General features: G+C 38.2%; 42 protein-coding genes, 1 tRNA gene and 1 rRNA gene (1 of these 44 running past the window's edge). 24 read left to right on the top strand and 20 right to left on the bottom strand.

Annotation, left to right across the window (positions count from 1 at the left end; genetic code table 11):
- Nucleotides 1-8: 8 nt before the first annotated feature.
- The 3 genes from rrf to H4J50_RS04880 all read left to right on the top strand — a co-directional run bounded on the left by rrf (nt 9) and on the right by H4J50_RS04880 (nt 1,791).
- Nucleotides 9-123 (top strand): 5S ribosomal RNA (gene rrf, locus H4J50_RS04870).
- A 43-nt stretch (nt 124-166) separates the two neighbouring features.
- Nucleotides 167-251, top strand: a tRNA-Tyr gene (locus H4J50_RS04875).
- A 178-nt stretch (nt 252-429) separates the two neighbouring features.
- Entirely contained in the window at nt 430-1,791 is a 1,362-nt protein-coding gene (locus H4J50_RS04880; protein WP_108454526.1) for a DEAD/DEAH box helicase, read from the top strand.
- A 50-nt stretch (nt 1,792-1,841) separates the two neighbouring features.
- Here H4J50_RS04880 and H4J50_RS04885 read toward each other — a convergent pair whose 3' ends face one another.
- Complete coding sequence (locus H4J50_RS04885) at nt 1,842-2,285, bottom strand: YaiI/YqxD family protein (RefSeq protein WP_108454527.1); 444 nt, start codon at nt 2,283-2,285, stop codon at nt 1,842-1,844.
- A 118-nt stretch (nt 2,286-2,403) separates the two neighbouring features.
- On the opposite strand from H4J50_RS04885, the gene H4J50_RS04890 reads away from it, so the two are divergent.
- The 3 genes from H4J50_RS04890 to H4J50_RS04900 all read left to right on the top strand — a co-directional run bounded on the left by H4J50_RS04890 (nt 2,404) and on the right by H4J50_RS04900 (nt 4,561).
- Nucleotides 2,404-2,880, top strand: a complete 477-nt coding sequence (locus H4J50_RS04890; protein WP_081150576.1) for an acyl-CoA thioesterase — start codon at nt 2,404-2,406, stop codon at nt 2,878-2,880.
- Between the two features lie 67 nt (nt 2,881-2,947).
- A complete protein-coding gene (locus H4J50_RS04895; RefSeq protein WP_108457683.1) occupies nt 2,948-3,301 on the top strand; it encodes a DUF2750 domain-containing protein in 354 nt (117 codons plus the stop codon).
- Nucleotides 3,302-3,307: 6 nt separating this feature from the next.
- Nucleotides 3,308-4,561, top strand: coding sequence for a DEAD/DEAH box helicase (locus H4J50_RS04900; protein WP_182254794.1), 1,254 nt, complete (start codon nt 3,308-3,310; stop codon nt 4,559-4,561).
- 63 nt (nt 4,562-4,624) lie between these two features.
- Here the strand turns inward: H4J50_RS04900 and H4J50_RS04905 are convergent, their stop codons facing one another.
- The 4 genes from H4J50_RS04905 to H4J50_RS04920 all read right to left on the bottom strand — a co-directional run bounded on the left by H4J50_RS04905 (nt 4,625) and on the right by H4J50_RS04920 (nt 7,510).
- Nucleotides 4,625-5,272, bottom strand: coding sequence for a thiol:disulfide interchange protein DsbA/DsbL (locus H4J50_RS04905; RefSeq protein WP_182254796.1), 648 nt, complete (start codon nt 5,270-5,272; stop codon nt 4,625-4,627).
- Nucleotides 5,273-5,589: 317 nt separating this feature from the next.
- A complete protein-coding gene (locus tag H4J50_RS04910) occupies nt 5,590-6,717 on the bottom strand; it encodes an alpha/beta hydrolase (protein ID WP_108454530.1) in 1,128 nt (375 codons plus the stop codon).
- A gap of 76 nt (nt 6,718-6,793) precedes the next feature.
- A complete protein-coding gene (locus H4J50_RS04915; protein WP_182254798.1) occupies nt 6,794-7,231 on the bottom strand; it encodes a hypothetical protein in 438 nt (145 codons plus the stop codon).
- 72 nt (nt 7,232-7,303) lie between these two features.
- On the bottom strand, nt 7,304-7,510 hold the full coding sequence (locus H4J50_RS04920; protein WP_182254800.1) for a cysteine-rich CWC family protein: 207 nt from the start codon (nt 7,508-7,510) through the stop codon (nt 7,304-7,306).
- A 174-nt stretch (nt 7,511-7,684) separates the two neighbouring features.
- On the opposite strand from H4J50_RS04920, the gene H4J50_RS04925 reads away from it, so the two are divergent.
- Nucleotides 7,685-9,640, top strand: a complete 1,956-nt coding sequence (locus H4J50_RS04925; protein ID WP_182254802.1) for a DNA topoisomerase III — start codon at nt 7,685-7,687, stop codon at nt 9,638-9,640.
- A 28-nt stretch (nt 9,641-9,668) separates the two neighbouring features.
- Here H4J50_RS04925 and H4J50_RS04930 read toward each other — a convergent pair whose 3' ends face one another.
- On the bottom strand, nt 9,669-10,553 hold the full coding sequence (locus H4J50_RS04930) for a LysR family transcriptional regulator (protein WP_182254804.1): 885 nt from the start codon (nt 10,551-10,553) through the stop codon (nt 9,669-9,671).
- Between the two features lie 122 nt (nt 10,554-10,675).
- Between H4J50_RS04930 and H4J50_RS04935 the strand changes: the two genes are divergently transcribed.
- From H4J50_RS04935 to H4J50_RS04960, 6 genes are all read left to right on the top strand, one after another.
- Nucleotides 10,676-11,326, top strand: coding sequence for a peroxiredoxin-like family protein (locus tag H4J50_RS04935; protein ID WP_182254806.1), 651 nt, complete (start codon nt 10,676-10,678; stop codon nt 11,324-11,326).
- A complete protein-coding gene (locus tag H4J50_RS04940; RefSeq protein ID WP_182254808.1) occupies nt 11,326-12,087 on the top strand; it encodes a haloacid dehalogenase type II in 762 nt (253 codons plus the stop codon). The genes H4J50_RS04935 and H4J50_RS04940 overlap by 1 nt, the downstream gene beginning before the upstream one ends.
- Nucleotides 12,088-12,505: 418 nt before the next feature.
- Nucleotides 12,506-16,525: an ExeM/NucH family extracellular endonuclease gene (locus H4J50_RS04945; protein ID WP_182254810.1), complete on the top strand. Its 4,020-nt coding sequence runs from the start codon at nt 12,506-12,508 to the stop codon at nt 16,523-16,525.
- Between the two features lie 43 nt (nt 16,526-16,568).
- On the top strand, nt 16,569-17,147 hold the full coding sequence (locus H4J50_RS04950; RefSeq protein WP_182254812.1) for a PEP-CTERM sorting domain-containing protein: 579 nt from the start codon (nt 16,569-16,571) through the stop codon (nt 17,145-17,147).
- Nucleotides 17,148-17,320: 173 nt separating this feature from the next.
- Nucleotides 17,321-19,534: a DUF3857 and transglutaminase domain-containing protein gene (locus H4J50_RS04955; protein WP_182254814.1), complete on the top strand. Its 2,214-nt coding sequence runs from the start codon at nt 17,321-17,323 to the stop codon at nt 19,532-19,534.
- Nucleotides 19,535-19,544: 10 nt separating this feature from the next.
- A complete protein-coding gene (locus H4J50_RS04960; protein ID WP_182254816.1) occupies nt 19,545-20,921 on the top strand; it encodes a hypothetical protein in 1,377 nt (458 codons plus the stop codon).
- Nucleotides 20,922-21,031: 110 nt separating this feature from the next.
- On the opposite strand, the gene H4J50_RS04965 is transcribed toward H4J50_RS04960, so the two are convergent.
- The gene (locus H4J50_RS04965; protein WP_182254818.1) at nt 21,032-21,658 is read right to left on the bottom strand and encodes a GNAT family N-acetyltransferase; all 627 of its coding nucleotides are present in this window, start codon (nt 21,656-21,658) and stop codon (nt 21,032-21,034) included.
- Between the two features lie 413 nt (nt 21,659-22,071).
- On the opposite strand from H4J50_RS04965, the gene H4J50_RS04970 reads away from it, so the two are divergent.
- The 4 genes from H4J50_RS04970 to H4J50_RS04985 all read left to right on the top strand — a co-directional run bounded on the left by H4J50_RS04970 (nt 22,072) and on the right by H4J50_RS04985 (nt 31,571).
- Nucleotides 22,072-22,830 (top strand): ABC transporter substrate-binding protein, encoded by a 759-nt coding sequence (locus H4J50_RS04970; RefSeq protein WP_108454543.1) that lies wholly within the window; start codon nt 22,072-22,074, stop codon nt 22,828-22,830.
- Between the two features lie 246 nt (nt 22,831-23,076).
- On the top strand, nt 23,077-24,528 hold the full coding sequence (locus H4J50_RS04975) for a sensor domain-containing diguanylate cyclase (protein ID WP_182254820.1): 1,452 nt from the start codon (nt 23,077-23,079) through the stop codon (nt 24,526-24,528).
- Between the two features lie 286 nt (nt 24,529-24,814).
- Nucleotides 24,815-28,276 (top strand): mechanosensitive ion channel domain-containing protein, encoded by a 3,462-nt coding sequence (locus H4J50_RS04980; protein WP_182254822.1) that lies wholly within the window; start codon nt 24,815-24,817, stop codon nt 28,274-28,276.
- 769 nt (nt 28,277-29,045) lie between these two features.
- Nucleotides 29,046-31,571, top strand: a complete 2,526-nt coding sequence (locus tag H4J50_RS04985; protein ID WP_182254824.1) for a TonB-dependent siderophore receptor — start codon at nt 29,046-29,048, stop codon at nt 31,569-31,571.
- Nucleotides 31,572-31,814: 243 nt separating this feature from the next.
- Here the strand turns inward: H4J50_RS04985 and H4J50_RS04990 are convergent, their stop codons facing one another.
- Complete coding sequence (locus tag H4J50_RS04990; protein ID WP_182254826.1) at nt 31,815-32,999, bottom strand: NAD(P)/FAD-dependent oxidoreductase; 1,185 nt, start codon at nt 32,997-32,999, stop codon at nt 31,815-31,817.
- A 289-nt stretch (nt 33,000-33,288) separates the two neighbouring features.
- Between H4J50_RS04990 and H4J50_RS04995 the strand changes: the two genes are divergently transcribed.
- Nucleotides 33,289-34,809 (top strand): DUF4397 domain-containing protein, encoded by a 1,521-nt coding sequence (locus tag H4J50_RS04995; RefSeq protein WP_182254828.1) that lies wholly within the window; start codon nt 33,289-33,291, stop codon nt 34,807-34,809.
- A 116-nt stretch (nt 34,810-34,925) separates the two neighbouring features.
- On the opposite strand, the gene H4J50_RS05000 is transcribed toward H4J50_RS04995, so the two are convergent.
- The 4 genes from H4J50_RS05000 to prlC all read right to left on the bottom strand — a co-directional run bounded on the left by H4J50_RS05000 (nt 34,926) and on the right by prlC (nt 39,125).
- Nucleotides 34,926-35,399: a peroxiredoxin gene (locus H4J50_RS05000; protein WP_108454549.1), complete on the bottom strand. Its 474-nt coding sequence runs from the start codon at nt 35,397-35,399 to the stop codon at nt 34,926-34,928.
- A 183-nt stretch (nt 35,400-35,582) separates the two neighbouring features.
- Nucleotides 35,583-36,374, bottom strand: coding sequence for a class I SAM-dependent methyltransferase (locus H4J50_RS05005; protein ID WP_108454550.1), 792 nt, complete (start codon nt 36,372-36,374; stop codon nt 35,583-35,585).
- Nucleotides 36,367-37,077, bottom strand: a complete 711-nt coding sequence (locus tag H4J50_RS05010; protein ID WP_108454551.1) for a DNA-3-methyladenine glycosylase I — start codon at nt 37,075-37,077, stop codon at nt 36,367-36,369. The genes H4J50_RS05005 and H4J50_RS05010 overlap by 8 nt, the downstream gene beginning before the upstream one ends.
- A gap of 5 nt (nt 37,078-37,082) precedes the next feature.
- Nucleotides 37,083-39,125, bottom strand: coding sequence for an oligopeptidase A (prlC, locus tag H4J50_RS05015; RefSeq protein WP_182254830.1), 2,043 nt, complete (start codon nt 39,123-39,125; stop codon nt 37,083-37,085).
- A 219-nt stretch (nt 39,126-39,344) separates the two neighbouring features.
- Between prlC and gorA the strand changes: the two genes are divergently transcribed.
- Together gorA and polA are read left to right on the top strand one after the other, a co-directional pair.
- Entirely contained in the window at nt 39,345-40,697 is a 1,353-nt protein-coding gene (gene gorA, locus H4J50_RS05020) for a glutathione-disulfide reductase (RefSeq protein ID WP_182254832.1), read from the top strand.
- Between the two features lie 710 nt (nt 40,698-41,407).
- Nucleotides 41,408-44,152 (top strand): DNA polymerase I, encoded by a 2,745-nt coding sequence (gene polA / locus H4J50_RS05025; RefSeq protein ID WP_182254834.1) that lies wholly within the window; start codon nt 41,408-41,410, stop codon nt 44,150-44,152.
- Nucleotides 44,153-44,692: 540 nt separating this feature from the next.
- On the opposite strand, the gene H4J50_RS05030 is transcribed toward polA, so the two are convergent.
- Nucleotides 44,693-46,153, bottom strand: a complete 1,461-nt coding sequence (locus tag H4J50_RS05030; protein WP_182254836.1) for an HDOD domain-containing protein — start codon at nt 46,151-46,153, stop codon at nt 44,693-44,695.
- 302 nt (nt 46,154-46,455) lie between these two features.
- Between H4J50_RS05030 and H4J50_RS05035 the strand changes: the two genes are divergently transcribed.
- Together H4J50_RS05035 and H4J50_RS05040 are read left to right on the top strand one after the other, a co-directional pair.
- Nucleotides 46,456-49,326 (top strand): pitrilysin family protein, encoded by a 2,871-nt coding sequence (locus H4J50_RS05035; protein WP_182254854.1) that lies wholly within the window; start codon nt 46,456-46,458, stop codon nt 49,324-49,326.
- 323 nt (nt 49,327-49,649) lie between these two features.
- Entirely contained in the window at nt 49,650-49,820 is a 171-nt protein-coding gene (locus H4J50_RS05040; RefSeq protein ID WP_182254838.1) for an NF038104 family lipoprotein, read from the top strand.
- 451 nt (nt 49,821-50,271) lie between these two features.
- On the opposite strand, the gene H4J50_RS05045 is transcribed toward H4J50_RS05040, so the two are convergent.
- Complete coding sequence (locus tag H4J50_RS05045; protein ID WP_108454556.1) at nt 50,272-51,795, bottom strand: S10 family peptidase; 1,524 nt, start codon at nt 51,793-51,795, stop codon at nt 50,272-50,274.
- 163 nt (nt 51,796-51,958) lie between these two features.
- Complete coding sequence (locus H4J50_RS05050) at nt 51,959-52,540, bottom strand: HutD family protein (protein WP_182254840.1); 582 nt, start codon at nt 52,538-52,540, stop codon at nt 51,959-51,961.
- Nucleotides 52,541-52,775: 235 nt separating this feature from the next.
- Here H4J50_RS05050 and H4J50_RS05055 point away from each other — a divergent pair, with 235 nt between their 5' ends.
- Nucleotides 52,776-53,270, top strand: coding sequence for an outer membrane beta-barrel protein (locus H4J50_RS05055; protein WP_182254842.1), 495 nt, complete (start codon nt 52,776-52,778; stop codon nt 53,268-53,270).
- A 287-nt stretch (nt 53,271-53,557) separates the two neighbouring features.
- Here H4J50_RS05055 and H4J50_RS05060 read toward each other — a convergent pair whose 3' ends face one another.
- Nucleotides 53,558-54,178: a cytochrome c gene (locus H4J50_RS05060; RefSeq protein WP_182254844.1), complete on the bottom strand. Its 621-nt coding sequence runs from the start codon at nt 54,176-54,178 to the stop codon at nt 53,558-53,560.
- Nucleotides 54,179-54,376: 198 nt separating this feature from the next.
- Nucleotides 54,377-55,603: a cytochrome c gene (locus tag H4J50_RS19430; RefSeq protein WP_220466101.1), complete on the bottom strand. Its 1,227-nt coding sequence runs from the start codon at nt 55,601-55,603 to the stop codon at nt 54,377-54,379.
- Nucleotides 55,604-55,798: 195 nt separating this feature from the next.
- On the opposite strand from H4J50_RS19430, the gene yihA reads away from it, so the two are divergent.
- On the top strand, nt 55,799-56,455 hold the full coding sequence (yihA, locus tag H4J50_RS05075; protein WP_404842742.1) for a ribosome biogenesis GTP-binding protein YihA/YsxC: 657 nt from the start codon (nt 55,799-55,801) through the stop codon (nt 56,453-56,455).
- A 114-nt stretch (nt 56,456-56,569) separates the two neighbouring features.
- Here the strand turns inward: yihA and H4J50_RS05080 are convergent, their stop codons facing one another.
- The 3 genes in view from H4J50_RS05080 to msrB are tightly spaced (at most 7 nt apart) and all read right to left on the bottom strand, a layout consistent with a single transcriptional unit that may run on beyond the window.
- A complete protein-coding gene (locus H4J50_RS05080; protein ID WP_310733253.1) occupies nt 56,570-57,097 on the bottom strand; it encodes a peptide-methionine (S)-S-oxide reductase in 528 nt (175 codons plus the stop codon).
- 7 nt (nt 57,098-57,104) lie between these two features.
- On the bottom strand, nt 57,105-57,602 hold the full coding sequence (gene msrA / locus H4J50_RS05085) for a peptide-methionine (S)-S-oxide reductase MsrA (protein ID WP_182254848.1): 498 nt from the start codon (nt 57,600-57,602) through the stop codon (nt 57,105-57,107).
- A 3-nt stretch (nt 57,603-57,605) separates the two neighbouring features.
- A protein-coding gene (gene msrB, locus H4J50_RS05090) for a peptide-methionine (R)-S-oxide reductase MsrB (RefSeq protein ID WP_108454563.1) crosses the window boundary here: on the bottom strand, nt 57,606-57,671 show its end. It continues 378 nt past the right edge of the window; the window shows 66 of its 444 coding nt (coding positions 379-444); the start codon falls outside the window, past its right edge; the stop codon is at nt 57,606-57,608.

Consider the following 57,671-nt stretch of genomic DNA (forward strand, 5'->3'; position numbering starts at 1 on the left):
CCTTTTTGTCTAGCGACAATAGCGACATGGCCCCACCTGATCCCATTCCGAACTCAGAAGTGAAACGTGTTAGCGCCGATGGTAGTGTGGGAGTTCCCATGTGAGAGTAGGACATTGCTAGGCTTCTTTTCAGAATACCCAGCTTATGCTGGGTTTTCGACCCTGTGGAGGGGTTCCCGAGTGGCCAAAGGGATCAGACTGTAAATCTGACGGCTCAGCCTTCGGTGGTTCGAATCCACCTCCCTCCACCATCATTCTATAAACCCGTAACGAAAGTTACGGGTTTTTTTTGTTTATACCTAGAAATAAAATGTAGCTGTTAATTAATCTACTCGGCATAAGCTCTATCATTGCACTAAAGCCGTCTATAATGTATTCTCCACCGCTGTTTGACATTGGCTCAAACCATTAGTGAGAAGAGTATATTCTATGAGTTTTACCGAGTTAGGTTTATCTGCCCCAATACAAAAAGCTATTGCTGAGAAAGGTTATGATACACCATCACCTATACAAGCTCAGGCAATACCTGCTGTGCTTGCTGGCAAAGATGTTATGGCTGCAGCACAAACTGGCACAGGTAAAACAGCAGGCTTCACATTACCTATTCTTGAATTACTATCTCGTGGTGATAAAGCCCGTGCTAACCAAGCCCGAACTCTTATTATTACCCCTACTCGTGAGCTAGCTGCACAAATAGCTGAAAATGTAGAAATGTACGGTAAGCATTTGCCATTGAAATCTGCGGTAGTGTTTGGTGGTGTTAAAATTAATCCTCAAATGCAGCGTTTACGTGAAGGCGTTGATATTTTAGTTGCTACTCCGGGCCGACTATTAGATCTATATAATCAAAATGCTGTTCGCTTTAATCAATTAGAAATTTTAGTACTTGATGAAGCTGACAGAATGTTAGATATGGGTTTTCTTCGTGATATTAAGAAAATTTTATCATTGCTACCAAAAACGCGCCAAACGCTACTTTTCTCAGCAACGTTTTCTCCTGATATCCGTGAACTTGCAAAACGCATGGTTAATGACCCTGTAGAAATTTCAATTAGCCCAAAAAATACTACGGCTGAAAGAGTTGAGCAATTGATCTACTCAGTTGATAAAAATAGAAAATCAGCCTTGCTCACACATTTAATTTTAGAAAATGACTGGCAACAAGTTATCGTGTTTATGAAAACTAAACATGGTGCAAATAAATTAACTAAACAGCTAGATGCTGCAGGTATTCAAGCCGCCGCTATTCATGGTAATAAAAGCCAAGGCGCAAGAACTAAAGCGTTAGCACAATTTAAAGAAGGCAAAATTAGTGTGCTAGTGGCAACTGATATTGCTGCTCGCGGTATCGATATTGACCAATTACCACAAGTTGTAAATTTTGAGTTGCCTAATGTGCCTGAAGATTACGTTCACCGAATTGGTCGTACTGGTCGAGCAGGTTCTAGTGGTCATGCCGTATCATTAGTCTGTGCTGATGAAATAGATTTACTGAATGACGTTGAACACGTCATTCAAACACATATCCCAAGAGAAATTGTACCAGGCTTTGAGCCAGTACATGCTTTGCCTGAATCTCGTAATTTACGCGCTTTAAAACCTAAAAAGCCAAGAAAGTTTAAATCTGAAGGTTCGGAACATAAAGATGGTCAACGTTCTGGTGATAATGCACGTGGTAATAAACCTACGGGTAAAAACCGACGTCATATTGGCAATAGCTCAGCAAGTAACCCTTATGGCAATAGCGAAAGTAAAAGTGGCAGTCGTCGTAGAATAAACCCGAGTAAGTAAAGTGAATACAACAGTTAGTTAATATTTAACTGTTGTAGATTGCGAATAAATTATTGTTGAGCTAACAACTTATCCAAGTTGTTAGCAAATGCTTGTCGATCACTTTGGCTGATCGGCGGCGCACCACCTGTATCAATACCACTTGAACGTAATGTGTCCATAAAATCGCGCATATTTAGGCGTTGTCTAATATTGCTTTCAGTGTAGAGCTCGCCTCTAGGATTTAAGGCTAAACAACCTTTCTCAACAACTTCGGCAGCTAAGGGAATATCCGCGGTTATCACTAAATCATTTGGCGCGGCACGTTTAACAATTTCATCGTCAGCGACATCAAAGCCAGCTGTAACTTGAACAAAGCTAATGACCTTAGATGGCGGCACTTTTAAATAGTGATTTGCTAATAAAGTTGTGGTTGTTTGTGTACGTTCTGCGGCCCTGAATAATATCTCTTTAATCACAACGGGACAGGCATCTGCATCAACCCATATTTTCATGGTTTACCTATAAATTATAAATGATTTAACTAGTGGTAATGTAACGCTAAATGTCGTGTAATGTAAGTACTGCTAGCGTTAATCAACCATAATCAATTTACTATAACTAGGAAAAACCATGAATCAACCACAACGCGATATTACCTTAAGATTTTTAGCTGAACCACAAGATGTTAACTTTGGTGGTAAAGTTCACGGTGGTGCGGTAATGAAATGGATAGATTTAGCAGCGTATGCATGTGCAGCAGGTTGGAGCGGTCGTTATTGTGTTACGGCTTATGCTGGTGGTATTCGGTTCATAGCCCCAATTCATGTTGGTAGTTTAGTCGAAGTAGAAGCTAAGGTAATTTATACCGGTAACTCTTCAATGCATATAGCGCTAGAAGTTAATGCCTGTGATCCTAAGTCACTAAATCGTCGTTTAACAACCCATTGTATTGTGATCATGGTTGCCGTAGATCAAAACGGGCAGTCTGAACGTATTCCTGAGTGGATACCAAAAACTGATGCAGATATAAAGCAACATGAAAGTGCAAAAAAATTAATGGAAATGCGCAAACAAATCGGCGAAGAGATGCAAATTTTTGTAGAATAGCGCCAATAAATAAAGTTGATCAGGATTACATGTGTTAGAGCCAGAAAAAATTAAACAAATATTGCAAATGGATGATGCACAACGTGCTGCTTACTTCATTAATGAAGCGGTTAGTCAAAATTCCTTGTGGATATTAACTGATGAGCATGGCTGTGTAATGCTAAACACTGAAGATGAAGATTGTGTTCCGGTTTGGCCTAATGAAGAGTTTGCCAAAGCTTGGGCAACTGATGAATGGCAAGCTTGTCAACCAGAAGCTATTTCTTTAAATAAATGGTTTAGTCGTTGGAGTACCGGATTAGCTGAGGATGAACTCGCTATTGTGGTATTTCCAAGTCAAGACGAGCAAGGTTTAGTTTTTTATCCTGATGAACTAGAGCATGAACTTAAACAAAAGCAACAATCGATTAAGAAGCGATAAATAGCCATGAGTTTTACGTCCCTAGCATTAGATAAATCACTTACTGACGCTGTAAAAGCTTTAGGCTATGACCAACCAACCCCTATCCAGCAGCAAGCCATACCCGCTATTTTAGCGAATAAAGATATTATGGCTGGAGCACAAACTGGCACAGGAAAAACAGCGGCTTTTGCACTCCCTATTCTTCAGCGTTTGAGTGCAAATATACCTGCCCAAAGACCGATAAGAGCACTGGTATTAACCCCTACCCGTGAATTAGCACAACAAGTGTATAAAAGCTTTGTAAGCTATGCTGAAAATACTGAGCTTAATATTGCGGTTGCTTATGGTGGCGTAAGTATTAAGCCACAAATTGAAGCGATAGAAAAAGGCGCAGATGTTTTAATTGCTACGCCAGGTCGATTGTTAGACCATATAATTAATGGCAGTGTGTTATTAATTCATCTTGAAACTATTGTCTTTGATGAAGCTGATCGTATGTTAGATATGGGCTTTAAAGATGAAATAGACCGTATTCTAAATCGTTTACCGCCAAAGCGTCAGACATTACTGTTCTCGGCCACTTTCGATGATGCCATTTTTAAATTGAGTAAAACTTTACTTAATGATCCTGAGCTTATTGAAGTCAGTGAACGTAATACGGCAGCTTCACAAGTAGAACAAATTGTTTATACCGTTGATAGTGATCGTAAACGTGAGTTAACCTCATTTTTAATTGGTTCTAAAAATTGGCAACAAGTCCTTATTTTTACGCGTACGAAACAAGGCGCTGATGATCTAGCAAAAGAAATGTCTAAGGATGGTATTAAAACCCAATCCATTCATGGTGATAAATCTCAAGGCGCTCGTGATAAAGCATTAGCAGATTTTAAAGCCGGTAAAACTCGTGCTCTAATTGCTACTGATGTTGCAGCAAGAGGAATAGACATTAATGATTTACGTTACGTCATTAACTATGAGCTACCTTATATTGCTGAAGACTATATTCACCGTATTGGTCGTACAGGCCGTGCAGGTAATGACGGTTTAGCCATTTCGTTAATGAGCCCGTCAGAAGCTTGGTTGTTAGAAGCCGTTGAAAAGGTATTAGACACACGCCTCATGCAACAGTGGCTGCCCGGTTATGAACCAGACCTAACCAAAAAAGACTTACCAGCACACAAAAATACGCTGGGTCAGCAAAAAAAACACGGTAGGCAAAAAGCTTTTGGCGATAAAAATAAAGCAAAGACTAATGCTAGTAAGTCGCGCCGTCGCTGATAAGTTAGACAATATTTAGACGTTAAGCCGAATTAAAGCATTCGGCTTTTTTATGCCTGAAATTTAAAGGGTAAATAAATAGGCGATTAATGCATTATATTCAGCGAAGAAGTTATTGCGATCTAACGACTTACTATCAATCATATATTTACCGTTTACCACCATGGTTGGCACACTGGTAAGTTGACTGTTTTTCGAGAGGTTGTCTTGTATTTTCTTCTCTTTATTTGCTTGACCGATCACCGAAAAGTTCTTCATACCTTGATCGAATTTCTTACCATTACCGCCAATTGAAACAAAAATATCATGTATATCTTTTTGATTTGAAATAATTTCTCTATCGGTTTGTAAGTACTTAAAAACAGCTGCAGTAAACTCATTATTTATATTCAATTTTTCAGCAACGATAAGCGCTTTACCCAGCATAAATTGTATTTCTGGGGATGTGTGACCCATAAAATCTACATGTACTTTATTAAACTTAGCCTGTTCAGGTATCACTTTTTTAAAACCCTCAAGGTAAGGTTCATAAGTACGACATGATGGACAGTAATAGGAAAAATATTCAGTTAACTCAGGTGTCGGGGTTTTCTTTTCGGCGACTACAGTATAATGTTTACCTGCTTCAAATTTTGCTGAAAAGCTAGGGTAGCTTGCTATAAGTAGAAGGGTTGTTGCCAATGTACTGATGATTTTTAATACTCTAGTCATATTTATCCTTAACAATTATATTGAGCAAATGCGGTGGCGGTTATTTGTTAATGCCATTATTCGTTAACGCGTTATTCAGCCAGCCAAGCCAGCCCAAAGTTTATATACTAGTGTGTAGACAAAGCCTATAAGGTAATGTTCATTAGAAAATGTAAAAAGGAGTATCAAAAGTAAGCAAGTATAGGTTTTCAAGAGAAAAGTGTTGAGCAGTTAAAATCAGTTTATTGGTAATGTATTAAGATAAACTAAGCAGTACTCATAAACCCGCTTAGTTTTTAAAACTTACATATTAGCTTTAACCATTAAAGTAGTACTATTTAGGTTAATCGCCATACTTGTGCCGATTTACACTGTCTATTTCGGGTACTATCTTCGTAAGGAATGCCGTCAATACTCTGCCTAATATCTTCGTTAACCGTGGCCCATAAATAATAGCTATGCTCAGTTATACCGCCAACAATTTTAGAACAGTTTACTTGGCTGACTTTGTTGTGTAACTGCATAGGTCTAGCCGTACCGTTATGTCCTAGTCTATCTGTATTACCTTTGGTGTAATCAGAAATATACATCGCTAAATCACCATTGTTGTAATAAACCGTGACTTGCTTTGCTAGCCTATGCAAATTAACCATCGGGCGATCTTCTTCGAAAATATTATCGTCAACATCAGGTGCACACATAAATATATGCTGAAACAATTGCGGAAAGTGTTTGTGGTTGTTGAGTTTATCTAATGAAACTAAAGCATGCTGTAAAACATAATTACCCATTGAGTGGCAAAGTAAATGCAATTGTTGACCACATTCTTCAATCAAAGGGTCTTTATGAGTGGGTCTGAGAGTCATCAGGAAATCGCGTAATTTAAGAAAACCACGTGCTACTGCGATACTTGAGTCTCTTGCATCGTTACGATCAGATAAGTAAGCTTTATTTTTCATCATTGCGCCATTTGAAGGCCAAGAAAACAAAAACACACTGGTATCTTTTTGCTCGTCGTCATCATGAGAATGGCGGTTTAGCATCAACTCTAGGGCTAAAGCTGAAGAGACCGCTTCAAACCAATCTACATTAAAGCCATGGATAAAAACGACGAGATCTTTTTTCGATTCCATTTGTTTTTTGAGTGCTTGAAAAGCTTTGATAGAGGGTAGTGGTGAATTTTTTGTCCCCTTAAGATCTTCAGGTTCTTCAAATGCAGATATAAGGTGTTTCTTACGCAGTTTTTTCTCAATATAACCCGCTAAGCTTTCCCCATCCCCGGTGCGATTATCAACACTATCATTCAGGTGTTCTTTTACTTTATTAGCACTAACATCAACACTAACGTGCCCAAAGCGTAAATTGTTAGCCCGATCAGCACTAAAGTCTTGTCCGTAACTATCAGGAGACCAGCGATCACCAAGGTGGTTTCTGTTTGTAGCATAATATAATGTTAATGTGAGCATACTATCATCCAGCAACAATAAATTTAATTACAATAATTGTAGCTAAAATATTGCCGCTAACAAGTGAACTAATGGGTTATCTTAATTTTATGCGCTGAACAATTTTCTGCAATAAGTTGGCTTGGCCTAACTTGAGCGCCGCGTCATCATAATTACTGTTGAGTATTTTTATACGCATAGAATAAGTTGCTCCATGCCCCCAGGGCCACCAGATAACTGCCAACGCAGGAAACTCTTCAGTAGCAGGCTTGGTAAAAATTATCTGTTCCTTATTTAGGTTAGCTAATTCACCCAGTTCATATTTAAGTGATTTTGGCGCTTTTTTAATATTTTTTTTATGCCATTCATCATTAAATATACGACGTAAAATAGTTAAAATTCGCTCTTTCTTTTCCCATGAAAACTCGGTCAGTAATACTGACTGCTGCTCTTCCAAGCGCCAAGTAAGTTCATCGCCTAATGGTGTAGTAATAGAGCTAAATATAGTGTCTTGTTTTTTATTGTTATATGACACAAAATCCCCCTTGTTATTGATTAAATTAAATAATTTTTTATAAAAAAGATACTAACACGTTATTGTAACTGGTTAAGACTTATCGACAATGTTGTCGAAGTTAAACTTATCAATACACTTTTTACAAATGCACGACTTACCCAATAATGTTTGTGGTACTTCACTCAGTAATTCGGGTTTAACTTCACTTTTTGTGCACCAACACGGAGTATCCGCATTTACAGCACAAAAATTACTTTGTTGGCATAAAGGGCATCGATTTGTCTCAAGGCTTGGCATTATGGGCTCTTTTGATGTTGTTTTTATAAATAAGGAAAGTAGCATAACTTAACTAACAGGAGAATATTTAGCTATAATATCTGAGTTACTTTAATTTACTGTATAAATAAACAGTTTAAGGTGCTAGGCTAATAAAAGGTTTATCCGTTACAACTCTTTAAACAAGTATACACTTTGAAACTATATATCGCTGAAAAGCCAAGTTTAGGTCGAGCTATAGCTGCCGCTCTCCCTAAACCTCAAAAAAATCATCAAGGCTATATCGCGCTTGCTAATGGCGATGTAGTGAGTTGGTGTATTGGCCATATTCTTGAACAAGCAAATCCTGAAAACTACGATCCAGCGTTTAAAAAATGGCAAATGGCGCACTTGCCTATAGTGCCTGAGCAATGGCAACTTAAGCCAAAAACACAAACCCGTGCACAGCTCACGGTTTTAAGAAAACTCGTTAAACAGGCTGACGAAATAATACATGCTGGTGACCCTGACCGAGAAGGCCAGCTATTGGTTGATGAAGTCATCGATTTTCTAAAAGTACCGGCACAGAAAAAGCAGAATATTCAACGGTTATTGATCAGTGATTTAAACTTACCTGCCGTAAAAAGATCGCTCGCTAACTTACAAAGCAATCAACTTTATATGCCATTATCTATTTCTGCCCTGGCACGTTCTCGGGCTGATTGGCTGTATGGCATAAACTTAACTCGGGCTTATACCTTACAAGGGCAAAAAGCTGGCTTTAATAGCGTATTATCTGTGGGCAGGGTGCAAACGCCGCTGCTAGGTTTAGTGGTTAGACGCCAACAAGAAATAGACAACTTTATTGCGAAAAACTTTTATGATGTACACGCACACTTACAAACTGATAGTCAGGCAAAGTTTATTGCAAAGTGGCAACCCAGTGACGCTTGTCAGCCTTATATGGATGAAGAAGGGCGCGTACTCAATAAAGCTTTAGCGGAAAACGTGGTCAGCCGCATTAATAATCAAACTGCGGTAGTGAGTGAGGTTGACGAACAACAGAAAAAACAGGCTGCGCCGTTGCCTTATAATTTATCGTCTTTACAGATTGATGCAGCCAAAATATATTCATTAAACGCGAAACTGGTACTCGATGTTTGTCAGGCCTTGTATGAAAAGCACAAGTTGATCACATACCCTCGCTCAGATTGTCGCTATTTACCGAAAGAACATCATGCTCAAGCTAAAGGCATTATAGCCATGTTAGCTAACGCCGATGAAACCTATGCCAAGTTTGCACAAGATGCTGATAGTTCGTTAAAAAGTAAAGCATGGAATAACGCCAAAGTTACAGCGCATCATGCCATTATACCAACTGAAAAATCTGCCAATAAATTAACCTTGAACCCGTTTGAAAAGAAAATTTATTTTCTTATTGTAAGGCAATATTTGGCACAGTTTTATCCTGTCTATCAATATAACCAGTCTCGAATTAGCGTGTTAATTGCCGGGGGTACATTCAGTGCTAATGCTAAAACGCCTATAGCTCAAGGCTGGAAAGTGTTATTTCAGCGCACGAAAAGTAAATCTAATAAAGTCGATCAAAGTGATGAAAATACTGAATGCCAGCTAACACATCAATCATTGCCTAAGCTGGTAAAGGGCGAGCAACTACAATGTCTTCATGGTGAATTAATCAGTCGAATGACACAAGCACCTAAACAATTTACTGATGCTAGCCTATTAAGTGCCATGACAGGTATCGCTCGTTATGTCAGCGACAATACAATCAAAAAAATGTTACGTGAAACCGATGGTTTAGGTACTGAAGCAACCCGTGCAGGCATTATTGATTTGTTATTTAAACGTGGATATTTAGAGCGTAAAGGCAAGAATATTCATGCAACGGCTATTGGAGCATCCTTAATTAATGCACTGCCTATGGCTGCAACATTACCCGATATGACCGCACATTGGGAGGCAACACTCACCAACATCAGTGAGAAAAAAAGTCGCTATGAAGATTTAATCAGCCCGTTAACGTTAACGATAGCCGAGATGATTAAGCAGTCGGAACAGCAATCTTTTGCACAGTTGCCCAAAGTGGCTTTTAAGCGAAAATCAAAAGCTAAAAAGTCTAGTACTTGGAAAAAAAAGCCGATTAATTAATATTACAGAAATAGCTAACATTTGTTGATTAGCAATCAATAAATAGCGACTTCATAAAATCGTAAAATACGTCAGTTTTTCGGGTTGTTAAACTGTTTTGTGGTCGTAGAAACCAAACTGGCGCATCACTTTTCGCCATTACTTCAGGCATAACCTCAACTAAAGCGCCGTTATTTAACTCATCTTTAATCGCAATTTTTGATTTTATCGTAATACCGTGTCCTGCAATGGCTGCTTGGGTCATATTGTCAGAGTTTGAAATAGTAAAACGTGTTGGCGCATTAAAACTTTGTATTTTACCTTGCTCATCAAATAATTTTAATTGCCTTTGCCACGGTAAGCATACCCAATTATGCTGACTTAATTGCGTTAAATTATTTGGCATACCGTATTTTTCTATATAGCTTGGCGCTGCACACAGTATCCGAGTGTTATTAACTAACTTGCGCGAGAGCAAGCCTGAATCATTTAATTGTCCAACTCTTATCGCCACGTCTTGAGCGTCATCAACAACATTTACAAAGTGATCTGTGATTAAAAAATCAAGTTTAAGCTCAGGATAAGTATCTTCAAACTGGGTCAGTGTTGGCATAACGTATTTGGAAAACACCCAAGGTGGCATCGTGACCCTCAATAAGCCACTAACACTTGAGCTTCGCGCGCCAATACTATGCTCAGCATCACGTAAGGCCTCAATAATAGCACCAACACGTTTGTAAAAAACTTCACCCGCTGGCGACAAGCGTACTCTGCGACTATCTCTAAAGACTAAAACGGTTGATAGCTCGCGTTCTAATTTACTTAATCTATGACTAACTGTCGCTGGCGATAAACGCTGTTCTCGTGCAGCTGCTAAAACACCTTTATTTTCTACTACAGCAATAAAGGTTTCTAAATCGCTTATGTTGTACATATTAACGCCATGATGTGCTTTTAATGTTTAATATTTTCGAATGAAGCTTTCAGTTTTGCAATGTTTATTTAAATAACTAAAACACTATAATAGTGAAAAAAGTTATATCACACAGGTTTATCATGAATTTAAAAGCACAAATCGACGCCTATAACGTGCAAAAAGAGGCTGACTTACCTACTGAAGTTTTAGCGTTAATGAATACCACCAACGAAGAACTTATCGCGCAACATATTAGAGATAATGCTTTGCAGGTTGGTCAAAAAGTTAAAAACTTTAGCTTATTGAATCATCGTGGCGAAAGTACAGAATTAGCGACACTATTAGCACAAGGTCCGGTCATAGTGAGCTTTTATCGTGGAGCTTGGTGTCCATATTGTAATTTAGAGCTAAAAGCCTTGAATGATTATTTACCGCAATTTAAAGCAAAAAATGCTCAGTTAATCGCGATATCACCGCAACTGCCGGATGAAACATTATCAACAGCTGAAAAAAATGCCCTTGAGTTTGATGTGTTGTCAGATGTTAGTAATACTATCGCTAGCCAATTTGGCCTTTTATTTACATTAGATGAACGTATTCAAAAGCTATACACCGGTTTCGGTATTGATTTCGAACATTACTATGGCGATAAAAGCTTTAAATTACCGTTACCGGCAACTTATGTTATTGATCAAAACGGTATCATTACTTACGCTTTTATCAGCGAAGATTACACTTTACGTGCAGAACCCGAAAATGTCCTAGCGGCTTTACAACTGGAAAATATTTAATGTTATTTTTACAATCAATTAAAACACTTACGCTTTCAATATTATTAGGTACAAGCCTTTTATCAGGAGTCACTATGGCTAATGAGATACAAAACAAACCTAAAGTACTTATTTTTGATGTTAACGAAACATTGCTTGATTTAACGTCTATGCGAACCTCTATCGGCAAAGCCCTAGGTGGGCGCGAAGACTTATTGCCATTGTGGTTTTCTACTATGCTGCATCATTCACTGGTTTCTACCGTTATGAATGATTACCACGATTTTGGTCAAATTGGCGTAGCTTCATTATTAATGGTGGCACAAAACAATAATATTGAAATCACGCCTGAACAAGCTAAAACGGCGATTGTAACGCCATTATTAACCCTACCACCGCATAGTGATGTGAAAGCAGGGTTGGCGAAACTTAAAGCCCAAGGTTATAAATTAGTTAGCCTGACCAACTCTTCAAATAAAGGTGTAAAAGCACAGTTTGAAAGTGCAGGTTTAACGTCTTATTTTGACGAGCGATACAGCATTGAAGATATAAAAATTTATAAGCCAGATTTACGTGCTTATGAGTGGGTGCTTAAAAAACTCAATGTTAAAGCTAATGAAGCTATGATGATAGCTGCTCATGGTTGGGATGTTGCTGGCGCGAAAGAAGCGGGCCTACAAACTACGTTCATTGCTCGCCCAGGTAAAGCGCTTTATCCGTTAGCGAAAAAGCCTGATCACGTGGTGAAAGACTTAGCTGAATTGGTTACGTTGTTGAAATAATAGCGATATTTATAACCAGTACAATAACGGTTAATAACACTGTAATTAACCGTTTTATTTTTTAACCCTGCGATTTTAGTCCCCCCTCATTTCATATCTCTTATCGTTGTTAGTTATAAGCATAAATATGAAAAAACCTGCTATTTTCTATCTCTTTGAATAAAAAAAAGTAAATAATATTTAAATTATATCAACATTTTATAATTATTTAGATGTAATACTCTAATGTTACCTCCACTATTGTTAAAATAATTATCGAGCTAACTTACTGTTAGTAATAAAAAATTTTGAGAATCTTTTACTTACCAAGTGGTCAATGATTAAAAAACCTTCATTTTGTTGTAACAATAATTTAACATTCATTAGGCAGGATAAGGTCAGGTGATTTTGAATAATAATAATATTAGGAGAATGTGTGGTGGCTATTTTTTTACCAAAAAATCTAAACAGCGTTAGGTCAAGCTTCGCTAGTTCAATGGTTTTTACTATTTTTACCGGGAGTGTATTAGCTTCAACTTTGGTTAACGCAGAGGAAATATGGAGTGAAAACTTCGACGCTGCAGCTATTAATGGAAAAGGAGCAGTTTTCGACCAAATTGATTTAACGAATGTAACCAAATGGTCAATTGATGTAAGTGCAGCGAAACTAACCGCTACATCAGATTGGTTTAAAGTTAATAATGGCAAGTTTGAAGGCAGAGATTTAGATGGCGCAGCGATGTGGTTGTCTGAAGCTATCGATATTAGTAGCTTTTCTGATGTTAGCTTGTCGGTAAATGCCGCAGAAAATGGTAACCACGAAGGGACAGATTTCCTAGATGTTGCTTATGCTATTGACGGTGGAGCATTTGTTACTGTAGAGAATTGGCAAGGTAAGGGCAGTGCTTCAAATACCTTAATTGATGATTTTACCAGTGAAACAGTGACAGCTGCAATTGCCGCAGGCAACTCGTTAGTTATCCGCATTAGCATGAAAAACAATGCGAGTTCTGAATACATTACTTTTGATAACGTGATGGTTTCGGGTAACAGCGGTACAGTTGAGCCGCCAATTGACCCACCTATTGAACCACCAGTTCCAGATACTATTACAAACGCATGTTTTAATTGCCCTGATTTAAGTAAAGTGGCATCAGCAAGTGATTTTGACGACGCTATTTACTATGCCGATGTACACGCATTGCAAGCTAATCAAGCATCAGCAACAGATTTTCGCAATGCAATTAATGGTGCTATTACCCTAAACCATAACGTACTGAGTTACTCAGAAGTTTGGACTGCCTTAACTCAAACAGATGAAGACCCACTTAATAACGACAATGTAATCTTGTTATATAGAGGTCTTTCATTAGCAAAATTTTCTAATGGTAGTGGTACACAATCAACTAATCCTGATAACTGGAACCGTGAACATGTTTGGGCAAAAAGCCATGGCTTTCCTAGTTCAAGTGCTTCAGCTTATACCGATATTCATCATTTAAGACCAACTGATATTTCAGTAAATTCTTCGCGTGGAAATCTAGACTTTGATTTCAGTGATAATGCTTTAACAGAAGCACCGCTTAATAGAGTTGATGGTGACTCTTTCGAGCCTCGTGATGTTGTAAAAGGTGATGTTGCACGAATGACTTTTTACATGGACATACGCTATGAAGGTGCTGATCCACAAACACCTGATTTAAGCTTAGTTGATATGCTAACAAGCGTAGGTGAAGCCAAACTCGGTAAGTTATGTGCATTACTTGCCTGGCATGAGTCAGATCCTGTTGACAGCTATGAACAAGAACGTAACAACCGTATTTATGAATTCCAAGGTAACCGTAATCCGTTTATTGATCATCCTGAATGGGTAACACAAGTATTTACTAATACCTGTAATGGAACAACACCGGTAGACCCGATTGATCCACCACCTGTAGACCCAGTTGATCCCGTTGATCCAGACCCTGTTGATCCGGTAGACCCTACACCGCCATCAAGCAGTTCAGCTTTGTTTATTTCTGAGTATGTTGAAGGCAGTAGCTACAATAAAGCGGTTGAAATATTTAACCCAACCAATACCAGCGTTTCATTAACTGGCTACCAACTTAAACTTTATGCTAACGGCAATACAGAACCAACAGTAACGACTGATCTATCGGGTGTAGTATTAGCCAAAGACGTTGTTGTACTTGGTTCAACACAAATAACAGCAGACAGCGCCTTAAAACCTCTAGTTGATATCGCTGTAAGTGCCGTTAACTTTAATGGCGATGACTATTTTGAGCTAGTAAAAGATGGTGAACTCGTTGACTCTTTCGGCGTTAAAGGCGAAAGAACAAGTTGGGCGTCTAATACTACCTTGGTTAGAAAGTCTTCAGTTGCCAGCGGCGATAAAAATGTTAGCGATGCTTTCGTAGTTGCCAATGAATGGGATAGCTATCCGTCAAACACTTTTAGCTTTTTAGGCTCGCATAGCTTCGATGGCACAGTGGTTGATCCAGGCCCAGGACCTGATCCAGAGCCAGAAGAACCATCGTTAATCGGTATGTGTGGTGACAGTGCTGAACTTATCAGCGCAATTCAAGGCAACGGTGATGCTTCTCCTATGGTAGAACAAAACAAAGTTGTTGAAGGTGTTGTAACTTCAGTTGTTGATAGTTTATCTGGCTTTTTTGTCCAAGAAGAAGCGCAAGATAATGATGCCGACCCAGCAACTTCAGAAGCACTTTTTGTTTATTTAAATGGTCAAGGCCAAGCGCCAACTTTAGGCTCACAAGTACGTGTTAAAGGCGACGTTAAAGAGTTTTATAATCGTACACAGTTAACGCTTAGTGAAAGTGTTGTTGAGTGTGGAGCAGGCGAAACTATTGCAGCAACGAATATAATGATGCCGGTTGATAGTTTAAATACTTGGGAATCGTTAGAAGGGATGAAAGTCACTTTTGAGCAAAAGTTACATGTAACCGATACTTTTAGTTTGGCAAGATATGGCCAACTTAGCTTATCAAAGGGCCGCTTAATTATTCCAACTAATATATATCAACCTAGTTCAAGTCAAGCGTTAGCATTAGCCGATAGAAATTCACGAAATGTTATTGTGCTTGATGATCAAAACAATAGTCAAAACCCAGAGTTTATACCATTTCCAAACTCAGGACTGAGCTACAACAATGGTGTTCGATTAGGTGATGCAGTTGATAATATTACCGGTATTTTAGATTACAGTTTCAATGAATATCGTGTTCTACCAACTCAAGAACCTACATTTCTTGGAAATAACCAGCGTTTAGCATCTCCAACTATTGGTTCTACAAGTGAAGTTAAAGTTGCAAGCTTTAATGTGCTGAATTACTTTAATGGTGACGGCCAAGGTGGCGGCTTCCCAACGGCACGTGGCGCAGACAACCTTGAAGAGTTTACCCGCCAAAGTGACAAAATAGTTGATGCTTTAGCTGAAATTAATGCTGATGTTGTTGGTTTAATGGAAATAGAAAATGATGGCTTTGACGAGTTATCTGCTATTGCCGACTTAACCGATAAACTCAATAGCGTTGTAGGTGCTAATACTTATCAATATATTAGCATTGATGCCACAGAACTAGGTACTGATGCTATTACCGTTGGTTTACTTTATAAGCCTGGCACGGTAGCACTTGCTGGTAATGCGGTAACAACAAACGAAGCACCATTTGATTTTGGCAATCGCCAACCGTTAGTGCAATCGTTTACCTCTAACACTAGCGGTGAAGCATTTACTGTTGCTGTAAATCATTTTAAATCAAAAGGGAGTTGTGGCAGTGCTTCAGGTGCAAATGCTGATCAAAATGACGGACAAGCCTGTTGGAATGAACTAAGAACCCAAGCGGCAAACAAACTTGTATCTTGGTTAAATTCAAAACCAACGGCAACAGACACTGATAATATTTTGATTATTGGAGACCTTAATGCTTACGGCATGGAAGATCCAATTCGAGCAATTACAGCTAGCGGTTATCACAACCTTATTGCTGAAAAAGTGGGATTGAGTGCATATTCTTATGCCTTTGGTGGTGAAAGTGGTTACTTAGATCATGCTCTAGCATCAAGCACTTTAACGGCTTTTGTTGACTCGGTTGATGAGTGGCATATTAACGCTGATGAACCTGTTGCGTTTGATTACAACGTTGAAAATAAATCTGCAGGTCAGCTAGTTTCATATTATGGCAGTGATGCCTATCGTGCATCTGACCATGATCCAGTGATTGTCTCATTCACCTTTAATACACCTGAAGTGTTAATTGGTGACTTTGACAACGATGCCGACATTGATATCGCTGATGTGAGAGCTTTTATCAGCATGCTAAGTGCAGGCGAAAGCTTTGATTTAATGTACGACTTTAATAACGACGGCCAAGTAAATATGCTTGATGCTCGTACCCTTATGCAAAACTGTACTCGCAATCGCTGTGCGATGTAACAACAGTTGATATAACAATAATAAATTTAAAATAGGAATGAACATGAAAAAATTACTGATACTACTAAGCTTTTGGTGTGCTGCAATATCGGCCAACGCTGCACTCATTACCATTGATGTAGAAGACAAAAATTATGGCATAAACGACACCTTAACGGCGAATGTTATTATTTCTGAGCTTGAGGATAGCCTAGGTTTTCAAGTACTTGTGTCGGAATTTGCCTTTGATTTTAACTTTGAAGAAAGTTTACTAGACTTTGGACAGGTTACTTTTGGTAATAAGCTTGATGTTGAAAGTTTCTTTGGTGATGTTAGTGAAAAAAAAATAACCTATAGCCCTAGTCAGCTGACCATCAGTGAAGTTGCAGCAATAATGTTATTTAATGAGTTAGATGATGCACAACGTGGCTTATCGAGCTTTTTATTAGCATCAATTGACTTTACGGTTATTGGTCAAGGTGATGCTAAATTTTCATTAAGTAATGTTGAAATTTATGATGATTTGGGCAACCTACATGAAACGATTAATACTCAAGTTGCTGTACCAGAGCCAAGCACAGTAGCTATATTAGTATTAGCTTTATTAATGCTTATCAGCATGAAAAGAAAAGCAAAACACTAATTAAGTAGCGTAAATAATACCTACTAGCCGAAGCTAAATCTAAGCATTCACTAGTAGGTATACCTTTCTAGAAAATTCAAACATTATTCCCGTAAAACAATACTTTAGTTATTTTTAAAAAATAGGTAAGCTATCAGGATAAAAATTAACCGGTTAATTACTTAACGGGTATTATGAATAAGGAAATCAGCATGGTTTTGCGCGGTATTATTACAACCTTCATTAGCTTTATCTTTTTGTCTTTACCTGTTTATTCTCAAACAGCGAGTATCGGCCCAACAGTAGAAGAGTTAATAGCAAAGCGAAATTTAGCCACTAAAACATTCACCAATAGTGCGGTGATATTAAGTCGGCGAGGCGATGTTATTGTTGATGAAAAAGGCTTCGAAAAAAGTCACTTCTACAATGCTATTTATATTGCCGATGAAAGTGCGGTAAAAGACTACTCTAAACTCATTAGTCAGTTCAATTCGTATTATCAAGAAAAGCAAATCGACTTTGCTCGAGTTATTACCCCTGAAGGTAAAGTGATAGAAATGCAAGCTGACGCTATATCGCTTGTATCTAGTAATAGTGGTGATTACTTCGACGAAGGTAAACAATATGAATTTGCACTGCCTCAATTAAGAGCCGGAAGTATTATTGAATATCAAGCCACTACGCAGCAAATAAAGCCCTATATAGAGAACGAATGGTTCTCAAGTATTAACTTTCATTTTGTAAAGTTTTTACCGAGTATTAATTGGCTACGAATTGACCCAGTATTAGAAACAAAAAACACCTTAACTGTCCCTAAAGCGACAGAAATTTCCATTGTTAACTATAATATTGAGATAGAACCTAAGCTAACTAAAACAGCAAAAAGTAAAATATATACATGGAATACAACGCATCAGCCAGGCATAGAGTTGGAAATGGAAATGCCGAGCCTAGATGATATTTTGCCTGCGATTCATCTCTCAACAATTAAAGACTGGAGTACGATTAACCAGTGGTTTAATACCTTATATTTACCAACACAAAAATCAGACAAGTCGATTACTGAATTAGCTCAAACCCTGTTTCGTGAAGGCATGAATGAACATGAAAAAATTAAAGCCGTTTTTGATTATATGCAAAAAAACGTACGCTATATTGGAGCGCATGTAAATCGAGGTGGCTATAAACCTCACTTAGCGAGCGAAGTGTTAAGCCAAGCTTATGGTGATTGTAAAGATCAAACCGTACTGATTATTGCTTTATTAAAGCAAGCGGATATTGCCGCTTATCCAGCATTGATTAATTCGTATCCTGGCGCAAAGTTTAATGACGAATTACCGATGTTAAATTTTGACCATATGATCACTTATATTGAAACAAAAACCGCAAAATATTGGCTCGATACCAGTGGTCAAACAGGTACATTTCCCGGAATTAATCTTAATTTAGAAGATAAAAAGGCTTTAGTTGTTAATGAGCAGTCAGGTGAAATTTTAACACTGCCCGGCACTACAAGTGCTGACAATATTGCCACAATTAATATCGACTTCTCTGTTGATAAAGCGGTAATTAATGCAAGGGTAGCATTAGACTTAACGGGTCATGTTGAAACTAACTTACGAAGCTTTATGCAGTTCTCACCAAACGCTTTAGCCGCCGCCGAACAAATAGTGTCGCCATTATTGTTTAGCAGACGTATTAGCGATTTTGAAAACTCTGATCCTATTGATATAACAACACCTTTTACATTATCAGCCAACTTTAATGACATAGCAGAGATTACAGAGTCAATTGATAATTTTAGGTATAGTTATGATTATAGTGCGATTTTAAGTGTATTTACCTCGCTCAGTAACCTTGCCCCTGTCGCAGCTCGAAAATTTGATTTTGTTATTTTGCAGCCGATAACTGTGGTGATTAATTCATTTTATCCACACCCTTGGTCTGGCTCTACATTAGGTTATAGCCAACCGGCGAAAAACATTCAAAATGAATTTTTTGAATTAACACATCAAGTGCAAGAAAAAACGGATGGTATGCATATTAGCTCAACTTTCATTTTACCTAAGCAAGTGATAAAAGTTGCCGATTATACAAACTTTTATCAGCAGGTTAGTGAACTTCCAACACATTCGCAAAGCTTATTTGTGTTTCTAAAACCATCACCGTCTGCGCCTAACCCTGAAGATAATAACGCTACAATATCAAGCAAAATTCAACACGCTAAACACTTATTAGAACAAGCACAATTTGCGAAAGCACTTAAGGTAATTGAAGAGGTAGTCGCCGAAGATAATAATAATGGCGAAGCACAATACCTACTTGGTTTATCACTTGGTTTTGCCGGTAAAAATGAGCAGTCAGAACAAGCTTTTGAGCGCGCAGAACAACTTGGCTATCAGGATTAGGAGCATAGTGATGAAAATTATTTTACCCATTTTAATTTTAATGCTCAGTGCTTGTGCAAGTACGAACAAAGGCGCTAAAACAGCATTATCTTCTCATGATCTAAGAGATAATACGCTAGCAGATGTTGTCGCTAACTATCCAAAAGACACCGTAGCGTTAAACCAATTAGCAATCAAACGCTTGCAACAATATGAGACAAATAAAAATTTATACACGTTAAATCAGGCTATTGCGACATACAATGAGCTGTTTAAGCGTCAACCTTATAATCATGATGTTTTATTAAATTTTTACCGTTTAAATCTTATAAAAAGTTTTGCAACCAACAGCTATGATGTTGAGCATTGGCAGGCATTTTATCAACAACAACCTTTTCTAAAAACTGTCGATATAGCCCCTCCGGTATATATGCAGTTACCATTAGCAGCTAAAGGTAGTTTGAGTCTTGAAGAACGTAAAAGTATTTTACAAAAAACAGTGATGGACAACCCGAACTTTGTGAATGGCTATATGGCACTTGCAGCACTATATGCTGAGCAAAACGACATTCAATTATCAGTATTCCTACTCGAAACAGCGGCAAAAAATAGTCCAAATAATAGCGACATTTTAGGCATATTGAATGACTATAGAGTGGACAAAATATTCGTTCAACTGTGTAAAAGTGATACCACTGAGCGTTTAAATCAAACCTTTGAAGATTATAAGTTTTTAGTCAACAAATTCCCTGAAGATGCTTACTATCATATGCAATTAAGTACAGTTTTACGTTTAATGGGCCGTATACGTATGTCGAATTTTTCGGCTAAAAAAGCAGCCTCACTTAATGCAGACTTTAAAACTGGATTAGTTGAAAGCGAGTTTTGGCTTGGCAATAATAAAGCGGTTACCGAATATTTTTCAGCTAAAGAGGCTTCAAGCCTAAATACCGACGACCTATATTTAGCTATTTTATTCAATGTAGTTAATTTTAACTGGCAACCCGCAGCAGATTTAATGCAAGAATATGTTACGCGAAGCGATAGAAGTTTCTATGGCGTGCTTTACGGTGCTCATGCTTTTAAAATGTTGAATAAAATCGATATTGCACAGCAAATTACTCAAACGGGGTTAGCGAGTTTGAACATTAAGCCTTGGCAGCAGCAGATGTTAGATTTTGCAAATGAGCAAATTACCTCTGACGAATTAATCGCAGCAAGTGAAAATAGCTGTAATTTATCTGAGGCCTATTTTATTCAAGGTTTAAGCGATGTAAAGGCTGAGAAAATGACAGATTTTCAGCAAAAAATGGAAGCAGTGGTGAGTTTAAATATTTATCCATTTTATGAATACGCGGGCGCAAAGCAAATAGTGAAAAGACTTAAGCGTGATGCCGCTAAAAATTAGTGCTAAATACGACATCATGATAATAGTAAATATAATGCCTTTTGAATAAGGTTGTTGTATTTAACCTGCACATAATCTAACGTGCAGGTTGTTCAAACCACAGGTGCAAATTAACGAATGGTGTTTGGACTCGCCATAAATACTTTAAAAGGTAAGGGCGCTTCTAAAGCACTGTCATCTATTGCTAAATGATTAAAGCCCGCGTGCTCAAAAAAAGCCGATAACTGTTCTTGCGTTAACGCATCGTCTGTTAAGTTCATCGCCTGATAATAAGTTTTATTTTCTTCAGTTTCACAATCTTGCGCATCAACAAATAAATTCATTGGCATACTCAATAACGATATTGATTGCACTTTATTGTAATGTTGAGCTATTTCGTTTAGTAAAAACTTAGCTACGCCTTGCTGACGAAACTCTGGTAAAACACTAATCGCTTCAATTAATATATGATCTTTAGCTTTCGTGTCTATTTTTGCTTGAAATTTTTCGACTAAATCAGCAGCAACATTTTGTTTTTTGAAAAATAAGTTTAACGGTACTTCCCAATCAGTTGCATCTTGCTGACTCAGCAATTCATAGCTTTCGTCGGCACCACGGTGCTTATTTAAGGTAATAATTTCAATTTCTGCTTTTGCAATAATTTGATTATTGTCGTTCTTTACATTAATTTCCTGGACTAGTTGCCAGTCGAATGTGCTTTTAATTTCTGGTTTATTAAATTCTATTGTTAAATTCATTTTATTTCAGTGTATTGCGATGATGTTTACATCGTAATTAGTAACTGCCTTTACTCGTTAGCGCAGTCAACTAACCCAATGCTTTAGCTGTTACTGCAAATTTAAATCCGATGGCGCGGTTATACCATTAGCAGGCCTGTCATGCCAGAATTTGATTTAATTAACCAACGCTATTTGCCTCGGTTTCAGGTGAATGTTTAATTTATTTATTATCGCTTTATTTGTCTAAAATAATCAAAATATTAGATAGAGAGGGCATATATAAGTTATTATCGGATGGTATTTAATAACACTAGGTTTGACAGTTTATTATTTGTTTTGCTAAATAAAGTCTTAAAGCTCAATGTTTTAATACCGAATTGGCGTTAAAAATACTGTAAAACTCATGTGCATCTCTATAAAGGTTATTTTCGATGAAAAACGTAGTAATTTACTCTCTTCTTTGCATTTTCTTGAGCGCTTTTTCATGTATATCTAAAGTATCGGCAGAAGAAAAATCAACCGCCTTACACTTTGACTTGGGTGAAAATAGTGGCTGGGTTCCTTATCGTACCGGACAGGATGGAAGTCAATCCGGTATTTTATCTGAGTTAACTTTACTTATAGAGCAACATACCACAATTGAATTTCAGACAGTTAATTGGCCAATGAAGCGTGCGGAACAGGCATTGAAAAAAGGTATTATTGATTTCGATTTTGTTTGTACGGCATGGTTTGACAGCGGAAATTATGGGGAAAAGTTTGTTATTAGCGATCCGATACTTGAAGTAGAAGAATATGTGGTGACGTTGAAAGGTAATGAACACCTATTCCCTACATTAGATAAAATTCACAACAAGCGTATTGGTACGATAGCGGGGTATTTTTATTTTGACGATCAAAAGTTTACCCGAGTAAACTTTCGTGACGAAGAAAGCTTAATGCAAGCACTTAAGTATAAGCGTGTTGACGCCGTAATACTTGAACATGAAACCGCTAAACACTGGGCCAAAATTCATGATGTTGATATTAAATTTGCAGCAGAACATACCATTGGAAAGCTTCTTATCAGACTTAATAAAACTAAAAAATCAATGTTGCCTGCTATTAACTTAGCGTTAAAAAAGATAAAAAATTCCGGTCAATTACAAACTATTTTAGATAAATATGGTGTTGAAGCTGAAATATATTAAGGTTTAATGCTTACTTTTATAGCGATTAGCTTTAAGCGACAATAAAATTTTTACTGTGTTATCAAAATATAATTAATAGATTTATTTTTTTAATAACAGGCGTTCGACAAATATAAAAATATTCCATCGCGTAATTTATCACTTAATAATAATGACAATATAAAGCCTTCCTAAATGTAGTATTTTTTGTATAAAAACTTCAAAGTGTCCTAGACTTTAAAGATGCATTAAAGAAGTGAGCGCTATATGACAGATTTTTATGGTCTTAATTTAAAAAATTTACTCGAAAAAGCGCATGTTGGAGTGGTTGTTCATCGTTGGGATACTTCGATTGTATATGCAAACCCTACCGCCTTAAAGTTGCTCGGCTTAAGCTTTGAAGAAATAAGTAACAAAGTTACTTCCGATTTAACGTGGGACTTTGTTGATTATGCTGGTAATAAGTTACTTGAAGAAAACTACCCTGTAAACAAAGTAAAGCTCACTCAAAAGTCAGTTACAAATGAAATTATAGGTATAGTGAATAAAGATAATAAAGCACTTTGGTTTATGATAAATGCTTATCCTGAAGGTGAAGTCGGCAGCGACACGCGCTCTATTATTATTACCTTTAATGATATTTCAGATTTTAAACAGCTGTATTTTTTCTCTGATATTGTTGAAAACACACAAGATATTGTCATCGTATGCGAAGCGGATAATATTCAGTATCCAACAGGCCCTAAAATTGTTTACGTAAATAAAGCTTTTGAAACACTTACCGGATATGCCAAAGAAGAGGTTTTAGGAGAAACTCCCCGAATTTTGCAAGGTGATCTCACTGATAAAGCCGCCATGTCACGCATCAATGTAGCATTATCCAATCATGTAGCCATCACAGAAACCCTGCTAAATTATGATATTAAAGGTAGGCCTTATTGGATTGAAATGAATATTATTCCGTTAAAAAACAAATTCGGAGAAGTTACTCATTTTGGTGCTATAGAACGAGACGTTTCAGAGCGCAAGTTTCATTTAGAGCAATTACAGTTTAGAAACCAAGAGCTAAAATCGTTAAAGAGTGAACTAGAACAACTCGTGTGTGATAGAACGCTTGAGCTACAAAAAGCCAATGAGAAATTAGAAAAAATTGCATTTTTTGACCCCTTAACTAATATTCCTAACCGACGGTTTTTTATCGACCAAGTACATCGACTTATTAAGTCGTGCAACAGAAGAAAAGTTTCGATTGCTTTTGGCTTAATCGATATTGATGATTTTAAGCTAGTCAATGACACACATGGACATGATGCAGGCGATTTGATTTTAGTTGAGTTAGCTAATTACTTAGAAAAGTTTTGCCGAGTTGACGAAGCATTCTGTCGCTATGGAGGGGAAGAATTCGCATTCGCTGTCGCCATAGAAAACGAGTCTGATCTCGACAGTTTAACATCACGTTTAATTGAAGGTATACGAGGTCTAAAACCGACACTGGGTGGTCATGATTTATCGATCACCGCCAGTGCGGGCTTTAAGTTGTGTAAGCCGAGCGATTACCTCGACTTTGAAAAAGCGATGAAACAAGCGGATATAGCGCTTTATCATTCGAAACAAAATGGCAAAAATAGAGTGACTATTGAAAGCGAAATTGATGATGACTGTTGTAATATTATTAATTTGGTTAAGCCTGATAAAATCACGTCGCTTCATAAAGACTAATTCACTCTCTAGATTCTGTAACTGAATGAGTTAATAAACGATTATTTAAACTATGTACCTATCGAAAATAGAGTACTTAGGCAGTAATGTTGTCAATGTGCTGGTATTTTTAACCAGCTTAAACTTATGTTTTTTGTTAAACTACATTTATTCTAAAAGTATCTTTTTACTTTTTCACCTCTTCAGTTGCTAAACCAAAAAAGCCTATAAAATCAGCGTTTGTTGAATAGATTAGGTGGGTGGTTTATTCTACTTTCTCATCATCATATTTTCAGCAGGTTTGTGAATGCTTAAACAGTTAGTGCGCACGTTATTAAGTGTAGTTTTTATTCTTGTCATTGGCATTACCCAAAGTGGGCTAATCACGAACGTTGAAGCACAAGAGTCAAACCTTGAAAGTGAGATCAAGACCACTATTGAGCGTGTTCAGCAAACAACTGACTTAGATGAAAAACAACAAAAAAACACCCTTAATAAGCTAGAAGATGCACAAGACATGTTGGCTACAGCCAAAGAACAACAGCGTCTTACCCTAGATTATGAGGCGCGAGCCGCAAGTGCATCTCAAAAAGTCATTGCTATTAGACAAAGCAACCAAGCACTGCAAGAGCAAGAAGTGCAAATAGATAAAAGCCAATCGTCTGATAAACTCGAAAACCAGCTGCTCTTACAAAGAGCAGAGCAAAAGAATCGGCTGGCGCAACTTTCAGACAAACAAAGTGAGCAAACAGTACTGAGTTTGCGGGCTAATAAAATTGCTGAGCAATTAAGTGCCGCGCGGGCTGACGAAACGGCCATTAATCAAGCGATAGCCAAGAAACCAGCTGATAATATAAGCCTTGATGCAAGAGCCGACTATCTTGAAAAACAAGCCAATGCCCAAAAACTTACTGCGACTATTAAGGCTCTTGAAAGCGAGATAGCTACTATTCCCGCTCGCCAATCGTTAGTAGAAGCAGAGTTAAGCCAGCTGCGCACACAAAGTACATTTTATGATAAACAGATCGCTTTACTTCAATCTTACTTAGCCGATAACCGAGAGAGTGAAGTACAAAAAACGGTAGAACTAAGCAGTGCCGTTCTGGCCAAATTAGAGCAACATCCAGCCCTTGAAGCTATAGCAAGTGAAAATTTGTCATTGGCGAATCAGTTGCAAGACTTACAAAGTATCGCGCCAGAAAGTGAAACCAATGTAGCAGCGTTACAAAAGCAACTTGTTGAAGTTCAACAGTCTGCAGAAACGGTTGATAGAGTGTTAGCTACGGGCCGTGTTACCGATGAGCTAGGTGAGTTGTTACGAAGACTTCGTGCGAGCTTACCTGTGGAATCGGTGCTTGAGCAACGTCATGAAAAGCTTAAAGAAACAACCATTCGTCAACAGCTTAATATGATTTTATGGCAAGATCAGCTGCGAAATTTAGCCCATATTCCTGATACGGCACAGCGGTTACTGCTTGAAAATAGCCCTCAGCAGAGCAAAAAAAATCAGTTGAGTAAAAGTGAAGAGACAGATTTATTCACGAGCTTCGAGCTTGAAAAGGCCGAAGAGCTAACTACATCTCGTCGAGATTTACTACGTAATTTGATTAACGCATCGAACACACAAGCTGATCGTACAACGGATGAAAAATTGGCAATCAGCGAGTTACTTTTAGCGAGCTCTGCACTTAGTGCGTTATTGGAGCGGCGTTTAATTTGGCTACCATCGTCTAGTTCAGGTATTGCCGGTGATTTTGCTGTAAATATTTTAATCAGCGTTGAATGGTTTCTGTCACCTACAGCATGGTGGAACTTGGTCAACGATCTTTACAGCGGTGCTCTATCATCGCCTTTTCTATTATTGCTTTTTGTTACTATACCACTGCTCATTTTGCTAAGCCGTAGAATGATTAAACGTACCTTGTGGTCGTTATTTGAAAAGGTGGGTGATGTAGAACATGACACTTATTACAGTACGCCCTTTGCGTTACTCTTAACTTTTGCATTAGCTTTACCTTTACCTGTTTGCTTGTTTACTGTTGCTGGCATGATCTCAGAAGGTGCTTCGCCATTGAGCTTTTCTACCGCCATAGCGAGTGGATTAGCGGCGGTTTCATCAGTAAGTTTAATACTATTGTCTTTTCGTTCAATGTGTCGTGAAAACGGCATGTTTGAAAAACACTTTGGTTGGAGTGCCAAAGCGCGACGTAAACTACGCGCTATGCTGACATGGTTTGTGTGGTTAGAGTCGGTAACCGGTTTTGTATTTGCTACCGCGATTGCTAGTGGTGAAACTGAGCTGAGATACGGCATCGCAATTTTAGCGTTTATAATCAGCTCTATTGGTATTGCGGTATTCAGTTATCAATTCTTTCAACCTAAGAGTGGCGTGGCCACCAGCATAGCTGGTGAAACTCCGGCAAATCTCCTTACGCTTATAGCCTTTCCCATTGCTGTACTGGCACCTTTTGCCATCGGTTCAATGCCACTTTTCGGATATTTTGATACAGCCGTAGAGTTGCAATCTAAAGTCTTTATGTCAGGCACGTTACTGGTCATGTCAGCTGTTATTTACGGCATTATATTACGTGTTTTTCTCGTGACATTTCGCCGATATATGGTCCGAAAAGCGCAAAAAGAAACCGAAGAGTTAGCGATAAAAAAGGCCGAGCAACAAAGCGAATCAAACGTTGAAGAAATCGCTACAGCTGAAGAAAGTCAGAGCATTGATGAAGAAGAAGTGAAACGCCAAAGCCAATCAATTATGCGCTGGTTTACCGGTTTATTATTGTTAGCGGGGCTTTGGTTTATTTGGATGCCATTACTACCAGCACTAGGGATTGTTGATGATATTGTCGTCTGGCAACAAGTAAAAATGGTCGACGGTGTAGAACTATCAAGTGGCGTTACCCTGTGGAATATTATTCTGTCATTGGCGTTTGTTGTTGGTGGCTTTTTAGCAGCGAAAAATATACGCGGCGTAATGGAAATTGGTTTTTTCGAACGATTTGAAATGGACGATGGCGCTCGCTATGCCATCATGTCAATTTTGGGTTATGTTATTGTTGGCAGCGGTATCGTCATTGGCTTTTCTCAACTTGGCATAGATTGGTCTAAGTTACAGTGGATCATAGCCGCGCTAGGTGTTGGTCTGGGTTTTGGCTTGCAAGAAATTGTGGCAAACTTTGTTTCTGGTTTAATCATATTATTTGAACGACCGATTCGTGTGGGAGACTTTGTCACCATCGGTAATTTAAGCGGTACTGTCAGTAATATTAAAATTCGCGCTACAACAGTAACAGACTTTGATAACCGTGAAGTGCTATTACCGAACAAATCTATTATCACCGAAAATGTGACTAACTGGACATTAAAAGACGCCGTAACGCGCATTGTGGTTAAAGTTGGCGTGGCATACGGTTCAGATATCGAAAAGGTAACTGAAGTACTTATGCAGGCAGTAAAAAGTCAAAAAGACGTGCTTGAACTGCCATCCCCTCAGGTATTCTTTTTGGCGCATGGCGATAGTTCGTTAGATTTTGAAGTTCGTGCCTTTGTAAGCCAACCAACAAACCGTTTGCCGCTAACTCATTTAATCAACATAGCTATTAACAAAGCATTAGCAGAACACAATATTTCCATCCCATTTCCACAACGAGATTTACATTTGGTTTCTGGTCAACTTATTGAAAATAAAGAAGCTGAAAATAAAGAACCTGAAGATAAAAACATCGAAATAGAATCAGTTGAAAAGCACGAAACGGATTAACGACTTAGCTATTGTTCGACTCGTCGCAACTTATGGTTAAGTGAGCCTAGCTGTAGTGAGTTTTAAAATTACAAGTCACTGAACTTAGGATGTTTTTCTTAGATTCAGTGGTTTTTAGTGGTTAATAAGTAATGCTCCCAAGTAGCACTAGAAATTTTAAACTGACTTTACTATGTCGCATTTGACTAATAACACCACCAATAACCCCTTTAAGCTTGCTATCAATAAGCGAAAGCCTACTGACAAAAGTCGTGCTATGGGCTCAATATAGCGTTCATGTAGTACAAAATTCTTTGATTAAGCAGTATATCAAAACGATCATGAATCGAACTAGCTGATGTAATAAAAATGTAGAGGTTAATCATTTTTCATTCTCACAAAGCCGACCTAATTATAAGTAATACGTTTAAGACGATGAATTGATTACATTCAAAATTAGAAGGTTACCTAATTACTTTCACAATAGACAACAACTACATTCGAGTTTAGGATATGAATTACCCGCTGTGTGGGCGTTAGCCGTAATTTTAAAATGAAAGGTTTCTACTTTTACGGGAGAAAAACAGAGTAATAATTACTTATCAAATAGACTTATTTTATTATTTGAGATCTTTGGCTGCATTATGCGAAGCGAGTCTTAAATGTTATGCCATTATTTTACAGATATTAAATACAAAGTTCTTAATATGATAAGTATTTCAACAGATTAATTGTAAGTGATATAAAAAATTATTGAGCATGAAATTAACTCTATAGGGAATAAGAGCAAATGATACATATTAAAAAATTCACATCAAAACTGTCCTTAGTTGCATCTGCAATTGCATTATCAGGCTTGTCAGCAATGACAGTAACTTTTGGTGCTGTCGCAGAGGAATCTAACGCAGATGAAAATATAGAAAGAATAATGGTTACTGGTTCTCGTCGTAATGATCGTACTGTTGCCGAAAGTACATCGCCAGTTGACATAATCGATATTGAAAGTATGTCGGCAACAGGGCAATTAGAAGTAAGTCAAATCTTATCAAACTTGCTGCCAAGCTTTAATTATCCTAAAGCGGCGTTAAATGATGGTACTGATCATGCTTCACCTGCAACGCTTCGTGGCTTAGCGCCTGATCACACCTTAGTGCTTATCAATGGTAAGCGTCGTCACTCTGGTGCGCTTCTTAACTTAGGTGGGTCAGTGGGACGTGGCTCAACAGCTGTTGACTTGAACATGATACCAACCTCAGCGATTAAAAATATTCAAGTGCTACGTGATGGCGCAGCAGCACAATACGGATCGGATGCTATTGCGGGTGTTATTAACATTATTTTAAAAGATGGCGATGAAGGTGGCTCTTTTGCTGTTACTTACGGTAAATATGACACTGAAGTTGCCGGCGTTAAAGAAATAAAAAGTAAAACTATTGTTGGTAATGAGCTAGTTTTTGAAGATGGTGGCGACATTCATCGCAGCGATGGTGAAACTACAACTATTGCGGGCGATATTGGTTTTAGTCTTGGCGAAGATGGCTTTCTACATTTAGCGTTTGAATCACGAGACCGCGCACCTACGAGTCGTAATGGCTACGAAGCACGTCAGGTATATAATCCACTTGTTGACGGTTCAGTTGACCCACGCGAGTTAGACTTTGACCATGCCAACAATTTTCGTGTAGGTCGTGCAGATATTCAAGATTTATCGTTTGTTTATAACCTTGGCTACAGCTTCGATAATACCACTGAATTATATTCCTTTGGTACTTATGGGCAACGTGATGGTGATTCAGCAGCATTTTTTCGTCAACCTAAACAAGGTCGTTCATTAGGTATTTTCCCTGATGGTTTCTTACCACATATCACCACCGATGTTGTTGATACAGCGATTGTGGTTGGCGTTAATGGCGAACTTGATGAGTGGAATTGGGATGCAAGTATTGATTATGGAAAAAATGATTTTGGTCTCGGTAATGAAAATACCGTTAACTCGTCATTAGGTGATAACTCGCCAACGAGCTTTTATAATGGTGCGTTAATCTATGATCAAACTATTGTTAACTTAACGTTTGATAATATGCTTGATTTTGGTTTATACGATGACGTGTTTTTTGCTGTTGGCGTAGAATATCGCAAAGAAAATTATGAAATTGTTGCCGGCGAAGAAGCATCATACATTGATGGCGGTAGCCAAGGATTTCCAGGTTTGCCAGCATCAACAGATCAAGGGCGTCATAATTTAGGTCTTTTCATTGAATTAGATACAGACCTAACCGATAACTTAAATGTAGCACTTGCTGGCCGCTACGAAGACTACAGTGATTTTGGTACAAATTTCACAAGTAAGTTAGCCGCCCGTTATGTCGTGAATGATAACCTCTCTTTCCGTGGCGCCATTAGCACAGGTTTTAGAGCGCCATCGCTAGCACAAACGTCTTATACAACAGTTTCAACCATTTTTGTTGATGATGGTTCTGGTGGTCAGATCCCACAAGAAAGTGGATTATTTCCTGTAAATACTCCTGTAGCACAAGCCCTTGGTGCCAAAGAGCTAACACCTGAAGAATCAGTTAATATGACCTTAGGCTTTGTCTATACACAAGGTGCCTTTAACTTTACGGTTGATGCTTACAATATCAAGATTGATGATCGTATCGTATTATCTGAAAATATATCTGGCTCGGCGGTAGACGATATTTTAACTACAGCCGGTGTAAGTGGCGTAGGCAGTGCAAGGTATTTCACTAATGCTATTGATACTGAAACTCAAGGTATTGATGTTGTTGGTACTTATGATCTAGATTTAGATGATATGGGTAGCTTAGTACTAAGTGCAGCGGTTAATATTGGCGATACTGAAGTCACTCACTTAAAAGATAATCCTTCAGAGTTAAATGTACTAGGTGATAGTTATATTCTTTTTAGTGAACGTGAAATCGCTCGCTTTGAAAGTAGTGCACCAGACAGTAAGCTTAATTTATCTGCCACTTGGCATATGGATGACCTTAAAGTAAGTCTTCGTTCTACGCGTTTTGGTGAGTGGAGAGATCCTCAAAGCGATGGGTATGTAGAAGTAAATGACGCACAATGGATTACTGATCTAGACGCGGCTTACCAAGTAACAGATAACATCAAATTAACCTTAGGTGTTAATAACTTATTTGATTCTTACCCTAAAGTGGCCAATGAGTTTTTAAATGAAGACGGCAGTGAACGGGTATCTACGTTTGGTCGAATCATTCCATTTTCACCGTTCTCTCCATACGGTGTTGATGGTCGGTTTGTTTATGGCCGTATAAGTATGAACTTTTAATCGATTGTAATACAACGTGAAAAAAGCAGCCGCAATGGCTGCTTTTTTTTGAAAAAAATATTTTGCTATTACTCATATAAACAACTTAATAGTTTATATGTTACTGATACATTGAAGTATATATGACAGAGAGTGCGCTGAATTTCTAGTAGGGTAAATCAGCATTTCCCCTATGTTGAGATTCTGTTCGCACAATTCAGATATTGTTCGCTCTAATTATGTCTTGTCATTATGCCTTGTTAACTAAACCGCTTGCCCACAAGCCACACCACTGCTCCACGCGAACTGGAAATTATAGCCTCCGAGCCAACCCGTTACGTCTATCGCTTCACCAATAAAATATAAGCCTTTGGCTTTTTTTGCTTCAAAGGTTTTGGAAGATAGTTCGTCTGTGTCAACGCCACCTAAGGTAACTTCAGCTGTTCTGTAGCCTTCAGTGCCATTAGGTTTTATTTGCCAGTTATGCAGGTATTGGCCTAGGTAAGTAATTTCGTCGTTACTGATTTGGTTGATAGCTTTATCGGTTATATCTTTTTGTTTTACTAGCGCTTCAATAAAGCGTTTAGGTAATACGGTTGCTAACATATTTTTTAATGATTTCTGTCCGCTAGTTTCACGCCATTCGCTGATTAATTTATCTATGGGTGTTTCTGGCAGTAAGTTGATTGTTACCGCTTGGCCTGATCGCCAGAATGATGAAATTTGTAATATAGCTGGGCCAGATAAGCCACGGTGAGTAAATAATATGTTTTCTTTAAATGTAGTACCGTCTTCACTGGTTACTTCTGTAGCCATGCTGATACCCGATAAACCATCAAATTTTTGTTTGTCGTGATCATGTAAGGTAAATGGCACTAATGCGGCCATTGTCGGTAAAACCTTTAAACCAAATTGCTCAGCAACTTTAAAGCCGATTGGGCTAGCACCTAATTTCGGCATGGTTAAGCCACCAGAAGCAATAACTAACGACTCACATTGATAGCTTTCGCCGGCGGTAACTATTTCATAACCGATATCACTTTTGTTAACTGAAATTACTTCGCTGCGCATTGCTATATCGACACCGGCCCATTCACATTCGGTCATCAAAATATCAACAATGTCTTGCGCGCTATCATCACAAAATAATTGCCCTAAGGTTTTATGATGATAATTAAGGCCGTGGCGGTCAACTAGTTCAATAAAATCTTGCGCGCTATAACGGCTCAGTGCTGATTTAGCAAAATGAGGGTTTTGACATAAGTAGTTTTCGGGACTCGCGTTTTCATTCGTAAAATTACAGCGACCGCCGCCAGAAATTAATATTTTTCGACCGGGTTTTTTACCCATATCAACTACAGTAACACTTCTACCACGATAGCCCGCAGTTGCTGCGGCCATTAAACCTGCAGCGCCAGCACCAATAATAACCACATCAGAAAATATCAACGAAATAACCTAGTTTATGCTTTTAATGGCGGCATTATACTTGAGATCGCAAAATAGGGCGATAAGTTAAAATAACGCATAATTTTTTGATAAAACTCGCTCTAAATTCCATGTTATGTAAGGAAAGGTAGGGTTACGTAAAGAAATGCAAAGATGCTGTGAATCGTTGAACTTAACCCTAGAATGCCGCTCTACAAAGTGCTTTTTCAGCTGTTTAACAGGTGTAAGCATAAATTAGCTGCCAGTAAATCCTGTGCAGTAGTGGCAATAAACTTTTTTGGAAAAATATATGCGCTTTAAATCCAACCTACTTTCAACGATTTCACCTTCAAAAGTGCTGCTACTATCATCAGCACTTGTACTTGCGGCTTGTGGCGGCGGCAGTGACAGCTCAAATGTCGGTTATGTTAAATTTTATAACAGTTCAAAAAACGCACCTGACATTATCCTTACCCTTGATCAAGATCTTGAGTCAGACGATGATGACGATGCTGATAATTTTGAAGTAACCTTTAATGGTGTTGCATATACAGAAGCTTTAAGCGTATTTGAAATAGACACTAACAGCTATTTTTACGAAATGGGTTGGCAAGATGAAGACAGTAGCGACCGTGATGATCTTGAGAAAGTTGCAGAAGGGCAAATTAACGTTACTACAGATACCATTCAACTATTAGTGCTAACAGATGACATTACCGCACCACAAGTTGAGACTTACAGCATTGATGTGCTAGACGATGATGAAGACGAAGATGAAGATTTATTCAATTTACGTGTTTTGAATTTACACCCCGATTCAGTCGGAGTTGACTTTTACATGTCAGAGTCTGATGAAACTTTTAATGAAGCAACGATAGTAGGTCAATACAACTATAAGCAGTTATCAGATAATCAAAAGTTTGATCAAGACGAATATATTTTTTATATCACGAAGTCAGGTACGCAAGAAGTGCTATTTACCTCGGACGATATAGATTACGCATACCCAGCACAATATGTGATGATTATTCGCGAGAACACCGGCTCAGGCACATCTCCTTATGCTATGGATAGAATGTCTAACTCGTCAATTACTGAATATTTAGATACTGACTCTGAAGCACAGTTTCGCGCATACAATGCGATTAGAGAACATGAACTAATCCCTAACTACACCGGCACTTTAGATATATATATTAATGGTGTTGATGATGAAGCAGAAATATCAGCGCTTGAAATTGGTAGCTATAGCGAAACTAAAGTTCAAGATAAAGGTGATTACAGTTTAGATTTATTAATTCCGGGTACTACTGAGCGCCTTTTAAGTAATCACTTATTAAGCCTGGCTGAAAACACCAATAAAACCGTATTCTTTTACTTAAATGAAGAAGATGTTGATCTCGATGGCGATGGTAACGTAGATGAGAACAATGACGGTATTGTTGATGAAATTGAAATAACCATTAAATCACTTGTCGTTGCAAACAGTACGCGCGAAAGTATCTACGATCATCAAATAACCATGATAGATTTAGTTGATAGTGACGACTTTAATTTTGTGAAATTCTATTTTGTACGCAGTGATGAAACCATAGAAACAGCATTGTATAACCGCAGTGCTGTTTATACTCAGCCTGAATCAATTTACTTACAAAACAATACTTATCAGGTGTTTGCTATTGCAGAAGTTGATAGTAGTGAGGTTATTTTATCAAGCTTTCAATTAACGCTTGATGAAGACTCAGACGAGCTATTTTTAATTGTTGAAGCTGATGACGATTCGCCAACAGGCTATCGCATTGAAATGATTAAGCAAACAGAAGACGAGTAGCTAATATTTAAAAGCATAGGTCGAATAGTTTATATTCTAGTGCCTTTTAAATGAACAAAAATAAGAAGGGAGCCTATGGCTCCCTTCTTTTATATATAGCGGCTAATTACTTTGCTTTATAGAAGCTTGATAATAGTCTCTGCATTACTCACTTCAAATTTTTGCGGCTGTTCAACATTTAATGTTGTGACAACACCGTTATCGATAACCATAGCGTAGCGCTGTGAACGTAATCCACCAAAGGCTGCTGTGTCCATTTCAAGACCCAATGCTTTCGTGTAGCTACCATCACCATCAGCAAGCATCATTAGGTTTTCAGCATTTTGTGCTTTGCCCCAAGATGACATAACGAATGCGTCATTAACCGCAACACAAATAATAGCGTCAACGCCTTTAGCTTTAAATTCGTCAGCTAATACAACGTAACCCGGTAAATGTGTTTCCGAACATGTTGGTGTAAATGCGCCTGGTACGGCAAACATAACTACTTTTTTGTTCGCGAACAATTCAGACGTTTTGTGGGTGACCATATCACCATCTTTTAATTCTTGTAGTTGCCCATCAGGCATAGCTGCATTTAATGCGATCATAATATCTCCATTGTGGTTGGTGAATGAGTTACCGGAACTTCCGGCTCTCGGGTAATACTTAATCTGTACATCAGTTATAACGCTGATTATTAGTCTAGAATAAACTTGTGCTAAGCGCACGTTTAAGCACTTTCAGACTATAAATTTGCAAATTTTACCTAACGATTAATAGGTATAAAGTGCTTAGTTCTTTTTTGGAATGGCTTGATTAACATAAACATCGAAGCGATTCTTTTTCATATTAATACTGGTAGACGGTGTTTTACCGGCCAGTGGTGGTGCATAGCTTGGACGTTTAACCACTACGCGATATTTTGCCAGGGCAATCGCTGGTGCGAGTAAGTCGTCAGCGTCGAGGTCTTCACCCACTAGCGACTGAAACACGCGCATTTCTTTTTTGACCGCCGCCGACTTTTCTCTATGTGGGTACATGGGATCAAGATAAATAACATCGGGTTGCTGCGCTAAGTTCATATTTTCAATTGATGAAGAGTTGATCAAGCTCATACGCTCGGTAATATCATTAATTTCTGTGCTTAACTGCGCACGCTCTAAGCCGTCTTCAAGTAAAGCCGCTACAATCGGCATACGTTCCATCATAGTTACGTTACAGCCTAAGGTGGCTAATACAAACGCATCTCGACCTAAGCCTGCGGTAGCATCAAGTACGTTGGGCGTAAAACCGTGTTTTAAACCAACGGCTTTGGCAATGTCTTGACCTCTGCCACCACCAAATTTACGGCGATGAGCCGTAGCACCATCAACAAAGTCGACACATATAGCACCAAGTTTGGGCTCATCAAGTTTGCTCAGTTCTAGGCGTTGTAGGTTTACTTGTAAAGCAAATAGCAATTCTGGATGATTTTTTACTGCGGCGATATCGCCGATATAATCTAGCTGCCACTTTTGAGCAATTTTTTTGGCTTTGTCGACGTCAACAGCATCGACATAGGCAACCGCAACTTTATTAAGCATTGGCGACTTCTTCTAAATGAACATGATTATCGCCTGTTGCATAAGCAATTAACCGACTAAGTTGACCTAAAGATAAGTCGCATTGTTGTTGCCAATGATTAAAGCTTGCTTGAATAGCGCTTAAGCTTGATTTTGTTTGAATGCCGCCAGTAATAATGTCATGTGCGCGAAAATAAGCTTCAACGTCTCTACTAAGCAAAAATGTATCTTTGCCTAACGCACGCAAAGCATAAGGCCCAGTGTTTCCACCTAAGCGTTGGCCATGTTTTTTCAAATACGCCCATAAACCGGTAATGTCGTCACTTGGCCATTTTGCAATAAACTCTGCAAAGCTTTGGCCTTGTTGCTGCTGATCAAAAATCATTTGTGCGTTGGCTTTAATGGTTTTAACTTTATTAAAGTTTCGAATGATTTTGGGATCGCTGGCTTTTCGTTCCATCATTTCTTCTGGCATCATCAATACTTTTTCAATATTAAAATTGAAAAAGCTTTCTTCAAAGTTTGGCCATTTATTTTCAACAACACGCCAAACAAAACCCGATTGAAAAACCTTTTTACTAAACTCAGACAAAAATCGGTCGTCAGGAATTTCAGCCAATAAGTCATCTTGTTGAGCGGGGCCTAACAATAAGTTGAGTTTAGCAGCGCCACCTTTGCGGGCGGCGGCACGTTGATAAATATCGTCAATCTTTTCTAATGCCATTGTTATTAACCTGTAATGCCGCTGTGACGTAATAATGCGTCAATTTGAGGCTCGCGGCCACGAAAGGCTTTAAATAATTCGCTTGGTTCATTTGAACCGCCCATTTCTAATACATTAGTTAAAAAGTCATGACCAACACTTTGGTTGAATATACCTTCTTCTTCAAAACGAGAAAAAGCATCGCTTGATAACACTTCTGCCCATTTGTAGCTGTAATAACCCGCGGCATAACCACCACCAAAAATGTGACCAAAGCTGTGTTGAAAACGATTGAATTCAGGCGCTTTAATTACGGCGTAGTCTTCGCGAACTTGGTTTAACACTTGCTGAATTTCATCACCATTTTCGGGTGAATATTGCGCGTGCATTTTAAAATCGAATAAGCTGAATTCAAGTTGACGGATCATTTGCATAGCGGACTGAAAGTTTTTCGCCGCTAACATTTTATCGAGCATATCTTGTGGTAATGGCTCATTGGTTTGGTAATGGCCAGAAATAAACGCTAACGCCTCTGGTTGCCAACACCAGTTTTCTAAAAATTGGCTTGGTAGCTCAACCGCATCCCATGGAACACCATTGATACCCGAAACACCGGCAGCATTAATTTGCGTTAGCATGTGATGAATACCATGACCAAATTCATGGAATAAAGTCACCACTTCGTCATGTGTAAACAATGCCGGTTTATCGCCAACAGGGCCGTTAAAGTTACAGGTTAGGTAAGCCACTGGATATTGAATATCGCCATTTGCTAATTCACGGCGGCCAACACAATCATCCATCCAAGCGCCACCGCGTTTTTTTGATCGGGCGTATAAATCTAAATAAAAACTGCCGCGTAATTGTTGATTACTGTCCAAAACATCAAAAAACTTCACATCTTTGTGCCAAGTATCAACGTCTTTTCGTTCACTAATTTGTAAGCCGAATAAACGATGTACCACTTCAAATAAACCGGCAACTACTTTGTTTTCTGGGAAGTAAGGGCGCAGTTCTTCGTCAGAAATGGCGTAACGGTCTTGTTTCAGTTTTTCACTGTAATAAGGTAAATCCCATGCCTGTAAATTACTTTGGTCGAAATTTTGTTTCGCAAATGCGGTAACTTCAACTAAGTCTTGCTCGCCTTGCGCTTTTGATTTAACCGCTAAGTCTTCTAAAAATCCTAACACTTCAGCCGTATTGTTAGCCATTTTTGTCGCTAAAGATTTATCAGCAAAGCTTTCAAAACCTAGCAAGTTTGACAGTTCATGACGTAACGAAAGCAACTCTGCCATAATGGGGCTGTTGTCATATTCGCCAGCACTTGGTCCTATTTCTGAAGCACGAGTAACATAGGCACGGTACATTTTTTCGCGTAAGGCTTGATTGTCGCAATAAATCATTACCGGCAAGTAACTTGGAATGTCTAAGGTAAATAACCAACCTGATTTTTCTTGTGCCTGTGCTAATGCTTGCGCAGCTTCTTTTGCACTTTCAGGTAAACCAGCCAGTTCTGCTTCGTCGGTAATGTTAACGCTAAAAGCTTGCGTAGCATCGAGAATATTATTACCAAACGTAGAGCTGAGTTCAGATAAACGCGTGGAAATTTCTCCATAGCGTTTTTTGTCTTCTTCGTTGAGTGCAATGCCAGATAGTTTAAAATCTCTTAAGGCGTTGTTGATCACTTTTTGTTGCGCGGTGTTAAGTTTTTTAAAGGCATCGCTTTCGCTTAATTGCTGATAAGCAGCGAATAAGCCAGCATGTTGCCCAACAAAAGTACCGTATTCAGATAAAAGCGGTAAGCATGACTCGTAAGCGTCGCGTAATTTATCGCTGCTAACCACAGAGTTCATGTGCGAAATTGGTGACCATAATTTACCTAAAACATCATCCACTTCATCAATAGGAGCCACAAGGTTAGCCCAAGTGAATTCTGTATTGTTGGCTAGCACTTCAGCAATTTTAGTTTTACATTGCTCGATGGCTTGCTCAACCGCAGGTTTAATATGCTCAGGTTTAATTTTAGAAAATTGCGGCAGTGATGTAGGTTGTAATAATGGATTGGTCATAAAATTCGCATGTTTGCTAGATGATGATGTAGATGTAATGGCAGATCAGTTGATAATCAAGGTGTAGCTAATACTATTTAGCTGCAGATGCTTAAAATTGAAATTTAATTGTTAAATACCATGTCACTTGTTCTTATAAAGCAGCTTTATATCCGCTCTACTTGAAATTTTATTTTTTAAGTCCAATATAATGAAAGATACTCACACAGGAATTTTAATATGACACAACATTTTGACTACATTTCAATTGGCGCTGGCAGTGGCGGTATTGCTTCAGCAAACCGAGCAGCACGTTTAGGTAAAAAAGCGGCAGTGATTGAAGCTAAACATATTGGTGGTACTTGTGTGAATGTAGGTTGTGTACCTAAAAAAGCCATGTGGTATGCCGGACAAATTGCCGATGCATTGCATTACGCCAATGATTACGGTTTTAAAGCGCCATTACAAAGTTTTAATTGGTCAAAATTAGTTGAAAACAGAGAAGCTTATATTGAACGTATTCATGCCGCTTACGCGCGTGGTTTTGCCAGTAATGACGTTACTGTAATTAATGGTTTTGCTAAATTTGTAGACAAAAACACCGTTGAAGTGGAAGGTGTTTTATATACCGCCGACCATATTACTATTGCTACCGGTGGCCGCCCAAGTCGCCCAAGTATTGAGGGTGCTGAGCATGGCATTGATTCAGATGGTTTTTTTTCCCTCACCGAGCAGCCTGAAAAAGTGGCCGTTGTTGGTGCAGGTTACATTGCCGTGGAACTTGCTGGTGTGTTGCACGCGTTAGGCAGCGAGTCACATTTATTAGTACGTAAAGAAAAGCCACTACGTGGTTTTGATGACATGCTAAGTGACACTTTAGTCGAGCAAATGGCGAAGCATGGCCCTACTTTACATACCATGAGCGTACCAACGCGTGTTGAAAAACATAACGATGGTAAATTAACTATTCATTTAGATAATGGTAAAAGCATTGGTCCGGTCGACACCTTAATTTGGGCTATCGGCCGTGAACCTGCGACTGACAATATCAATATTGAAGCAACGGGTATTAAGCTTGATGAACGTGGCTTTATTCCTACTGACAAATTCCAAAATACCAATGTTGATGGTATTTATGCTGTAGGTGACAATACTGGCCGAGCACAGTTAACGCCGGTAGCCGTTGCTGCAGGTCGTCGTTTATGTGAGCGTTTATTTAATAATAAACCGAATGAGCATTTAGATTATTCAAATATAGCTACTGTGGTGTTTAGTCATCCGGTGATAGGCACTGTTGGTTTGTCTGAGGCGGATGCTATTGCTGAGCATGGCGCTGACCAGGTTAAAGTTTATAGTTCTCAGTTTACGGCTTTATATCAAGCGATTACCGAAGATTATCGTGACCCAACAAGAATGAAATTAGTTTGTGTGGGTAAAGAAGAAAAAATAGTAGGCATTCATAGTATCGGTTTTGGTAGTGATGAATTATTGCAAGGCTTTGCTGTCGCGATGAAAATGGGCGCAACAAAAGCAGACTTTGATAACACGGTAGCTATTCACCCAACTTCTGCTGAAGAATTTGTCACCATGTAAAATAGCGATAAAGCATAGATAAATACTCAAACGTTAATTCGACGTAAGTATTTATAACAATGTTAATACTTAAGCCACATTCAAAATACTAACTGTTGTATTTTAATGTGGCTTTTGTGTATTTGTTAATAACCATATTGATAAAATGCTTGTGAGCACTGAATTAATTTTAACCCCTCAACCTTAGCGATTATTGTTTTACCACTTTAGGATCGGTGAGATTAAAATTGAATGCGTATATTGACAAATAAAAGTTATATTTTTAAGAAAAATAAAATCATCGAATTAAGCTAGCCCTTGCCAAATATAGCTTATGTTTTTTTGTTATTTCTAGGTGTCATAAAATGGTAAAAATAGTTTAATAATTGTCTGGTAATGGCGCAGTTTTCTGGTAATCTCTTAGCTCGCTTATTTCTATTGTTCGTTAATTGAACAAGTAAATCTAAGCTTGGACATTTATTTATCCACATAATATAAAAAAAATAATAAATATGTGAAAAGGATTTCTGCCTTACCTTTTTCCTTATAATACAAGCTGTTAAAATTTAGTTGCCGTAAAGTTCATCAGATCTTTAGGGTCTTTTCCTGTGCTTTTCAACATACTTATCCACAATTTTCGCTATTTTTGTGACTAAATATAATGAATAGCTAGAGAGAATTTGCCGATTATGGCATGCTTAGCCCATCTTTCCCCTAGTTATAAAATTATCATGCCAACTTCTGACCAATCACCGCTTATTTTAGTCGATGGTTCATCTTATTTATTTCGCGCATATCACGTGCCATATTTGCAAGCTTTATCAACATCAGATGGGCAACCTACAGGAGCCATTACGGGTGTCTTGAATATGTTCAGAAGTTTGAAAAAAGATTATCCCAACGGTAATGTTATTGCGATATTTGACGCGAAAGGTAAAACGTTTCGCAATGACATGTATCCAGAATACAAAGCTAATCGTCCGCCAATGCCAGATGACCTTCGCACGCAAATTGCGCCAATACATGACATCATTACCGCTATGGGTTTGCCACTATTAGTTGTCGATGGCGTTGAAGCTGACGATGTTATTGGTACGCTGTCTCATCAAGCAACGGCCTTAGGTATTGAAACGGTAATTTCTACCGGTGATAAAGATATGGCGCAATTAGTAAATCCACATGTGCGCTTAATAAATACCATGACTAATGTAGAAATGGATGAAGCCGGCGTTACTGAAAAATTTGGTGTTCGTCCTGATCAAATTATCGACTACCTTGCCTTAATGGGCGATAAAGTTGACAACATTCCTGGTGTTGAAAAATGTGGTCCTAAAACTGCCGTAAAATGGTTAACTGCATACCCGAGCTTAAAAGAAGTGATGGAACATGCGGATGAAGTAAAAGGCAAAGTGGGTGAGAATTTACGTACCGCGTTGGAGTTTTTACCATTATCTTATGAGCTTGCCACTATCAAACTTGACGTCGTACTTGAGCAAAACGTTGCTGAACTCAAACCAAGCGCACCAGATACCGAAACATTAAGAACATTATATAAGAAATACGAACTTAAGCGTTTGTTAGCTGACTTAGATGGTAGTGATAGCAAAGTAGAATCAGACACTACTGCAGCGAGCACTGTAGTTGCTGATTTACCAGCCGCCGTTGATAGCGAATACGATATTATTTTAGATAAAGCTAGCTTTACGACTTGGCTTGAAAAGTTAAAAACCGCTGAGCTATTTGCATTTGACACTGAGACCACCAGCGTTGATTACATGAAAGCTAAACTGGTAGGTTTATCATTCTGTATCGAAGTAGGTAAAGCAGCATACGTACCTTTAACGCATGACTATATTGATGCGCCAGAGCAGTTACCGCTAGATTGGGTGTTAGAACAGCTTAAGCCTTTATTAGAAAGTGAAACCGTATTTAAAGTCGGGCAAAATTTAAAATACGATGCCAATGTATTGTCACATTACAATATTACAATGCAAGGTATTCAATTTGATACCATGCTCGAGTCATATTGTTTTAATAGTGTAGCAACACGGCATAACATGGACGCCTTAGCGGATAAGTATTTAGGTTATCAAACCGTTCATTTTGAAGATATAGCAGGCAAGGGCGCTAAACAGCTGACCTTTAATCAAATTGATATTGATAAAGCTGGGCATTATGCCGCTGAAGATGCCGATATTACTATGCGTTTGCACGAAGCTATTTACCCACAATTAGCAAACATAAAATCACAACTATCCGTTTTTACCGATATTGAAATGCCACTATTACCGGTACTTGCTCGCATGGAGCAGCATGGCGTGTTAATTGATTGCGATATGCTAGCAGAGCAAAGCCAATCTATAGGTGTGCGTTTAGCTGAGTTAGAAATAGAAGCACATAACTTGGCCGGTAAAAGTTTTAACTTAAGTTCTCCTAAGCAGCTACAAGTTATTTTATTTGATGAACTTAAAATTCCAGTTATTAAGAAAACACCTAAAGGCGCTCCTTCAACCGCAGAAGAAGTGCTGCAAGAATTAGCATTAGATTACCCATTACCTAAAGTAATTTTAGAAAACAGAGGATTAAGTAAATTAAAGTCTACTTATACTGATAAATTACCGTTATTGGTTGGCGCAAAAACCAATCGTGTTCATACTTCTTATCATCAAGCCGTTACTGCGACTGGGCGATTATCTTCAACTGATCCAAACCTACAAAACATTCCAATTAGAAGTGAAGAAGGGCGCAAAATTCGTCTAGCTTTTATTGCTCCGCCTGAGCATAAAATTGTCGCTATCGATTACTCGCAAATCGAGTTACGCATAATGGCGCACTTATCTGATGATCCGGGTTTAGTTAAAGCGTTTTCAGAAGGTAAAGACGTACATAAAGCAACGGCAGCGGAGATATTTGCTGTGCCACTAGATGAAGTGACTAGCGATCAACGTCGAAGCGCGAAAGCGGTTAACTTTGGTTTGATTTATGGCATGTCGGCATTTGGTTTAGCAAAACAATTAAACGTTCCTCGCCATACTGCGCAAGCTTATATGGACAAATACTTTGAGCGTTATCCAAATGTTTCTCAATATATGGAAGATACCCGTCAAAAAGCGACAGAAAATGGCTATGTAGAAACCTTATTTGGCCGCCGACTTTATTTACCTGATATTAATGCAAAAAATGGTATGCGTAAAAAAGCAGCTGAACGTGCCGCTATTAATGCGCCAATGCAGGGAACTGCTGCTGATATTATTAAAAAAGCGATGTTAGATGTTGATGCTTGGATAGAAGAGAAAAACGACCCGAGAATTAAAATGACCATGCAAGTGCATGATGAATTAATTTTTGAGATTCACCAAGACATTGTTGAAGCAACAACCGCTACTTTAGTGGAAATAATGAATAACGCTATCACCATGAGTGTCCCGTTAATCGCAGAAGCGGGTATGGGCGATAACTGGGAGCAAGCACATTAATTACACTATTAACCTTCTATTGTTGAAAACGTTAATACGCATGTGAAATTAATTTAGCCTCAGCACGTTCTTATTTAATAACACCAAACGATCCCTTCGTGGTGTTGTTGTTTTTATAGGCCTCTATACAGAGGCCTTTTTTTTTGCTTTTTTTCATTTAAAGCCGAATACAGCGCTAATTTAGTGTGACAGCATAAATAAACTTAATATTTCGTTATTAAATTACCTTTTTATGTAAAATAATTACAAAATGTACTTTACATGCTTAGAGCTCTTACTCTATAATCATCTTGTTCCCAAATTTAACACTTGTTGTGATAATTTGCATTTTAAGCTTCCCCATATAGCTTTTGAGTCGATAACTTCGTTGTCGGCTTTTTTTTGCTTAAAATTTGAGTGATATCACTATTGAGGAAAAAAATACTAAAGAGGCTATTTTTGTGGTTTGTAATATTATTACAACAAAAGATTTAAACGAGTAGATAAGCCTGATTTTGACTAAACATTCGCAGAACTATAACCAGAGCCAACATCAGAGCTTTATTTAGTTTTATGAGAAAGCATAGTTAAGCACATGTTGAGATGGTCAACTAATGCCGAGCAGTGCTCAAAGTCGGTAAGTGAAATTTCTTTATCATGCTGAAAAACTTGTGCAGTAATAACGCCTATGGGTGTTTGCCCCACTTTTATAGGGCAAATTATCATCGAACCTTTAACAATGAACTCTGCAATTTCACCAGTAATATATTGATACCACTTAGCTTCTTGGCGATCTTTTATTAAAATAGCTTGGCCATTATCCATGGTATAACTAAAAACGTTATTACTACGTCCGAGTGTAAATCTAACTTTTTTATTCACGAGTTGGCTAGTAATGTCATAGGTAAAACGTGACTTTATAGCCTTTTTATCGTCAACAACTAAAAAGAAGCTGCAATGTTCAAAAGCAAATATTTTTGACATAGCCTGTAAAGTCAACCGAATGAATTCTGTTAAATCGGTAGATGACTTAATTAACTTATTAAGCGCTATATAAGTGCTGAGAATATTAATCTCTTTATTTGGATTCGGTCTTAAAACTTGATATTTATTACCCTTGAAATCGATATCTTTTGGCAATGGCTTAATATGTTTTATTAATGCTGTAGCACCGTAAGAGGTTAATAAATCATTCGCTTTTTCACGCATATGTTCAATTTTCAGCACCAACTGGCGAACACTTAAGCCCGTTAACTTCGCTATGTCAGCAAGAAGTTGTTGAAACTCTTCTGCGCTACCGCTTGGATTTGCAATCGTGTTACTGAGCTTGTCGGCAAAATATATTATTTGAACTTCAATAGTTCTACTTTTAGGCTTGTCTAACGCCTTTAGAAGTAAATCACTTAAGCTCCATGTTTTGACTAACTCAGTACTAAGTTGCGAAAAATCACAGCCAATTTCACTGATACACTTTTGCCTAAAGCTTTCTGTGGTCATATCATCGTATGCAATTAATTTTTCTGCAGACTCTCCACCCACTATCCAAAAGGCTGTTTCACCAATGCGATAAAGCATGGCGGCTAAATAAAGTTCTTCTTGAGTGTCTTCAGCATATTGTGGAGCCATCATCTTTGCTAGCAAACCAGAATAAAAGGAGCTAGCCATTGATTGTGTTAATTGGTGATAAACCGCAGGGTTAAGTTCTTTATTTGCTAAAAGACCTTCGACTAATTTAGAAGTAAGACAAATATTTTTTACTGCTCTAATGCCTAATATTACCGAAGCACGAGATACCGTGTTGACCTTGTTAACACTGAAGTGTTGTACGTTGTTGGCCACTTTTAGTAGGCATGATGAAAGAGATTGGTCGTGTAAAATTGCCTGACTTAATTTAGGTAAAGACGATTTGTCGTCATTATTAAATTTATCCAGCATTTTGGCGGTAGAGGTAATTGCAGGTAATTCACTTTTAGCAATAATATCAACCCAGTGCTCAATTGAGGTATGCGGTGCGTCTTTCATCTATTTGCTCCGAGCGTATTATTTCTGCTCAACTTAAAGCCATTTTAACGAGCGTAACACATTTTATAAGAAAGTAACTTATAACCCATCAGGCATTTATGGTTTAAAGGTTTTCGTTATGTGCTTTTATGCGCATGTGATTGTTAACCAGTTTTTAGCTATTTGATACGGCAGAAAATTGTGAAATAGCTTAATTACTGAACTTGGCTGTAGAATATTGTTACATTTATAATGCGATATCGGTGCTAATCTATTGTACTTATTATCTATTTAGTTAGTATTGAATTAGCTAAATATAATTGATGTATATAAAGGGGAATATTTTGAGTAAATGGATGCTACCGGTGTTATTAGCGGGTTTAACGGCATGTGAAAATACCAAACAAACAGAGTTTGCAGAATCACCAATAACGGTTTCTGGCGTAACGTTTGTTGAGCGTGTTGAAAGTAAAGCAGGTAAAACGGTAATCCCTTATCAAAAGTATGTCCTTGAAAACGGCTTAACGCTCGTATTGCATCAAGATAAGTCTGATCCGCTTGTACACGTTGATATGACCTACCATGTAGGTTCGGGCCGAGAAGATATTGGCAAGTCAGGTTTCGCACACTTTTTTGAGCATATGATGTTTCAAGGTTCAGAAAATGTCGCAGATGATGAACACTTTAAAATAGTGACAGAATCTGGCGGTACCATGAACGGTACCACTAACAGCGACCGCACGAATTACTTTCAAACGGTGCCAGCTAGCCAGCTCGAAAAAATGCTCTGGCTTGAAGCTGACCGCATGGGGTTTCTAGTTGATGCAGTAACTCAAGAAAAGTTTGAAATACAACGTGAAACGGTAAAAAACGAACGAGGTCAAAGCTACGAAAACCGTCCGTATGGATTATTACGAGAGCGCGTTGCTGAAGCTATGTATCCTGTTGGTCATCCGTATTCTTGGCAAACAATAGGCTATATTGAAGATTTAAATCGTGTAAACGTTAATGACTTAAAAGCCTTTTTCTTACGTTGGTACGGTCCAAATAATGCCACTTTAACCATAGGCGGCGATTTAGATGTTGCTGAAACCTTAGCGATGGTGAATAAATATTTTGGCAGCATTCCACGTGGTCCTGAAGTTAACATGCCAGCAAAACCACAATTTACCATTGACGCCGATCGCTATATTTCTATGGAAGATAATGTGCATCTGCCTTTAGTGTATATGTCTTATCCAACGGTGAGCGTTAGGCATAAAGATGAAGCTGCATTAGATTTATTGTCGAGTATTTTAGGCGGTGGAAAAACCTCATTACTGTATAAGAATTTGGTCAAAAATCAGTTAGCGGTTCAAGCATCAGTTAGCCATCCTTGTGCTGAACTCGCGTGTACTTTTAATCTTTTAGCTTTACCGCATCCGGCTTCAGGTAAAACCTTAACCGATATGGAAAAAGTCATTCGTGACACGTTACTTGAATTCGAAGCCCGTGGTGTTGAAGACGACGATTTAATTAAAGCCAAAGCTGAAATGGAAGCCGGCTTTATTTTCGGGTTACAAAGTGTTGCCGGCAAAGTAAGCCAACTAGCAGCGAACGAAACCTTTAAAGGTAATCCAAACTATATTGAACAAGATATCACCCGTTATGCCAATGTAACTAAAGCTGATGTTATGCGTGTTTATAAAAAATATATTAAAAATAAACATGGCGTGATCATGAGCATAGTGCCTAAAGGACAAAAGGCATTAGTTGCCGCCCAAGACAACTTTACACCTGCTGCGCGTGTTATTCCTGAGCTGACTGTTACCTCCGATACCGATCTACACGTGCGTAAAGCGACAGATAATTTTGACCGTAGCCTAATGCCAGTTACCGGTGCCAATAAAGCGGTTGATGTACCACAAATGTGGCGAGAAACTTTTGCAAACGGTATTAAGGTGTTGGCAACGCAAAGTAGTGAAACACCTACAACGTCAATGTTGATTAAAATCCCTGCGGGCCATTACTTTGAGCATAAAGACAAAGCCGGTACGGCAGCACTTTTAGCGGCAATGTTAAACGAGTCAACTACTCAGCACAGCGCGGAAGATATGAGTAAAGCCTTACAAAAACTCGGTTCTTCGGTAAGTATCTCAGCGGGTAATCAGTATTTGTCGGTTAATATAAATGCCTTAACTAAGCACATTGATGCCACACTCGCGTTAGTTTATGAAAAACTTACCAAACCAGCGTTCTTGCCAAGTGAGTTTGACCGTAATAAAAACAACGCTATTCAAGGTGCGATTAACGGTAAAAAAGATGCAGGTTATTTAGCTTCAAATGCATATCGCCAATTACTTCATGCGAACAACATTGCTGCAACCTCTAGTAATGGCTCAGAAGCCTCATTAGCGAATATTCAATTAGATGATATTAAAGCACTTTATCAACAACAATTTAAAGCTAAAGGCAGTGAAATAATACTGGTATCAGATTTAGATAAAAATAGTGTCTTGGAATCGTTAAGTATATTTAAGCCACTAACCGGTGAAGGAAAGTCGCTGTTATTAAACTTACCTGAATCTAAAGCAAAACGAGGCGTTATATATTTAGTCAATAAAGATAACGCAGCGCAATCGGCCATTCGCATTGGTAAGCGGTCACTTACTCAAGACGTTACCGGTGAATACTATCGTGCTTATCTGATGAACTTTCCGTTAGGCGGAGCATTCAATAGTCGCATCAACTTAAATTTACGTGAAGATAAAGGCTATACCTATGGCGCACGGTCTTACTTTTATGGCGATAAATTTTCTGGAACATTTACCGCTAGCGCCGAAGTACGTGCAGACGTAACCGATAAATCGATTGTTGAGTTTGTTACAGAGATCAAACGCTACGCTGAACAAGGTATAAGTGATGAAGAGTTAGCCTTTATGCGTAATGCGATTAATCAACAGGATGCCTTAAAGTATGAAACCCCTGGCCGTAAATTAGGATTTTTAGCGCAAATTTTAGAACATGGCTTAACGGCTGATTTTGTGAAAGAGCGTAATAATATTGTCGCGAACATTAGCAAAGCAGAGATTAATGCCTTAGCGAAAAAACACTTAAACTTAAGTGAAATGTTAATGGTAGTCGTGGGCGATGCTAAAACCTTAAAACCGCAACTAGAAGCGTTAGGCTACCAAGTCATTAATTACGAAATTTAGTTTAATTTATTTCAACTAGCTCAGCGTTTTGTATAAATCGACGGCTGCCGATTGGCAGCCGTTTTTATATGATAAATTATTGTCTGAATTCTGAACCGCCCAATCAAAAGCTAGATTTGCACTAGCAGCATTCCAAGAAGACTAAATGCTTGCTCAGGATAAAATATCCTAAACTACTATCACATCACATCACATCACTTCATATAACTTAACTACAAGAAGCTAGTTAATTGATGATAGCTAGCTTAATTCATTTGTTGATTTATCATTTAATTATCGTATTCTGATTAAATATAGATATTCGTTCATTTGCAGAGGCTGTTTTGAAAAAAATCGCACAAGGTTTTTTATTTTTTTATGTACTTTTTAGTCTATCAGGCTGTGTTGCGGTTACTGTTGTGTCAGCGGCGGTAAGTGTAACTACAACCGTTGTGGGTGGCGCTGTCGATGTTGTCGACACAGTTACCCCCGATATTATTGATGACGAAGAGTAACTAACAGGCGACGATAATAACGACAGAGATTTTGTGACTTAGTTGCTGTTAAAAAATTCAGACATATAGATTTGATAATGATTGTAGAGTGTTGATTCACTCTTTCCTTTCTACTTCAGTGGTCCTTTAATTGTTCACTTACCTAATTTAAGCCTAATTTAAGCCCAACTTAAGCCTAACTTAAGCCTAACTTAAGCCTAACTTAAGCCTAACTTAAATCCAACTTAACCTCAGCTAAAAATATAAACATAGCTAAACGCAATTAACGTACATCAAGTACCTTTAAAGGGTTTTTGTTTTGTAGTGGTTTCAGGGAAAAATGTGCAAGTAAATTGATGTGATTAACTTAACTTAACTTAACTAAGATAAACCTAAGCTGAGCCAAAAAAAACATAGCGTTGTCAGTCTTGGCACCGACAACGCTGATTAATAAACCCAGTACTGTTTCAGTTTAAGGCTTGCTTTGATATTTCGCTGGTGTGGTTTTATTGGGTAAAGTTGCTTTTAAAAACTCACGAATATCTTGATTCGATGCTTCTAAATCTTGATAGCGTAAATACATCATGTGGCCACTTTTATAGCCTTTAAATGAAAGTCTGTCTTTCATTTTTCCGCTTGGGTCGAGTTGCGATAAGGTATATTTAGCATCAAAATAATTAGTCGCCCCGTCGTAATAACCAGATTGAATCATTACGTTTAAATACGGGTTTTGTGCCATGGCTAAACGTAAGTTTTTACCGGTATTATTGTTAGTTCTATCCCACGGGTGCACATTACCAAACATATTATATTTAAGATCAGTTTTATAATTAAGCTCTTCACGTAAGTAGTAATTAATCGCAGGTGTAAAACTGTGCAACCAAGAGGTTAGCTCGGCGTTGTAATCAGGACGACTGCCAGTCACTTTTTCATCAATACCTAAATAACGTGAATCTAAACGGCCGACAGTTTGTTCGCGGTTACGCAGTATTTCTTTCCAAAAGTAAGAGGCTTCAATATCTAAATTATTACGCAGTACTTCTTGTAACGACAAGCCAGAATATCGAGCTACTTGTTTAGCGATGCGTAGTTTTTCATCTGCTGCAATAAAGCCACCTTTTGCAAGTGCAGGTAGGTATTGCTCAAGCGTGAACTTTTCAATTTCAGGCAATATTTCTAATAAGTCTTTATTTTGTAGGTCATCAGCCAGTGCTTTGTGATACCAGGCTGTTGCTGCGAAATAAGGTAAGCGGTTAGCTGATTTAACCGGTCCTTCACGTTTAATACCAATATCAGTAGGAGACACTAAAATAACGCCGTTTAGATACATCCACTGTCGAGACTGTAATTCTAACGCTAAGCCTGAAACACGTGTTGTTCCGTAACTCTCACCAATAAGATACTTAGGTGACTGCCAGCGGTTATTGCGAGTAACAAAGGTATTAACCCAATCAGCTAAGTACTTAACATCAGCATTTACGCCAAAGAACATTTCTTTTTGCTCAGCCTTTGATGGCATTTTGCCTTCTTTATTGGGTAAAACTCGTGAATAGCCTGTATTAACAGGGTTAACAAACACGATGTCAGCCGTATCTAAAATTGAAAACTCATTGGTTTTTACGCCGTAAGGTTGTAATGGAAAGCCTTCGCTATCTACATTAAGTACTTTAGGACCGGTATAAGCGACATGCATCCAAACAGAAGCAGAGCCAGGGCCGCCGTTAAAAGATATAAGTAAAGGACGAGCGGCTTTATCTTTTACTTTTGAACGTTGGTAATAGGTATAAAAAAGGCTGGCAATCGGGTTACCTTCTTCATCCCAAACTGGCTGTGTACCAGTGGTTGCGGTGTAATCAAACTTTTTACCATTAACTTTTGTGCTATGGCTACTGGTTTTGCTTTCATCAATAACAATTTTGCGCTCAAACTCTGCGTTTGCTATCGGCGATAACAATAAGAGTAAAGCTGTTAAGGTTATAAAGTGTCGACTTGTCATCAGAATATTCCCAATGTTAGGTGTGTTTTGCTGTATGTATATTGAGCCTACGACAGCAAAAAGAAAAAGTCATATTTAAAAGTTAGAACGAGTAATTATAGCGATTAATAACCGTTAACCTGATGAAAAAACACCTAAGTGCCTCGTTCTATAAAAGGATGGTTTAATGTTCGCAACGATTGAGATAAACAATAATTAAATGCTCGCCGGTTATAGCAACATTATTTGCTTCTAGGTCGGTTATTTTAATTAAATGCTGGCAAGGTAAGGTGATAACTTCCTGTGTGCTTTTAATGGACAGCGTTGCGTCTTTAAATAGACTGTAGATAAAACATAAGTCGCTTTTTTCTAGCATATGCTTGGTTATATTTTTTTGACAGCTGACGTTAGTATTAAACGCTGAGGTACGGGCAATAATATTAAAGTCAGTTATTTCATTGGTATGTAAGTTGCCAACGGTTTTATTGCCACCATCAAACGTGGCAACATCGAGTAAATTTTTTAGTCGATCAATTTTGTTATCGTTGTGTTGTAAGTTAATGCCATCACCGTCAATTAAAATTAAGTTACGAGTATAGCCAGTGAAGTTTGAAAAAATACCGTTTTCCACTACGCTTGCCATACTTAAGCGCCAGTCAAAATTATCTAAAGTTCCACCAGGGTTTATCGCCATTTCAACCGTTTCGCCTTTACCGTTTTTCCAAGGTACGGTTTTAAATTGTGAAGGTTTAATAATGTCGATCATATGAGGCATCCTGAATAAAAAAGCGAATAAAAACATGTGTCGATAATAGCGCGAAATTTCTTAATATGCCTGCGATAAGTCATGTTTAATAGCGACTATTTTCGCTAAAGACATAACTTGTTACGTATTGTATAAACTTATAACAAAAAATTAATTGCCTAACAAAAGTCGCATTGATAGCATGCGCACTTTCCAATTTGATTTAATTTTTGTTTAATAATAAAAGGATATTATTGTGTTTAAAAAATCACTCATTGTACTTTCTTTAGTTGTATTACCTTTAACGGCCTCTGCTAACTGGTCGGCGGGTGCAGGCTATGCAAACTTATCAGATGACGACCTTTCTTTAGGTGTTATCTTTGGCTCAGTTGCTTATGAATTTGCTCAAGAGGGTAGTAAGTTATCTTTTATACCTGAATTACGTTTAGGTACGGGTATTTCTGACGATAATATGGGCGGTATTAAGCTTGAAGTTGAAAGGTTCACAACACTTTCTGTTCGTGGTCAGTATAACTTCGATAATGGCTTTTATGCTTATGCCATGCCTTCTTACGCTAATATAGATGCGAAAGCTACTTTCAGCGGTAATAGCTACAGCGACGACGAATGGGAGTTTGGTTTTGGTGCTGGTGTAGGTAAAAAACTGAACGAAAAAACCAGTGTTGAAGCTTCATTTGAAAATTACGACGGACTAGATGTTTTCACTGTTGGCTTTAAATACGCTTTTTAGGTTTTTAAACTCTACTTGATTACTGAAAAGGGAAGCCATAGCGCTTCCCTTTTTATATGCCTAACGTAAATAACTATATATTTACGTTAGGCATTACATTCAACGGCTAAAATCAACCAACTTAAAACATATGGAATGAAAGCGCTTTGAGCGTTAATAACCTTAAAATGCTCAGCGTTAATTTACCAATGTAACCTAAACCATGATAAAAAAATCCAAGATCAAAAAAGCAGTGATAAACACTGCTTAATTTATACGTTTAAGTGCGAATTAACTCGCAAACGCTATTACTTCAAAGACGACATATACTGCGATAGCGCAGCAATTTCATCATCAGTTAAATTCGCCGCAACACCTTGCATCATGCCGTTAAGATCATTATTACGTGAGCCATTACGAAATTTTTCTAATTGAATTTTTAAGTAGTCAGCATTTTGGCTAGCTAGAGCAGGGAAACCAGCACTTGGCATGCCTTTACCGTTAATACCATGACAAGCAACACATGCAGTAACTTCCATTTCTGCGTTGCCGCCTAAGTAAAGTTTTTTACCTAAAGCGTTTGCCTTGCCAGTACCTGCGGTTATTTTTTGGCTAGCATAAAATGCAGCAACGTCAGCCATATCTTGTTCGCTAAGTGCCATTGCCATGCCACCCATTACTGGGTCAACACGACCAGATTTACCACCTGAGGTCATGCCTTGTTTAAATTCAACTAGCTGTTTTACTAAGTAATTAGCGCTTTGGCCTGCTAATTTAGGATACATAGGTACAAGGCTATTGCCGTCAGAACCATGACAAGCAGCACACATTGCTGATTTGTTTTTACCTGCTTCAGCGTTACCTTCCGCTGCATTGGCGGTAATGACTGCACTTAATCCTAATAAAATAGTAATGATAAATTTTTTCATTGGTTTAGTCTCTGCTTGTCGTAAACACGATAAAGGTTTACGGCTAAAATTTGTTAAGGTATTGCTTCTGCATTCTACACGAATTTAATGATTGTGAAATAATGAGGTGAAAAAAATCAATTAAATGTCTCATAACTCACCGTATAAAAACAAAAAACCGCAATTAATGCGGTTTTTATCAATAGCTTTAGGTTAACGCTATTTCATTGACGCCATGTATTTTGCAAGCTCAGTCATATCGCTATCTGAAAGCTTAGAAGCAACACTTTGCATCATGGTATTGTAATCGTTATTACGCTCACCTTTTTTAAAGTTCATCAATTGCGCTTTAAGGTACGATTCGTTTTGACCTGCAATCGTTGGAAAGCCAGCTTTATTCATGCCTTTACCGTTAGCACCGTGACATGCAACACAAGCCGTGATTTTGCGCTTAACGTTACCACCAAAATACAGCTTTTTACCGATGTCAGAACCAGCTGACTCTGCCGTTGCTATTTTTTGTGCGGCATAATAACTCGCAATTTCTAACATGTCTTGATCGCTTAACGCTGAGGCCATTGGGCCCATAACTGCGTTTTCACGTGTTCCGGCTTTAAATTCTTGTAACTGCTTTATGAGGTAATCAGCACTTTGACCAGCAAGTTTAGGGTAGATAGCAACAGGACTGTTACCGTCAGCGCCATGACAAGCAGCACAAGTGGCTGATTTAGCTTTACCTGCAATTACTTCAGCAGTAATTGGTGCTGCAGGCGTTACTCTGCGTGGTACTACGTTTGCTACGGCAGCGGGGTCAGCAAAATAAGCGGCCATATCGGCAATGTCATCGTTGGTCATATTGCCAGCAAATTGATTCATTGCGTAGTTGTTACGACTTTTGTTTTTAAAGTTCATTAACTGTTTAGCAATATACTCTGGGTGTTGATTAGCTAAATTAGGGTAAATCAGTACTTCGCTATTACCTTCATTGCCGTGACAACCTATACAAGAGGCAATATTTCGAGAAGGATCGCCAAGTTCATATAAGCTTTTACCTGCTGCTGGGCTAGGTATATAGGCTGCAGGGGCAGCACTTCCTGTTGAACCAGCATCAGCAGAGTCGCCACCTTTGCTTGAACCATCGTGCGGTAAACCTGAAAAATATGCCGCTAAGTCAGCCATATCTTGTTCAGATAAAGGTGCTGCCATTGGACCCATTAATGGGTTTTTACGATCACCCGATTTAAAAGCCTGTAACTGTTTAACAATGTAATCAGCATGTTGACCTGCTAAGTTGGGAAATGTATCGCTAGCGCCAATACCGTTAGAACCATGACATGCAGCACAAGTTGCTGCTTTAGTTTTGCCTGCATCAGCATCGCCGGATGCAGCTACAGCAAAATTAATACTCAGTAGTGTTAAAATCAAAGAAGTTAAAATATGTTTCATAACTAAACTCTCAACATGCTTTTGTGTTTTTTATTGAATGCATTCAATAAGCCGGAAAATCGGCAACATCATACACCATTAACGCACTTTAGAGGTGTTTTTAGCTAATTTTTTTAGCAAAAATTGAATACAATTGCATCTTTAATGTGAAAAAACGATATAATGCCGTTTTTACTTATACAGTTGGATCTAAACTTGTCATCTACAGCCATTCATCTTAGCAAAGCGACCTTTACACTTAGCGCACCCGATATCCGTCGTTTACCCGCAGATAGTGGTATTGAAGTGGCATTTGCAGGTCGCTCTAACGCAGGTAAATCAAGTGCGTTAAATACATTAACTAATCAAAGAAGCCTTGCGCGTACCAGTAAAACCCCTGGCCGTACTCAACTGATAAATATTTTCGAAATTGCCGAAAATAAGCGCTTAGTTGATTTACCCGGCTATGGCTTTGCCAAAGTACCCATGGAAATGAAAAAAAAGTGGCAAAAAGCATTAGGTGAATACCTAGAAAAACGCGAATGCCTTAAGGGTTTAGTTATATTAATGGATATACGGCATCCGTTGAAAGATCTTGATATGGACCTTATTCAATGGGCCGCAGACGGTGATCTACCTGTGTTAGCGTTGTTAACAAAAAGCGATAAGCTTTCTCAGGGTAAAGTCAGTGCACAAGTACTTGCCGTTAAAAAAGAACTCGCAAAATTAAACGCTGATATTAAAGTGCAGGCGTTTTCGTCATTAAAGCGCAGTGGTTCAGAACAAGCAGATAAAGTTATTTGTGATTGGTTTCAAGATGAAAATATTCAAGCGTTAAATGAGCTTAGCGATGAGCCGTTAATCGAAGAATAATTACCACATAATTGATTATACAAGCGCCTCGAATTATCGGGGCGTTTCTATTTTATAAGTTTTATCTTTTGAACTCGTTAGTCAATTTAATATCAATGTTGAAAGACCAACAGGTTACTTTTTCGAAAAATTGATAGCTGAATCGTTTAACTTTTCATGGTTTACATGTTGAGTAAAACGCTGCAATAACAGCGTTAACTTTGGGTGAATGTAACGTTGGCAAAAAGGACGGTTTGGTGAGCTATAAAGGTAATCAGTAAGCTCGATTTTGTTGGCTTTAAACGCACAAAAGGTCAGAACCTGAGTTATAATTTTTTCATTAAAATCGGTTTGTAATTGGCGTAAAACTATATCAACTTTACTCGCCTGTTCAGCACTATAAGTATAAATAGCAGAGCGATATTTGTGACGCATTGAGTGATCAGCAGTACACGCATGTGTATGTAAATGTATGCTGACCAAATTAGCGAGTGAAATAACATCAGGCTCAAAATATACCTCAATAGCTTCAGAAAACTGACTATTTGAACCAGATGAAGATATCCAGCCTTGATTGATTTTAACAATGCCGTTCAAAGATGCAAAAACACCTTCGGTACACCAATGACAACCACCACCTAAACCTACTTTACTTATTGCCACTTTAGCCTCACTGTTCAGGCAGTACCCAATCAGCTCTTGGAAAATGGCAAGTGTAACCATTTGGCACGCGTTGTAAGTAGTCTTGATGCTCAACTTCAGCTTGCCAAAAATCGCCAACTGGTTCAACTTCAGTAACCACTTCACCCGGCCACAAACCAGAAGCATTAACATCAGCAATGGTTTTTATCGCCATGGCTTTTTGCTCTTCACTAATATAATAAATAGCGGAGCGATACTCACTGCCTAGATCATTGCCTTGTCTATTTTTTGTAGTAGGATCATGTATTTGAAAAAATAATTCTAAAATTTTTCGATACCCGATCACAGTATTATCAAAATAAACTTCAATACCTTCTGCATGATTACCGTGATTGCGGTAAGTGGCATTTTCAACATCACCACCGGTGTAACCCGCACAGGTTTCTGTAATGCCAGGCAATCGGCGAATTAAATCTTGCATACCCCAAAAACAACCACCGGCTAGTACGGCTCGTTCAATGGTCATATGTTATCCCTCTACTTGTGGTAAATACGCTTCATAGCCTTCATCGATCATATTGTCACGGTGAATAAA

It is taken from the genome of Colwellia sp. 6M3 (genome assembly GCF_014077595.1).
GTDB lineage: Bacteria > Pseudomonadota > Gammaproteobacteria > Enterobacterales > Alteromonadaceae > Cognaticolwellia.

What these genes read in the sequence shown, in the direction of transcription:
- H4J50_RS04995 (WP_182254828.1), top strand. Translation starts at nt 33,289, where the DNA reads ATGCGCTTTAAATCCAACCTACTTTCAACGATTTCACCTTCAAAAGTG.
- H4J50_RS04885 (WP_108454527.1), bottom strand. Translation starts at nt 2,285, where the DNA reads ATGAAAATATGGGTTGATGCAGATGCCTGTCCCGTTGTGATTAAAGAG.
- H4J50_RS19430 (WP_220466101.1), bottom strand. Translation starts at nt 55,603, where the DNA reads ATGAAACATATTTTAACTTCTTTGATTTTAACACTACTGAGTATTAAT.
- H4J50_RS05000 (WP_108454549.1), bottom strand. Translation starts at nt 35,399, where the DNA reads ATGATCGCATTAAATGCAGCTATGCCTGATGGGCAACTACAAGAATTA.
- H4J50_RS05030 (WP_182254836.1), bottom strand. Translation starts at nt 46,153, where the DNA reads ATGAAAGACGCACCGCATACCTCAATTGAGCACTGGGTTGATATTATT.
- H4J50_RS04930 (WP_182254804.1), bottom strand. Translation starts at nt 10,553, where the DNA reads ATGTACAACATAAGCGATTTAGAAACCTTTATTGCTGTAGTAGAAAAT.
- H4J50_RS04905 (WP_182254796.1), bottom strand. Translation starts at nt 5,272, where the DNA reads ATGACTAGAGTATTAAAAATCATCAGTACATTGGCAACAACCCTTCTA.
- H4J50_RS05005 (WP_108454550.1), bottom strand. Translation starts at nt 36,374, where the DNA reads ATGCTTAATAAAGTTGCGGTTGCCTATGTCGATGCTGTTGACGTCGAC.
- H4J50_RS04955 (WP_182254814.1), top strand. Translation starts at nt 17,321, where the DNA reads ATGAATAAGGAAATCAGCATGGTTTTGCGCGGTATTATTACAACCTTC.
- H4J50_RS04880 (WP_108454526.1), top strand. Translation starts at nt 430, where the DNA reads ATGAGTTTTACCGAGTTAGGTTTATCTGCCCCAATACAAAAAGCTATT.
- H4J50_RS04965 (WP_182254818.1), bottom strand. Translation starts at nt 21,658, where the DNA reads ATGAATTTAACAATAGAATTTAATAAACCAGAAATTAAAAGCACATTC.
- H4J50_RS05050 (WP_182254840.1), bottom strand. Translation starts at nt 52,540, where the DNA reads ATGATCGACATTATTAAACCTTCACAATTTAAAACCGTACCTTGGAAA.
- H4J50_RS04970 (WP_108454543.1), top strand. Translation starts at nt 22,072, where the DNA reads ATGAAAAACGTAGTAATTTACTCTCTTCTTTGCATTTTCTTGAGCGCT.
- H4J50_RS04940 (WP_182254808.1), top strand. Translation starts at nt 11,326, where the DNA reads ATGTTATTTTTACAATCAATTAAAACACTTACGCTTTCAATATTATTA.
- H4J50_RS04920 (WP_182254800.1), bottom strand. Translation starts at nt 7,510, where the DNA reads ATGCCAAGCCTTGAGACAAATCGATGCCCTTTATGCCAACAAAGTAAT.
- H4J50_RS05035 (WP_182254854.1), top strand. Translation starts at nt 46,456, where the DNA reads ATGTATATAAAGGGGAATATTTTGAGTAAATGGATGCTACCGGTGTTA.
- H4J50_RS04935 (WP_182254806.1), top strand. Translation starts at nt 10,676, where the DNA reads ATGAATTTAAAAGCACAAATCGACGCCTATAACGTGCAAAAAGAGGCT.
- H4J50_RS04985 (WP_182254824.1), top strand. Translation starts at nt 29,046, where the DNA reads ATGATACATATTAAAAAATTCACATCAAAACTGTCCTTAGTTGCATCT.
- polA (WP_182254834.1), top strand. Translation starts at nt 41,408, where the DNA reads ATGCCAACTTCTGACCAATCACCGCTTATTTTAGTCGATGGTTCATCT.
- H4J50_RS04900 (WP_182254794.1), top strand. Translation starts at nt 3,308, where the DNA reads ATGAGTTTTACGTCCCTAGCATTAGATAAATCACTTACTGACGCTGTA.
- H4J50_RS04980 (WP_182254822.1), top strand. Translation starts at nt 24,815, where the DNA reads ATGCTTAAACAGTTAGTGCGCACGTTATTAAGTGTAGTTTTTATTCTT.
- H4J50_RS05060 (WP_182254844.1), bottom strand. Translation starts at nt 54,178, where the DNA reads ATGAAAAAATTTATCATTACTATTTTATTAGGATTAAGTGCAGTCATT.
- prlC (WP_182254830.1), bottom strand. Translation starts at nt 39,125, where the DNA reads ATGACCAATCCATTATTACAACCTACATCACTGCCGCAATTTTCTAAA.
- H4J50_RS04890 (WP_081150576.1), top strand. Translation starts at nt 2,404, where the DNA reads ATGAATCAACCACAACGCGATATTACCTTAAGATTTTTAGCTGAACCA.
- H4J50_RS04895 (WP_108457683.1), top strand. Translation starts at nt 2,948, where the DNA reads ATGGATGATGCACAACGTGCTGCTTACTTCATTAATGAAGCGGTTAGT.
- msrA (WP_182254848.1), bottom strand. Translation starts at nt 57,602, where the DNA reads ATGACCATTGAACGAGCCGTACTAGCCGGTGGTTGTTTTTGGGGTATG.
- H4J50_RS04960 (WP_182254816.1), top strand. Translation starts at nt 19,545, where the DNA reads ATGAAAATTATTTTACCCATTTTAATTTTAATGCTCAGTGCTTGTGCA.
- H4J50_RS04910 (WP_108454530.1), bottom strand. Translation starts at nt 6,717, where the DNA reads ATGCTCACATTAACATTATATTATGCTACAAACAGAAACCACCTTGGT.
- H4J50_RS04950 (WP_182254812.1), top strand. Translation starts at nt 16,569, where the DNA reads ATGAAAAAATTACTGATACTACTAAGCTTTTGGTGTGCTGCAATATCG.
- H4J50_RS04975 (WP_182254820.1), top strand. Translation starts at nt 23,077, where the DNA reads ATGACAGATTTTTATGGTCTTAATTTAAAAAATTTACTCGAAAAAGCG.
- H4J50_RS05010 (WP_108454551.1), bottom strand. Translation starts at nt 37,077, where the DNA reads ATGGCATTAGAAAAGATTGACGATATTTATCAACGTGCCGCCGCCCGC.
- H4J50_RS05045 (WP_108454556.1), bottom strand. Translation starts at nt 51,795, where the DNA reads ATGACAAGTCGACACTTTATAACCTTAACAGCTTTACTCTTATTGTTA.
- gorA (WP_182254832.1), top strand. Translation starts at nt 39,345, where the DNA reads ATGACACAACATTTTGACTACATTTCAATTGGCGCTGGCAGTGGCGGT.